This window comes from Micromonospora sp. II, assembly GCF_001709195.1.
In the GTDB taxonomy this organism is placed as follows: domain Bacteria; phylum Actinomycetota; class Actinomycetes; order Mycobacteriales; family Micromonosporaceae; genus Micromonospora; species Micromonospora chalcea.
Genome location: NZ_LYXF01000089.1, coordinates 229,153 through 278,591, shown reverse-complemented (window position 1 = coordinate 278,591; position 49,439 = coordinate 229,153). Strand labels below are relative to the sequence as shown.

General features: G+C 71.2%; 65 protein-coding genes and 1 pseudogene (1 of these 66 running past the window's edge). 26 read left to right on the top strand and 40 right to left on the bottom strand.

Annotated features, from left to right (window positions below; translation table 11 throughout):
* Positions 1-928 (top strand): PepSY domain-containing protein (locus tag A8711_RS31255; protein WP_141707700.1); only part of this gene is annotated, 928 nt, incomplete at its 5' end.
* A 141-nt stretch (positions 929-1,069) separates the two neighbouring features.
* Here A8711_RS31255 and A8711_RS31250 read toward each other — a convergent pair.
* The 3 genes from A8711_RS31250 to A8711_RS31240 form a co-directional block, all read right to left on the bottom strand.
* Positions 1,070-1,714 (bottom strand): alpha/beta fold hydrolase, encoded by a 645-nt coding sequence (locus tag A8711_RS31250; protein ID WP_069090187.1) that lies wholly within the window; start codon positions 1,712-1,714, stop codon positions 1,070-1,072.
* 39 nt (positions 1,715-1,753) lie between these two features.
* The gene (locus A8711_RS31245) at positions 1,754-2,728 is read right to left on the bottom strand and encodes a DUF1152 domain-containing protein (RefSeq protein ID WP_069090186.1); all 975 of its coding nucleotides are present in this window, start codon (positions 2,726-2,728) and stop codon (positions 1,754-1,756) included.
* 73 nt (positions 2,729-2,801) lie between these two features.
* Positions 2,802-3,383, bottom strand: a complete 582-nt coding sequence (locus A8711_RS31240) for a carboxymuconolactone decarboxylase family protein (RefSeq protein WP_233607801.1) — start codon at positions 3,381-3,383, stop codon at positions 2,802-2,804.
* 62 nt (positions 3,384-3,445) lie between these two features.
* On the opposite strand from A8711_RS31240, the gene A8711_RS31235 reads away from it, so the two are divergent.
* Complete coding sequence (locus A8711_RS31235; protein ID WP_064446208.1) at positions 3,446-4,102, top strand: HAD family hydrolase; 657 nt, start codon at positions 3,446-3,448, stop codon at positions 4,100-4,102.
* Here the strand turns inward: A8711_RS31235 and A8711_RS31230 are convergent.
* Positions 4,099-4,764 carry an NAD(P)-dependent oxidoreductase gene (locus A8711_RS31230; RefSeq protein ID WP_069090185.1) on the bottom strand — a complete coding sequence of 222 codons (666 nt, stop codon included), beginning with the start codon at positions 4,762-4,764 and terminating at the stop codon, positions 4,099-4,101. The genes A8711_RS31235 and A8711_RS31230 overlap by 4 nt on opposite strands.
* Before the next feature lie 60 nt (positions 4,765-4,824).
* Here A8711_RS31230 and A8711_RS31225 point away from each other — a divergent pair, with 60 nt between their 5' ends.
* From A8711_RS31225 to A8711_RS31215, 3 genes are read left to right on the top strand one after another with little or no spacing between them, the layout of a single operon-like run.
* Positions 4,825-5,193: a helix-turn-helix domain-containing protein gene (locus A8711_RS31225; protein ID WP_223201100.1), complete on the top strand. Its 369-nt coding sequence runs from the start codon at positions 4,825-4,827 to the stop codon at positions 5,191-5,193.
* 53 nt (positions 5,194-5,246) lie between these two features.
* The gene (locus A8711_RS31220; RefSeq protein WP_069090184.1) at positions 5,247-5,657 is read left to right on the top strand and encodes a diguanylate cyclase; all 411 of its coding nucleotides are present in this window, start codon (positions 5,247-5,249) and stop codon (positions 5,655-5,657) included.
* Positions 5,658-5,686: 29 nt separating this feature from the next.
* A complete protein-coding gene (locus A8711_RS31215; protein ID WP_043324674.1) occupies positions 5,687-6,292 on the top strand; it encodes a YdeI family protein in 606 nt (201 codons plus the stop codon).
* Positions 6,293-6,305: 13 nt separating this feature from the next.
* Here A8711_RS31215 and A8711_RS31865 read toward each other — a convergent pair whose 3' ends face one another.
* A complete protein-coding gene (locus A8711_RS31865) occupies positions 6,306-6,476 on the bottom strand; it encodes a hypothetical protein (protein ID WP_233514745.1) in 171 nt (56 codons plus the stop codon).
* Between the two features lie 171 nt (positions 6,477-6,647).
* Between A8711_RS31865 and A8711_RS31210 the strand changes: the two genes are divergently transcribed.
* The 3 genes from A8711_RS31210 to A8711_RS31200 are packed head-to-tail and all read left to right on the top strand — an operon-like array spanning position 6,648 to position 8,763.
* Complete coding sequence (locus A8711_RS31210; RefSeq protein WP_233607802.1) at positions 6,648-7,424, top strand: hypothetical protein; 777 nt, start codon at positions 6,648-6,650, stop codon at positions 7,422-7,424.
* Positions 7,425-7,443: 19 nt separating this feature from the next.
* Entirely contained in the window at positions 7,444-8,208 is a 765-nt protein-coding gene (locus A8711_RS31205) for a cyclopropane-fatty-acyl-phospholipid synthase family protein (protein ID WP_231915456.1), read from the top strand.
* A 57-nt stretch (positions 8,209-8,265) separates the two neighbouring features.
* Positions 8,266-8,763 (top strand): YcxB family protein, encoded by a 498-nt coding sequence (locus A8711_RS31200; RefSeq protein ID WP_069090182.1) that lies wholly within the window; start codon positions 8,266-8,268, stop codon positions 8,761-8,763.
* Between the two features lie 84 nt (positions 8,764-8,847).
* Here A8711_RS31200 and A8711_RS31195 read toward each other — a convergent pair whose 3' ends face one another.
* Positions 8,848-10,254, bottom strand: coding sequence for an alpha/beta hydrolase (locus tag A8711_RS31195; RefSeq protein ID WP_069090181.1), 1,407 nt, complete (start codon positions 10,252-10,254; stop codon positions 8,848-8,850).
* 164 nt (positions 10,255-10,418) lie between these two features.
* Here A8711_RS31195 and A8711_RS31190 point away from each other — a divergent pair, with 164 nt between their 5' ends.
* From A8711_RS31190 to A8711_RS31180, 3 genes are read left to right on the top strand one after another with little or no spacing between them, the layout of a single operon-like run.
* Positions 10,419-10,613, top strand: coding sequence for a DNA-binding protein (locus A8711_RS31190; RefSeq protein WP_069090180.1), 195 nt, complete (start codon positions 10,419-10,421; stop codon positions 10,611-10,613).
* Between the two features lie 13 nt (positions 10,614-10,626).
* Positions 10,627-11,007: a VOC family protein gene (locus tag A8711_RS31185; protein ID WP_069090179.1), complete on the top strand. Its 381-nt coding sequence runs from the start codon at positions 10,627-10,629 to the stop codon at positions 11,005-11,007.
* Entirely contained in the window at positions 11,004-11,399 is a 396-nt protein-coding gene (locus A8711_RS31180) for a hypothetical protein (RefSeq protein ID WP_043324682.1), read from the top strand. Before A8711_RS31185 ends, A8711_RS31180 begins: the two co-directional genes overlap by 4 nt.
* Before the next feature lie 4 nt (positions 11,400-11,403).
* Here the strand turns inward: A8711_RS31180 and A8711_RS31175 are convergent, their stop codons facing one another.
* From A8711_RS31175 to A8711_RS31165, 3 genes are all read right to left on the bottom strand, one after another.
* Entirely contained in the window at positions 11,404-11,802 is a 399-nt protein-coding gene (locus tag A8711_RS31175) for a VOC family protein (protein WP_069090178.1), read from the bottom strand.
* Between the two features lie 9 nt (positions 11,803-11,811).
* The gene (locus tag A8711_RS31170) at positions 11,812-12,600 is read right to left on the bottom strand and encodes a hypothetical protein (RefSeq protein ID WP_069090177.1); all 789 of its coding nucleotides are present in this window, start codon (positions 12,598-12,600) and stop codon (positions 11,812-11,814) included.
* A gap of 190 nt (positions 12,601-12,790) precedes the next feature.
* Complete coding sequence (locus tag A8711_RS31165; RefSeq protein WP_069090176.1) at positions 12,791-13,327, bottom strand: TetR/AcrR family transcriptional regulator; 537 nt, start codon at positions 13,325-13,327, stop codon at positions 12,791-12,793.
* A gap of 65 nt (positions 13,328-13,392) precedes the next feature.
* On the opposite strand from A8711_RS31165, the gene A8711_RS31160 reads away from it, so the two are divergent.
* On the top strand, positions 13,393-13,797 hold the full coding sequence (locus A8711_RS31160) for a nuclear transport factor 2 family protein (protein ID WP_069090175.1): 405 nt from the start codon (positions 13,393-13,395) through the stop codon (positions 13,795-13,797).
* Between the two features lie 20 nt (positions 13,798-13,817).
* Here the strand turns inward: A8711_RS31160 and A8711_RS32580 are convergent, their stop codons facing one another.
* From A8711_RS32580 to A8711_RS31140, 4 genes are all read right to left on the bottom strand, one after another.
* The gene (locus A8711_RS32580; protein ID WP_043324686.1) at positions 13,818-14,276 is read right to left on the bottom strand and encodes a hypothetical protein; all 459 of its coding nucleotides are present in this window, start codon (positions 14,274-14,276) and stop codon (positions 13,818-13,820) included.
* A gap of 80 nt (positions 14,277-14,356) precedes the next feature.
* Positions 14,357-14,725 carry a YciI family protein gene (locus A8711_RS31150; protein ID WP_069090174.1) on the bottom strand — a complete coding sequence of 123 codons (369 nt, stop codon included), beginning with the start codon at positions 14,723-14,725 and terminating at the stop codon, positions 14,357-14,359.
* Positions 14,726-14,836: 111 nt separating this feature from the next.
* Complete coding sequence (locus tag A8711_RS31145) at positions 14,837-15,535, bottom strand: class I SAM-dependent methyltransferase (RefSeq protein ID WP_069090173.1); 699 nt, start codon at positions 15,533-15,535, stop codon at positions 14,837-14,839.
* Positions 15,532-16,389 carry a PhzF family phenazine biosynthesis protein gene (locus A8711_RS31140; RefSeq protein ID WP_069090208.1) on the bottom strand — a complete coding sequence of 286 codons (858 nt, stop codon included), beginning with the start codon at positions 16,387-16,389 and terminating at the stop codon, positions 15,532-15,534. Before A8711_RS31140 ends, A8711_RS31145 begins: the two co-directional genes overlap by 4 nt.
* Before the next feature lie 72 nt (positions 16,390-16,461).
* Here A8711_RS31140 and A8711_RS31135 point away from each other — a divergent pair, with 72 nt between their 5' ends.
* Positions 16,462-16,929, top strand: a complete 468-nt coding sequence (locus A8711_RS31135; RefSeq protein WP_069090172.1) for an SAM-dependent methyltransferase — start codon at positions 16,462-16,464, stop codon at positions 16,927-16,929.
* 15 nt (positions 16,930-16,944) lie between these two features.
* On the opposite strand, the gene A8711_RS31130 is transcribed toward A8711_RS31135, so the two are convergent.
* On the bottom strand, positions 16,945-17,742 hold the full coding sequence (locus tag A8711_RS31130; protein WP_233607803.1) for an SDR family NAD(P)-dependent oxidoreductase: 798 nt from the start codon (positions 17,740-17,742) through the stop codon (positions 16,945-16,947).
* Positions 17,743-17,819: 77 nt separating this feature from the next.
* On the opposite strand from A8711_RS31130, the gene A8711_RS31125 reads away from it, so the two are divergent.
* Positions 17,820-18,224 carry a helix-turn-helix domain-containing protein gene (locus A8711_RS31125; RefSeq protein WP_069090171.1) on the top strand — a complete coding sequence of 135 codons (405 nt, stop codon included), beginning with the start codon at positions 17,820-17,822 and terminating at the stop codon, positions 18,222-18,224.
* Positions 18,225-18,268: 44 nt separating this feature from the next.
* A complete protein-coding gene (locus A8711_RS31120) occupies positions 18,269-18,766 on the top strand; it encodes a DinB family protein (RefSeq protein WP_069090170.1) in 498 nt (165 codons plus the stop codon).
* A 9-nt stretch (positions 18,767-18,775) separates the two neighbouring features.
* Here A8711_RS31120 and A8711_RS31115 read toward each other — a convergent pair whose 3' ends face one another.
* On the bottom strand, positions 18,776-19,141 hold the full coding sequence (locus tag A8711_RS31115; protein WP_176722920.1) for an MmcQ/YjbR family DNA-binding protein: 366 nt from the start codon (positions 19,139-19,141) through the stop codon (positions 18,776-18,778).
* A gap of 150 nt (positions 19,142-19,291) precedes the next feature.
* On the opposite strand from A8711_RS31115, the gene A8711_RS31110 reads away from it, so the two are divergent.
* A complete protein-coding gene (locus A8711_RS31110) occupies positions 19,292-19,885 on the top strand; it encodes a hypothetical protein (RefSeq protein WP_069090206.1) in 594 nt (197 codons plus the stop codon).
* A gap of 3 nt (positions 19,886-19,888) precedes the next feature.
* On the opposite strand, the gene A8711_RS31105 is transcribed toward A8711_RS31110, so the two are convergent.
* From A8711_RS31105 to A8711_RS31085, 5 genes are all read right to left on the bottom strand, one after another.
* Positions 19,889-20,374 carry a hypothetical protein gene (locus A8711_RS31105; RefSeq protein WP_233607804.1) on the bottom strand — a complete coding sequence of 162 codons (486 nt, stop codon included), beginning with the start codon at positions 20,372-20,374 and terminating at the stop codon, positions 19,889-19,891.
* 103 nt (positions 20,375-20,477) lie between these two features.
* A complete protein-coding gene (locus A8711_RS31100; RefSeq protein ID WP_069090169.1) occupies positions 20,478-21,062 on the bottom strand; it encodes an SDR family NAD(P)-dependent oxidoreductase in 585 nt (194 codons plus the stop codon).
* A 66-nt stretch (positions 21,063-21,128) separates the two neighbouring features.
* Positions 21,129-21,710 carry a dihydrofolate reductase family protein gene (locus tag A8711_RS31095; protein WP_069090168.1) on the bottom strand — a complete coding sequence of 194 codons (582 nt, stop codon included), beginning with the start codon at positions 21,708-21,710 and terminating at the stop codon, positions 21,129-21,131.
* A gap of 67 nt (positions 21,711-21,777) precedes the next feature.
* Positions 21,778-22,617, bottom strand: coding sequence for a helix-turn-helix domain-containing protein (locus A8711_RS31090; RefSeq protein WP_233607805.1), 840 nt, complete (start codon positions 22,615-22,617; stop codon positions 21,778-21,780).
* Positions 22,618-22,644: 27 nt separating this feature from the next.
* A complete protein-coding gene (locus A8711_RS31085; protein ID WP_069090167.1) occupies positions 22,645-23,829 on the bottom strand; it encodes an MFS transporter in 1,185 nt (394 codons plus the stop codon).
* Between the two features lie 133 nt (positions 23,830-23,962).
* Between A8711_RS31085 and A8711_RS31080 the strand changes: the two genes are divergently transcribed.
* The 3 genes from A8711_RS31080 (at position 23,963) to A8711_RS31070 (ending at position 25,852) form a co-directional block, all read left to right on the top strand.
* On the top strand, positions 23,963-24,556 hold the full coding sequence (locus tag A8711_RS31080) for an ABATE domain-containing protein (protein WP_158560000.1): 594 nt from the start codon (positions 23,963-23,965) through the stop codon (positions 24,554-24,556).
* A gap of 194 nt (positions 24,557-24,750) precedes the next feature.
* A complete protein-coding gene (locus tag A8711_RS31075) occupies positions 24,751-25,113 on the top strand; it encodes a nuclear transport factor 2 family protein (RefSeq protein ID WP_069090165.1) in 363 nt (120 codons plus the stop codon).
* A 79-nt stretch (positions 25,114-25,192) separates the two neighbouring features.
* Positions 25,193-25,852 carry a Type 1 glutamine amidotransferase-like domain-containing protein gene (locus tag A8711_RS31070; protein ID WP_069090164.1) on the top strand — a complete coding sequence of 220 codons (660 nt, stop codon included), beginning with the start codon at positions 25,193-25,195 and terminating at the stop codon, positions 25,850-25,852.
* On the opposite strand, the gene A8711_RS31065 is transcribed toward A8711_RS31070, so the two are convergent.
* Genes A8711_RS31065 through A8711_RS31055 form a run of 3 tightly spaced genes read right to left on the bottom strand, consistent with a single transcriptional unit; the run spans position 25,853 to position 27,481 of the window.
* Entirely contained in the window at positions 25,853-26,776 is a 924-nt protein-coding gene (locus tag A8711_RS31065) for an AEC family transporter (protein WP_069090163.1), read from the bottom strand. It abuts the gene before it with no gap.
* 41 nt (positions 26,777-26,817) lie between these two features.
* Positions 26,818-27,273 carry a hypothetical protein gene (locus A8711_RS31060; RefSeq protein WP_233607806.1) on the bottom strand — a complete coding sequence of 152 codons (456 nt, stop codon included), beginning with the start codon at positions 27,271-27,273 and terminating at the stop codon, positions 26,818-26,820.
* A complete protein-coding gene (locus tag A8711_RS31055; RefSeq protein WP_124778946.1) occupies positions 27,263-27,481 on the bottom strand; it encodes a hypothetical protein in 219 nt (72 codons plus the stop codon). The genes A8711_RS31060 and A8711_RS31055 overlap by 11 nt, the downstream gene beginning before the upstream one ends.
* Positions 27,482-28,508: 1,027 nt before the next feature.
* Between A8711_RS31055 and A8711_RS32270 the strand changes: the two genes are divergently transcribed.
* The gene (locus A8711_RS32270; RefSeq protein WP_124778947.1) at positions 28,509-28,928 is read left to right on the top strand and encodes a hypothetical protein; all 420 of its coding nucleotides are present in this window, start codon (positions 28,509-28,511) and stop codon (positions 28,926-28,928) included.
* Between the two features lie 132 nt (positions 28,929-29,060).
* On the opposite strand, the gene A8711_RS33265 is transcribed toward A8711_RS32270, so the two are convergent.
* The 4 genes from A8711_RS33265 to A8711_RS31030 all read right to left on the bottom strand — a co-directional run bounded on the left by A8711_RS33265 (position 29,061) and on the right by A8711_RS31030 (position 31,075).
* Positions 29,061-29,312: a hypothetical protein gene (locus A8711_RS33265; protein ID WP_369830138.1), complete on the bottom strand. Its 252-nt coding sequence runs from the start codon at positions 29,310-29,312 to the stop codon at positions 29,061-29,063.
* The gene (locus A8711_RS31040) at positions 29,216-29,809 is read right to left on the bottom strand and encodes a maleylpyruvate isomerase N-terminal domain-containing protein (protein WP_199744104.1); all 594 of its coding nucleotides are present in this window, start codon (positions 29,807-29,809) and stop codon (positions 29,216-29,218) included. Before A8711_RS31040 ends, A8711_RS33265 begins: the two co-directional genes overlap by 97 nt.
* 113 nt (positions 29,810-29,922) lie before the next feature.
* Complete coding sequence (locus tag A8711_RS31035) at positions 29,923-30,405, bottom strand: N-acetyltransferase (protein ID WP_069090160.1); 483 nt, start codon at positions 30,403-30,405, stop codon at positions 29,923-29,925.
* Positions 30,406-30,448: 43 nt separating this feature from the next.
* The gene (locus A8711_RS31030) at positions 30,449-31,075 is read right to left on the bottom strand and encodes a VOC family protein (protein ID WP_064446236.1); all 627 of its coding nucleotides are present in this window, start codon (positions 31,073-31,075) and stop codon (positions 30,449-30,451) included.
* 24 nt (positions 31,076-31,099) lie between these two features.
* Here A8711_RS31030 and A8711_RS33035 point away from each other — a divergent pair, with 24 nt between their 5' ends.
* Together A8711_RS33035 and A8711_RS31025 are read left to right on the top strand one after the other, a co-directional pair.
* Complete coding sequence (locus A8711_RS33035) at positions 31,100-31,222, top strand: hypothetical protein (protein WP_255361251.1); 123 nt, start codon at positions 31,100-31,102, stop codon at positions 31,220-31,222.
* A 65-nt stretch (positions 31,223-31,287) separates the two neighbouring features.
* On the top strand, positions 31,288-31,872 hold the full coding sequence (locus A8711_RS31025; RefSeq protein ID WP_064446237.1) for a GIY-YIG nuclease family protein: 585 nt from the start codon (positions 31,288-31,290) through the stop codon (positions 31,870-31,872).
* 2 nt (positions 31,873-31,874) lie between these two features.
* Here A8711_RS31025 and pyrE read toward each other — a convergent pair whose 3' ends face one another.
* The 5 genes and pseudogenes from pyrE to A8711_RS31010 all read right to left on the bottom strand — a co-directional run bounded on the left by pyrE (position 31,875) and on the right by A8711_RS31010 (position 34,656).
* Positions 31,875-32,399 (bottom strand): orotate phosphoribosyltransferase, encoded by a 525-nt coding sequence (gene pyrE / locus A8711_RS31020; RefSeq protein WP_069090159.1) that lies wholly within the window; start codon positions 32,397-32,399, stop codon positions 31,875-31,877.
* A gap of 19 nt (positions 32,400-32,418) precedes the next feature.
* Entirely contained in the window at positions 32,419-32,592 is a 174-nt protein-coding gene (locus tag A8711_RS32575; protein ID WP_166456489.1) for a hypothetical protein, read from the bottom strand.
* A complete protein-coding gene (locus tag A8711_RS31015; protein WP_013477111.1) occupies positions 32,589-32,807 on the bottom strand; it encodes a hypothetical protein in 219 nt (72 codons plus the stop codon). The genes A8711_RS32575 and A8711_RS31015 overlap by 4 nt, the downstream gene beginning before the upstream one ends.
* Positions 32,804-33,184 (bottom strand): annotated as a pseudogene (locus tag A8711_RS33260) (hypothetical protein); the annotation flags it as partial. The pseudogene A8711_RS33260 and the gene A8711_RS31015, both read right to left, overlap by 4 nt.
* 281 nt (positions 33,185-33,465) lie before the next feature.
* On the bottom strand, positions 33,466-34,656 hold the full coding sequence (locus A8711_RS31010) for a helix-turn-helix domain-containing protein (protein ID WP_069090158.1): 1,191 nt from the start codon (positions 34,654-34,656) through the stop codon (positions 33,466-33,468).
* Positions 34,657-34,726: 70 nt separating this feature from the next.
* On the opposite strand from A8711_RS31010, the gene A8711_RS31005 reads away from it, so the two are divergent.
* Positions 34,727-35,578 (top strand): GntR family transcriptional regulator, encoded by an 852-nt coding sequence (locus A8711_RS31005; RefSeq protein ID WP_218062403.1) that lies wholly within the window; start codon positions 34,727-34,729, stop codon positions 35,576-35,578.
* 83 nt (positions 35,579-35,661) lie between these two features.
* Positions 35,662-36,210: an HD family hydrolase gene (locus A8711_RS31000; RefSeq protein ID WP_069090156.1), complete on the top strand. Its 549-nt coding sequence runs from the start codon at positions 35,662-35,664 to the stop codon at positions 36,208-36,210.
* Positions 36,211-36,305: 95 nt separating this feature from the next.
* Here the strand turns inward: A8711_RS31000 and A8711_RS30995 are convergent, their stop codons facing one another.
* The 8 genes from A8711_RS30995 to A8711_RS30960 all read right to left on the bottom strand — a co-directional run bounded on the left by A8711_RS30995 (position 36,306) and on the right by A8711_RS30960 (position 47,856).
* Entirely contained in the window at positions 36,306-37,559 is a 1,254-nt protein-coding gene (locus A8711_RS30995) for a hypothetical protein (RefSeq protein WP_124778948.1), read from the bottom strand.
* A gap of 68 nt (positions 37,560-37,627) precedes the next feature.
* Positions 37,628-38,794, bottom strand: a complete 1,167-nt coding sequence (locus tag A8711_RS31855) for a 26S protease regulatory subunit (protein ID WP_141707699.1) — start codon at positions 38,792-38,794, stop codon at positions 37,628-37,630.
* Positions 38,795-39,033: 239 nt separating this feature from the next.
* Complete coding sequence (locus A8711_RS30985; RefSeq protein ID WP_069090202.1) at positions 39,034-40,854, bottom strand: acyl-CoA dehydrogenase; 1,821 nt, start codon at positions 40,852-40,854, stop codon at positions 39,034-39,036.
* Positions 40,855-40,870: 16 nt separating this feature from the next.
* Positions 40,871-42,334 (bottom strand): 26S protease regulatory subunit, encoded by a 1,464-nt coding sequence (locus tag A8711_RS30980; RefSeq protein WP_069090153.1) that lies wholly within the window; start codon positions 42,332-42,334, stop codon positions 40,871-40,873.
* Positions 42,335-42,479: 145 nt separating this feature from the next.
* A complete protein-coding gene (locus A8711_RS30975; RefSeq protein WP_069090152.1) occupies positions 42,480-43,649 on the bottom strand; it encodes an alanine--tRNA ligase-related protein in 1,170 nt (389 codons plus the stop codon).
* A 429-nt stretch (positions 43,650-44,078) separates the two neighbouring features.
* Complete coding sequence (locus A8711_RS30970) at positions 44,079-45,425, bottom strand: glycosyltransferase family 4 protein (protein WP_233607702.1); 1,347 nt, start codon at positions 45,423-45,425, stop codon at positions 44,079-44,081.
* A 185-nt stretch (positions 45,426-45,610) separates the two neighbouring features.
* Positions 45,611-46,750 carry an acyl-CoA desaturase gene (locus A8711_RS30965; RefSeq protein WP_069090150.1) on the bottom strand — a complete coding sequence of 380 codons (1,140 nt, stop codon included), beginning with the start codon at positions 46,748-46,750 and terminating at the stop codon, positions 45,611-45,613.
* A 14-nt stretch (positions 46,751-46,764) separates the two neighbouring features.
* Positions 46,765-47,856 (bottom strand): ferredoxin reductase, encoded by a 1,092-nt coding sequence (locus A8711_RS30960; protein WP_069090149.1) that lies wholly within the window; start codon positions 47,854-47,856, stop codon positions 46,765-46,767.
* 83 nt (positions 47,857-47,939) lie between these two features.
* Here A8711_RS30960 and A8711_RS30955 point away from each other — a divergent pair, with 83 nt between their 5' ends.
* Together A8711_RS30955 and A8711_RS30950 are read left to right on the top strand one after the other, a co-directional pair.
* A complete protein-coding gene (locus A8711_RS30955; protein ID WP_069090148.1) occupies positions 47,940-49,163 on the top strand; it encodes a CdaR family transcriptional regulator in 1,224 nt (407 codons plus the stop codon).
* Between the two features lie 106 nt (positions 49,164-49,269).
* A protein-coding gene (locus A8711_RS30950) for a nitroreductase (RefSeq protein WP_069090147.1) crosses the window boundary here: on the top strand, positions 49,270-49,439 show its 5' portion. It continues 826 nt past the right edge of the window; the window shows 170 of its 996 coding nt (coding positions 1-170); the start codon lies at positions 49,270-49,272; the stop codon falls past the right edge of the window.

Genomic DNA, 49,439 nt, shown 5'->3' with positions numbered 1-49,439 from the left:
GTTGTGGGTTCTCGTTCTCGGCGGGGTAGTCCTGTGGTGGCGCCGCCGCAGCGCCACCCGCGCCCGGACGACACACCTGCTCGTACCGGACCTGACCGCCCGCAAGGGAGTTCGCCGTACCCGGGGCTGGCACGCCACCACCGGTGTCTGGCTCGCGGTCGGCCTGCTGTTCCTCTCCGCCACCGGCTTGACCTGGTCCCGGTACGCCGGCGCGAACTTCAGCACCGGCCTGGACACCCTGCGCGCCGGCACTCCGGAACTCTCCACCACCGTCGACGGCGTGGCCCCGCCCGCGGGCGGCGGTGAGCATCAGCACGGTGGCGCGGCGACCGGCACGGCGGACAATCCGGCGTCCTACGACAACGTGCTGGCCTCCGCGCGCAGCGCCGGACTCTCGGGACCGGTGGAGATCAGCCCTGCCGCGGAGCCCGGCCTGGCCTGGACCGTCGCCCAGGTCGACAACGCCTGGCCGGTCGCGAAGGATCGAATCGCCGTCGAGCCCACCACCGGCGCGGTCACCGCCCGCAGCGACTTCGCCGACTGGCCGCTGCTCGCGCAGCTCAGCAGCCTCGGCATCCAAGCCCACATGGGAATCCTGTTCGGGCCGATCAACCAGATCCTGCTCGCGGCGCTCGCTCTCGGTCTGCTCTGCGTCATCGTCTGGGGCTACCGCATGTGGTGGCAGCGCCGCCCCACCCGCGCCGGCCGTCGCGCCCCGCTCGGCTCACCGCCCGCCCGAGGTGGCCTCCGCGGGCTCCCGTGGTGGGCGCTGCTGCTCGGCGTACCGGTCACCCTGGCACTCGGCTGGGCACTGCCGTGGTTCGGCGTCACCCTGCTCGGCTTCCTCGTCGTCGATCTCGTCCTCGGCCTGCTCGCGCGTCGGCGCCGCCGGCCCCTACCCGTCTCACCCGCGCCGGCCGGCAGCTGACCCCGGCGGCTATCCGGCCGTCACCGCCTCGGAGAGGCCGGACAGCCGCCGTGAACCCTCAGTCGCGGATCCGCACGGCGCCTCGCCCCTCCCGATCAGCATGTCGTCGGGAGGAGCCGGACGGATCACGGCGAGGCGGGATCAGGACACCAGGTAGGCAGTCAGTCGGTCGGCGAGCGGGCCCGGGCGGCTGAGCGCCACCGCGTGGCCGCCGTCGATCTCGTCCGGCACCACCCCGAGCCGGTCGGCGGCCACCCGGCGCTGGAAGTCGGCGGGGAAGAACCGGTCGTCGCGGCCGATGAGCACCCTCGTCGGCACGGCCGGCCAGGCGGCGAGCGGCCACGGCTCGTCCCACTCCGCGCTGACCTGCTCCCGGCCGTGCGCGGGCGCCTCGGCGACGATCCCGGCCGGCACGCCGTTGTAGAACTGCTGTTCCTCGCTGAGCCCGTCCGGCTCGCGGTAGCCGGTGTTGCCCCACCAGTCCCCCGGCTTCTCGCCGGGCCGCGGAATCATCGGGGTGAGCAGGACCAGGAGGCGCACCGGCAGCCGGTCGGCGACCAGCGGTGCGGTGAACGCGCCGTACGAGTGCCCGACCACTACGAGGTCGTCCCGGTTGCCGACGGCCTCGATCACCGCCTGGTGGAAATCGGTGAACCCCGCCGACCGGTCTCCGATCGGCAGCTCCGGCACCACCGCATCGTGACCCCGGGCGGCCAGCTCGGGAACCAGCAGGTGCCAGTCCCACGCGCTGCCCCCGCCGCCGTGGATGAGCACGAACGTCGTCATTCCCGGACCCTCCCACACCGGTACGACAAGCCGTGATTGTCAGTGCGGATACGCCCGGGGCACGCGGGCGGCCCGCAGCTCGTCGCGGAACGCCTCGATGCGGGTGATGACCTGGCGCCGCCCGATCGTGTTCTCGATCCGGTCGAGGTAGAGACAGCGGGCGGCGAGCCGGGGCAGGTCGACCGAGAAGTAGATCGCCATCAGGGGGTTGACGAACAGGTCGCCGTCGCCGGTGCGCCGACTGAACCGTACGTCTCCGAACGCGCCGCCGGTGGCGGCGGCGATCTGCCCCTGGACGATGCTCGGCCGGTGCGGGGTGGCGGCCTGGCCCTGCGCGACCGCCTCTCGGTAGAGCACCGCCTCACGGCTGGAGCCGGGAATGGACAGCGCGCCGAGGTAGCCGCCCTCCCGGTCGAGGGCGGCCAGGTTCTCCAGCACCTCGACGTGGTTGACGCCGTCGTGCGCGTCGATGCCGAAACCGAGGCTGCTCACCAACCGGATCGGCACGTCCAGCCCGGCCACGGCGGCCAGGCTGGTGATGTCCTCCACCGGGGTGCCCAGGCCGCTCTCGTCGCCGCGCAACAGGATGTCGGTGCCGCCGTCGACGAGCACGATCGCGTCGACGTCGAGCCGGTCGACCAGGTGCCGGTACGCCTCGCGCAGCGTCTGCACGCCCAGCGGCGGGAAGGCGTACACGGTCGACGGCAGGTCCCGGCCCGCCAGCCAGCGGGCCAGGTGCCCCTCCGGGAAGTACCAGTCGGGGCTGAGGGTGTCCGGCCGGATCGCCGCGACGTGCTCGTCCACCCACACCTGCCGGTCGAGCAGTTCCAGCTCCGAGAAGGAGAGGCTGGCCAGGTGCACCCGCTTGCCGGCCTGCCACAGGGCCAGGGCCAGCGGCAGGCCGGCGTAGATGTCGAAGCCGCCACCGGCGCCGGCGATCAGGACGTCGCGCGCCGGAGCCAGTGCGGCGAACAACGGCGGAACGGCCAACGTGTACGCGGCGGTGTCGGTCACCAGATGATGATCTCCGCTCGCGTGCGGGCTCGCTGCCCCGTGGCCGGCCGGTCGAGGGCCGGGACCCGCTCGTTCAGGCCGGGCGGCCGAACGTGACCGCCTCCCGGACCAGCTCCGGCGCGTTCTCCACCAGTTGCACGTCCGGCCGCGCGCCGAGCGCGTCGTTCACTGTGGAGAAGGCGAGCCGGAACGCGATCAGCGTGGTGGCCTCGAAGATCTCCCGGTCGTTCAGGCCGGCGTCGCGCAGGCGTTGCGTGTCGGCCTCGGTGGTGGCGTTCGGGTCCGTCACGACCCGGCGGGACCAGTCGGCCAGCGCCGTCTCCCGCTCGGACAGGGCCGCCTCGTCGCCGCGCAGCACCGCGGCGGCGGTCTCCTCGTCGCTCATCCCGGCCAGCCGCACGCCCCAGGCCAGCGAGCAGTACGAGTCGCCCCGCGCGGCGGCGGTGGCGGCGACCAGCACCGCCACCTCACGCGCGGACAGCGTGGACGCGGACAGCAGTTCGGCGCGCGTGTTCTGGAACGACATCAGCACGTCGGGTCGCCAGCACCAGACGCGGGTGAGGTTGTTGACGTAGCCGTCGGAGGAGAGGTCCTCCTCGTACGCGGCTTTCGCCGCCGGGCTCTGCGGCGGTTCGGGGAGGAAGGCGGCGCTCATGCGGGCAGTCTGCGCCACCCGGGCGCCCCCCACTGGCTGATCAACGACAGTACGATCCGCTGATGATCCGGGCGGTCTTCTTCGACGTGGGCGGGACGATCCTCGACGAGACGCGCGAGTTCGCGACGTGGGCGGACTGGCTGGGCGTACCCCGGCACACGTTCTCCGCGGTCTTCGGCGCGGTGATCGCCCGAGGGCTGGACTACCAGGAGGTGTTCCGGGCGTTCCGGCCGGACTTCGACCTCACCGCCGAACTCGCCCGCCGGGTCGCGGCCGGTGACCCGGAGTCGTTCGGCGAGGAGGATCTGTACCCGGACGCGCGGGCGTGCCTGACCGCCCTGAAGGACCAGGGTCTGCGCGTCGGCCTGGCCGGCAACCAGCCGGAGCACGCCGAGGCGACGCTGCGGACGCTGGACCTGCCGGTGGACGTGATCGGCACGTCGGCGGCCTGGGGCGTGTCGAAGCCCGCGCCGGAGTTCTTCGACCGGGTGGTCCGCGAGAGCGGCGGCGACGCGGCGGCGATCCTGTACGTCGGTGACCGGCCGGACAACGACGCCGCGCCCGCGATGGCCGCCGGCATGTCGGCGTGCCTGATCCGGCGCGGGCCGTGGGGGCACATCCTCGACATGCCGGACGTGGCCGACCGGTGCCTGTTCCGCATCGACTCGCTGCACGAGCTGCCGGACCTGGTGGCGCGGCACAATGCGGCGGGCGGCTAGGCCGGGGCGTCACCGGTCACGGAGACCCGCGTCCGATGGTGGCGCGGCGACTCGATCTCGTCGACCACCGCCACCGCCAGATCGGCGTACGACAGGGGCGCCGACGCCGGGGCGCGCTCGCCGCCGAGGCGGTACCGGCCGGTGCGGGTACCGGCCACGTCCAGCGCGGCGGGTGGGGTGAGCACCAGCCAGTCGACTGTGGTGTCCGCCGCGCGGAGCCGGTCCAGGCCGGCGGCGTGGCTGAGCGCGAACGGCCGCAGCTCGGCGGGCAGCACGGCCGGGTCGTCGTAGAGGGGCCGGCCGTGCGCGTCGATCAGGGTGGCGAACAGGCCGATCGCCACGAGCCGGGGCACGTCCGCGCGGGCCAGGCCGTGCAGCAGCGCGTCGGCTGCCCGGACGAAGAACTCCGGATCGAGGCCGGCGGCGGCGAGCGCGTCCGGCCCGGACGCCGGGCTGACCGCGTGGACGAAGGCGTCGTGCCCGTACCCGATGGAGGCGACCGTCTCCGGGTCGGTGACGTCGCCGCGTACCGCGGAGGTGAGGTCGGGATGGCGGGCGGGGTCGCGGACGACGGCGGTGACGCGGTGGCCGCGGCGGTGGGCCTCGGCGGTGACGGCGCGGCCGGCCCGGCCGCCCGCGCCGAAGACGGCGATGCTGGTCATGGCGCGACGGTAGGACGCGGGGTGCCGGTTACCGCAACGGTACCGGGTTACGCTCGGGCGGTGACGCCGCTCGATCCGGACATGTTCCACCCCGCCTGTCCGTCGCGGATGATGCCGTTGCAGATCGGCGACAAGTGGACCGCGATGGTGGTGCTGTGCCTGGAGCACGGGCCGCGCCGGTTCACCGAGTTGCGGGCGCCGCTGCGCACGATCACGCCGAAGGTGCTGGCCGAGACGTTGCGGGCGATGGAACGCGACGGGCTGGTCACGCGGACCGCCTACGACGAGAACCCGCCGCGCGTGGAGTACGCGCTGACGCCGCTGGGGCGAAGCCTGCTGACGCTGGTCGCGGCCGCCCGGTCGTGGAGCGAGGCGCACCTGGACGAGTTGCTGGCGGCCCGCCGGTCGCACGATTCGCGGACGTCGTGACGGCGCCGGCCGGCACCGGGCGTGGCGGACTGCGGAGGTTCGTTGCGAACGTGATGACGAACGTGCTCGCGAACCTCATCGCGGCGGCGATCATCTACGTGCTCGCCGCGGCTGCCGGGCTGCTCCCCCGCGACCCGGCGCTGATCCTCGCGGCGTTGTTCCTCGTCGGCCTCGCCGCTGCCATGATCCTGATCTTCCTGATCAGTACGAACGCCTTCGCCGACAAGGAGGACATCCTCGGCGGGTGGATGGCGATCTCCCTCGGTGCGCCGATCCTGACCGCGGCCGTGGCGTACGCGTTCCGTGAGGGCGATCCGGCGGCGGGGGTCGCGGGCGGGCTGATGGGCGCGGGGCTCACCGGCGCAGGCGTGGCTTTGCTGGTGGCCGGACGGCGGCTGCGGCGGGCGGCCGATCCGTCGCTCGACGGCGAGCAGCAGGCGGCTGAGCCGCACGCCCGGCCTTAACGTCGTACCCGTGGCATAGCCTTCCGGCCATGGGAACCGCCGAGCTGGACGAGCTGATCGTGCCCGACGCGGAGGCGCTGCGCGCGTGGTTGTCCGCCCACCACGACACGTCGCCCGGCGTCTGGCTCGCCCTGACCCGCAAGGGCGGCACGCTCACCACACTGACCTGGCAGCAGGCGGTCGACGAGGCGTTGTGCTTCGGCTGGATCGACGGGCAGGCCCGCAAGCGTGACCACGAGAGCTCCTGGATCCGGTTCACCCCGCGCCGGGCCCGCAGCTCCTGGTCGCAGCGCAACGTCGCGCACGTGGCCCGGCTGGAGGAGCAGGGGCGGATGACACCCGCCGGCCGCGCGGCGGTGGAGGCCGCGAAGGCGGACGGCCGGTGGGCGGCGGCGTACGCTCCTCCGTCGGAGGCCGAGCTGCCGGCCGACCTGCTCGCCGCCGTCGCCGCCGAGCCCGCCGCCCAAGCCATGCTCGACGTCCTCACCAGCGCCAACAGGTTCGCGCTCATCCACCGGCTGAACGCGGTCAAGCGCGCGGAGACCCGGGAACGCAAGATCGGTGAGTTCGTCGCCATGCTGGCCCGCCACGAGACGTTCCACCCGCAAAAGGCGAAGCCGCCGGCCACGCCGTGACCCACGTCCCGGCTCACGAGTGGTCCCGGACGAACGCGCGCAGGAGCGCGGCGCACTCGGCCGCGTGGGTCTCCAGCAGCAGGTGGCCGCCGTCGAAGAGGTGCGCGTCCATCCGGGTCCAGCGCGCGATGCTGCGCGAGCACCTGTCCACGTCGAAGTAGGCGTCGTGCCGGCCCCACAGCACGAGCGCCGGGGGTTGGTGGGCGCTGTGGTACTCGGCGACCGGCGGGTCTGACCGGGCGTACGCTCGATCGACGCCGTCGTGGATGCGGGCCCGGATCCCCGGCGCGCGCGTCGCGGGTCAGCCAGCCGCGAGGGACATCGCGTTCCGGTCGGCCCGGGCATGATGAGGCGCATGCGGGTAGCGATGGCGACCGACGCGGGACATCCGGGCCGTACCAATGAGGATTTCGCCGGCGCCGTCCCCTGCGGCCTGGTCCTGGTCGACGGCGCCGGCGGCATCACCGGCGCGCAGGAGGTCTGCCACCACGGCATCGCCTGGTACGCGACCCGCCTCGGCGGTGCGCTGCTCGGCGCGCTGGGGCAGGAGCGGAGCCTGCGCGACGTGCTGGCCGAGGGCATCGAGCGGGTCACCGACCAGCACCGCGACACCTGCGACGTCGCCCACCCGATCAGCCCGTTCGCCGCGGTGGCGATGCTGCGGTTCTCCGGCGGGACCGTCGAGCACCTGGTCCTCGGTGACGCGGTCGCGCTGGTCGGCCGGGCGGCCGGTGATCCCGTCGTCGCCCACGATCCGCGTGAGGTGGTGATCGCCCGAGCCTTCGAGGAGCGGCTGAAGGACGTGCCGGAGGGCGGCGACGAGTACCGGCGGCTGCTGATGGAGCTGCGGTCCCGCCGCAACAGCCCCGGCGGCTTCTGGGTCGCCAAGGACGATCCGGCGGTGGTGGCCGAGGCGGTCACCGGCGCGTGCCCGGCCCACGACGTGACCGGCGCGGCGCTGCTCAGCAACGGCGCGAGCCGTCTCGTGGACACGTTCGGCCTGACCGACTGGCCGGGGCTGCTGCGCCTGCTGGAGACCGCCGGCCCGGCCGAGGTCATCGCCCGGGTCCGGGCGGCGGAGGCACGCGGGGGCGTCGCCACCGACGACGCGACGATCATCTGCCGCGCCTGACCGGCACGACAATCCGGCTGTGCTCGTGTTGACTGCGGCGATGGACCGTCAACGGCTCAGCAGCATCGCGCACTCGCACCACCCGATCGCGGCGCCGCTCTCCGGCGTCAACGTCAACCGGCTGCTGCGCCGGGCCGGTCGCCGACCGGCGGCCCGGATTCTCGACCTGGGCTGCGGCGAGGCCGCCTGGGCGTTACAGGCCCTCGCGCACCACCCGGACGGGCACGCCGACGGCGTGGACCTCAACCCGTACGCGCTGGAACGCGCCACGGAGGCCGCCGCCGTGCGCGGCCTCGCCGACCGGCTCACGCTGCACGAGCGCGACGCCCGGTCGTACGTGCCGGACGGCGACTACGACCTGGTGCTCTGCGTCGGGTCGACGCACGCGTTCGGCGGGTTCGGCGAGACGCTGGAACTGGCCGGCCGGCACGTGAACGCCGACGGCGTCCTGATGGTGGGCGAGGGATTCTGGCAGGTGCCGCCGACGCCGCAGGCGCTGGCGGCGCTGGGCGCGAAACCCGACGACCACACCGACCTCGCCGGTCTGGTCGCGGCCGCCGAGCAGGCCGGCTGGACCCCGGTGTACGCGCACGTCAGCGACGCCGCCGAGTGGGACGACTACGAGTGGTCGTGGACCGGTTCGCTGACCGAGTGGGCGCTGGACAACCCGGGTCATCCGGATGCCGCCGGCGCGCTGGCCGCCGCCCGGGAGCACCGCGACCAGTGGCTGCGCGGATACCGCGGCGTGCTGGGGTTCGTGACGCTGGTGCTGCGCCGGATCTGACCGGCCGCCGCTGCGGGTCCGGCCCGGGACAGGCGGGCGGGGCACTATCGTTCGGGCGTGCAGATCCGTTTCGCCGTACCGGCCGACCCCGCCTATCCGGCCCGCGTGGCCGCCGCGCTGGCCGCCGCCCGGCTGCGCCGCTTCGGCTACATCGGCGCGGTCCTCGCCGCGATCGGGGTGATCGGCTGGATCGCCTCGCAGGCGTCGGAGCGGGGTGGCCGCTTCGCGTCGCTGTGGACCGCGTTGATCGTGGCCGGCGTGCTGTCGATGCTGTACGCGCCGTGGGTGCGGTGGCGGGCCCGACGCCGGTCCGGCGGCTACGCGGTCGAGGGCGGCTACGACATCGACGACCGCAACATCATGATGCGCAGCGGTTCGGAGTCCGGCGGCATCGCCTGGGACGGCGTCGAGCGGGTCACCGAGACCCCGGATTTCTGGATCGTGTACGTGGGACGGATGCCGGCCACGGTGATCCCCCGGTGGCTGATGTCCGCCGAGGACGCCGGGACGCTGCGCGCCTTCATGGCCGGACGCGGACTGCTCGGCGACCGTTGACGAGGTTCTGATCGGCTGTACGTGTTGCGTCGCCGGCCTGTCCGGCGGTCGCGTCAACCTGCCGCACCGGCGGACCCGCAGCGGTCAGCTCGCCGAGCATCGTGTGCCCGGGGCGGGCACGGTCAGGTCGACGAGGTACCGGTCCACCACCGCAGTCGTGCAGTCGGTGCGCTGGTAGGTGCCGTGGCCCCAGCCCTCGTAGGTGACCAGGCGTCCGTGCCGGCCGAGTTGCCGGGCGACGTTCACGGCCCAGGCGTAGCCGGTCCGGGGATCGTGCCGGGCGTTGAGCAGCAGCAGCGGCGTGCGGGTGTGCACGTTCAGCTCGTGCGGCGGGTTGCGGACCGGGGACGGCCAGCCCAGGCACGTCTGCACGGCCAGCAGGCCGGCGCCGTACCGGACGTCCGGGGCGACGGCCCGGGCGTCCCGGACCACGCCGGCGTACGCGGCGTAGTCGCGTACCTGCGCCGGCCAGTCCGCGCAGAACGCCGCGACGGAGACCGGGAGATTCACCTCCGGTGGCGGCGTACCGGCGGCCATGTCCCGCACGATCACCGCGAGTTGCGGCCAACGCGGACCGGCGAGCAGGCCGAGCGCCACAGCGGTGACGTCGAAGGCGGTACGGGGGGCGTACTCGCCCCGGTCCGCGCGGGCCAGCGCCTGCGCCCAGACCGCCCGCACGTCGCGTGCGTGGAGCACGCACTCCGGCGACCTGTCGCACCAGGACACGAACTCGTCGAACGAGTCCTGCAACGCGGCGGCCTGCGTTCGCACGAAGGAGCGCACGTCGAGGCTGTGGTCGAACACGCCCTCCAGCACGACGGCCCGCACGCGGCCGGGATACCGCTCGGCGTACTGCTGGCCCAGCAGCGTGCCGTACGAGCTGCCGTGGAAGGACAGCCGCCGCTCCCCCAGCGCCCGCCGCAACGCGTCGAGGTCACGGACGGTGCTGAGCGTGTCGGCGTGGTCGAACACCGGGCTGGTCGGACGGCACCTGCGCCACAGCGCCTGGTTGTAGGCCACCGCGGCGTCGAAGTCGGCCTGACCGGTCAGCGGGACGGCCGGCTTGCGCAGCGCCGGATCCGGGGCGCAGACGGGCGCGGCGGTGCGGGCGACCGTACGCGGGTCGAAACTGACCAGGTCGAACCGGTCCAGCAACTCGTGGCTGAACCGGTCGCCCTTGCGGATCCGTTCCACTCCCGAGTCGCCGGGGCCTCCCGGCCCGAACACCAGTGTGCCCACCCGCTGCTCCGGCAGGCGCGCGGACCGGCGTGCCACGGCGAGGTCGACCGTCGGACCGTGCGGCCGGGCCCAGTCCACCGGCACCCGCAGCCGGGCGCACCGCACGCGTTCATCCGGCGGGACGTCCGGCAAGTCGTCGGCGCACTCGCTCCACACGAGCCGCTGCGGCGGAAGCCCGGCGCGCGCCGCGCCGGGCAGTCCCGCCAGGACGGTGAGCGCGGCCAGAGCGACGGCCACGGTACGTCGGAACACGGCACCTCCCGGTGTCTTGGATGCCTGTCGATTCTTCAGCGGCGTCCCACCCGAGTCCCATACGGAAACGCCCCGATATGCCCGTCGGGTCTTTCCCCCATTCCGTCCCTGACGGGCCGAAGGACGGGCAGGCGAGCCGCACCGTGGCGGTCTAGCATCGGGCGATGACGTCGTCCCTGGACAGTCTGCCGAAGATCAGCGCGCCGGCCACCCGGGCGCTGACCGCGGCCGGCTACACCACGCTGCGCCGGCTCGCCGGTGTACCGCGCGCGGAGCTGGCCCGCCTGCACGGCATGGGACCGAAGGCGCTGGGCGTCATCGAGGCGGCCCTCGCCGAACACGACCTGCGGCTGAGCTGACGAGGCGATCGCGATGCCGCTCGGCAGACTCCACCACCTGATCGTCGACTGCCCGGACCCGATGGCCGAGGCACGCTTCTGGAGCGCGGTCCTCGGCGACCCGGTCACGTACGCGGACGACGACTTCGCCGTGGTGTCGGCCGGTACGGCGGCGTCCGGGCTGGCGTTCCAGCGCGTCGCCGACCTGGTTGCGCCGACGTGGCCGGATCCGGCGGTGCCGCAGCAGATGCACCTCGACGTGATGGTCGACGACCAGGACACGGCCGGTACGGCGGTGCTCGCGCTGGGCGCGCGGCGGCTGGCGGGCGACCACGTGTACGCCGACCCGGCCGGTCACCCGTTCTGCCTGATCCGGCGCCCGACCTGGGCGCCGCCGGTCGGCGGGCTCGCGTGACCGACGACCGACGCGTACGCCGGGTCCGCCCCTACCACTGGGGTGCCGTCTACCTCAGCGACGCCCTCTGCGAGACCGACTTCGACATCGACTTCCACGCCGGGGACGCGCCGGTGTTCGCCACGACGCACCACGTCGCGGTCGTGGTCGCCTCCGCCGCCGTGGCGGACGAGGGAGAGGCAGATGTCACCCTCGACATCCGGGTGACGTCGCAGCGCGTCACGGGGCACCCGTACGAGGTGACACTGGACGTCCCCTCCGGGCGGCTCTACGTCGGCGACGCCGACGACAACGACGAGATCGAGTTGGCGCCGGGCCGCTGGCTGCTGCAGTTCGCCGTGGACGACGCGACGGAGGCCCGGCACGTCGAGCTGGTGGTGTCACCGCTCTGACCGGTCACGGCCTCTCCTGGTAGGAGATGAACTCCAGCAGGCTTCCGTCCGGGTCGCGGAAGTAGACACTGGTCCCGGTGCCACCGGCGCCGGCCCGCCGGACCGGTCCGGTCTCCACCTCGACGTCGTGCCGCCGCAGGTGCGCCACCGCCTCCTCGATCGGCCCGGCCCAGACGAAACAGATGTCGCTGTTGCCCGGACGGACGGGAATCCGGGCCACGTTGCCGCCGAGGTCGAGACCCGGCCCGTGCACGCTCAACCGGTGGGGGCCGATCCGGAAGGCGACGCGGTCGCCGCCGACGCCGATCACCTCGGCGCCGACGACGTCGCGATAGAAGTCGGTGGCGGCCCGCCAGTCGGACACGGCGATGACGACGTGGTCCAGTCCGGTCACGGGCGCCATGCGATCACCCTATTGGCCGGACGGCGTCCCCTCCCCCGGATCCGCCGAGACCGCCGCCGGTTGGCCCGCCTTCAGGTGCCGGGCGAAGAACCGGTTCGCGGCGTCCCCCTCGAACCACGGCACGCCGGTGTGCCCGCCCATGTTGGCGTGCAGCGTCTTCTCCGACGAGCCGAAGGCGTCGAACAGGTCCAGCGCCATCCGCCGGTCGTTGCCCTCGTCGTCCCACTGCAACAGGACGTGCAGCGGAATGGTGACCCGCCGGGCCTCCTCGATGATGGCGCGCGGCACGAAGCTTCCGGCGAACAGGAGCGCGGCCACGATGCGCGGTTCGACCACCGCCAGCCGTACGCCGATCGAGATCACCCCGCCGGCGTACCCGACCGGGCCGCCGACCTCGGGCAGTGCGAGGAGTGCGTCCAGCGCGGCCCGGCACTCCGGTACCGCCTCCTCCACCAGCGGCAGGACGAGCCGGTCGACCACCTCGTCGGCGACCCGCTCGCCGGCTGCCAGTGCCCGGCGCAGGTCGGCGCGGGCCTGCTCGGCGGCGGCGGACGCGGGCCGGTCGCCACCGCCGGGCAGTTCGATGGTGGCGGCGGCGAAGCCCTGTTCGACGCAGCCCTGCGCCCGGGCCGCCAGGCGGGGATACATCCGGCGCAGTCCGCCGGGGTGGCCGAGCAGGATCAGCGGGGCCGGCGCCGGCGTGGAGGCGGGCGTCCACAGGATGCCCGGGATCTCGCCGAGGGTGAACTCGCGTTCGCGGACGCCGTCGGCGAGGCGCTGTTCGGAGGTGAAGCGCATGGTCGTGCCTTTCGGGAGTGCGACGGCGCTCCCGGACGACCTATCGCCCGGCCGTGACCCCCGAGGGGAGCACCCATGTCGATACTGCGGTCACGGGTACCACCTCCCTCGTTCTCCGGCACGGCCACCGGCAAGGTAACAGCGCTCGCCGGGCGGGCCAACCGGTTTATCGCGGTGTGATCCCGGACCGTCAGCCGCGCTCGAAGCCGGCGAAGACGACCGCCAGCGTCCGGGCTTGCAGGTGCTCGTCCCATCCGCCGTGCAGCGCGCCCTGGCACATGCCGGTGAGCAGCGCCATCACCTCGGGTAGCCGTACCGAGTCGGCGACGGTTCCGTCGGCCCGGGCCTGTTCCAGCAGCCTGCCCACCGCCTCCTCCAGGTGACCTACCGCTTCCGGAAGCCGGATGTCCACGCCGGATCCGGCGAGCAGTTCGACTGCCGTCTTCTTCGCGGCGGCCTGGGCCACCGTGTGTCTGAAGAAACCGAAGAGGTCGTGTCGTCCCGCCTCCTCGGCGAGCTGTGCGAGCAGTCGCTTCATGAGCGCGGCGAGCAGGTCCTCCTTGGTGGGGAAATGACGGAAGACCGTGCCGATGGCAACGCCGGCCCGGCGGGCCACCTCCTCGGTGGAGGCGCGGGCGCCGAACTCGGCGAAGACCGCCTCGGCGGCGTCCAGGATGCGTGCCCGGTTGCGTTGCGCGTCGGCGCGCAGGGGCGGACCCTCTACCAAAGTGAGTCTCCACTCATTATTCTGTGATACAAGTCGAGTCACGACTCATTATCGCGGAGGCCGGCATGACACCGCAGCAGATCTTCGAGAGCATGCGCGCCAGGTGGCTGGCGAACCTGCCCACGTTCGAGGCGGATTCGCTGGCCGACGACGTGGTGATCGAGACGCCCTTCGCCGTGCCCGGCCACCCGACGCGCACCGAGGGGAAGCAACCCGTTCTCGAGTACACGCGAGCGGGCCGGGCGTCCTTCCCGGTGCGGTTCGACGACTGCCGCGGTGTGGTCGTACACGAGACCGCCGACCCTGAGGTGATCGTGGTCGAGTACGAGCTCGTCGGCACGCACACGGTGACCGGGGTGACCGCGTCCGCGCCGTTCATCGGGGTGTTGCGGACCCGGGACGGCAAGCTGGCCCACTGGCGCGAATATCAGCACACACTCGCCATCGCCGGGGCCGCCGGCCCGGCATGAGCCGGCATCAGCGCCGCGGCTCAGGTGGTCGGTGTCGGCGACGGGGCGAACGGCCACGGCTGCGGCCCGAACAGCGCCGTGCACGCGGACAGGAGCCCGCGCTGCGCCTCGGCCATACGGGCGTCGACCGGGCCGGTGTCCTCGTTCGGGTCGTTGCGGACGAACATGTCCCCGGATTCCTTCGCCGCCACCGCCAGCCGTTCGCCGGCGTCCCGGACGCCCGGGTCGGCCGCCTTGCGGGCACGCATGGCGATCGGCGAGTTCGAGGTGAAGCGGACGTCCTGCTGCTCGACCACCCGGGCCACCATGTTGCACGCACCGGCCGCGACCTTGTCCGCGGGCGCGGTCGAGCCGGCCTGAGGAGCGGCCGAGGCCGACGCGGACGACGACGGGGTGGCGGACGTCGACGGCGTGGGTTCCGAGGGCGCACACGCGGAGACGACGAACAGCAGGGAGAGCGCGGCGAGTTCACGTTTCACCGCACGAGGCTAGCGATCATGGTAGGCATGGCCTCCGTCCGGGTGCCCCGCCCACCGTCGTCGCGTCGACATCGGACCGGTCAGCGGCCCGCCGCGCGGAGCATCGCCTCCGTCTCGGGGTCGGGCATGACCTCCCGGACCTCCTGGGCGCAGCGGCACGAGACGGCGATCTTGGCGGCCCACTTCAGCGCCTCGTCGCGTGAGGCCACGTCGAGGACCACGAACCCGCCGATGACCTCCTTGGTCTCCGGGAACGGCCCGTCGGTGACCACCCCGTCCGTGCCCACGATGCTCGCCTGCTGGCGTTCGAGCCCGGTGCCGTACACGAACACGCCCGCGTTCACGGCCTCCTGGATGACCGCGTGCGCGTCCTTGCCCACCTGGGGGATCTCCTCGGCGGGGATGTGGTCCATCGCGCCGTCGTTGAATGAGATCAGGTACCGCGGCATGCCATGACTCCCTTGTCCGGGCGGCCGGTCCGGCCGCCTCTCACCCGTCCTACGAACGAGCCGACCCGGATCCGACGTTATACGCCGCTCGACGTTATGCGCCGCTCGGATTCAGTGCGCTTCGAGAACGAAGAAGATGAAGCAGAGGAAGGCCGTACGGCCGTCGAGTTCCGGGGGCAGCAGCTCGCGCGGCGTGTCGGGCGAGAACGGCGGTTCGCTGATCACCGAGAGCCGGAAACCCGCGTCGGTGAACGCCGCCGTCATCGCGTGCAGCGGCCGGTGCCAGTAGGTGAGCGTGGCGCGCTGCCCGTCGAAGTCGTACTCCTCTGACCAGCTCGCGACGGCGAAGTAGTCGGCGTCCGGGAACGCCACCTCGTACCCGATCGGATGGTTCACCGACACCAGGAGCCGGCCGCCGGGACGCAGCACACGGCGCAGCTCGGCCAACGGCGCGGTCCAGTCCTCCAAGTAGTGCAGCACCAGCGACACGATCACGTCGTCGAACGCGCCGTCGGCGAGCGGCAGCGGCGCGCCCAGGTCGGCCACCAGCAGCGTCGCGTCCCCGCCGAGCCGCTCGCGGGCCAGCTCGACCATCGCCGGGCTGCCGTCGAAGCCGGTCACGACGGCCCCGCGCGCGGCGAGCGCCTCGGACAGCGGGGCGGTGCCACAGCCCGCGTCGAGGATCCGGCGGCCCCGCACGTCCCCGGCGAGTTCCAGCATCGCGGGCCGCTCGTAGTAGGCGTTGAACAGGCTGGACTCGTTCTCCGCGGCGTACCGCTCGGCGAAGCCGTCGTAGTGGTCCGGCTTCACCGGGCCGCCTCAGCGGGTGGAATGGGCACGGCGGTGCCGGTCACCGCGATCCCGGCGCCGGGATCGGCGGGGATGCCAACGGTGAGCAGGCTCGGGCGGCCCATGTCCTCGCCCTGCCGCACGCTGACTGTGGCGGGGGGCCGCACCAGGCCCAGCTCACGCAGGTAACCGCCGAACGCGGCGGCCGCCGCGCCGGTCGCCGCGTCCTCGACCACGCCGCCGGGCGGGAACGGATTGCGCGCGTGGAACACCAGCGGGGACTCGCGATGCACCAGGTCGATCGTCGTCCAGTCCCGCTCGGTCATGAGCGCGCTCAGCGCCGCCATGTCGTAGTCCAGGTCCGCCAGGCGCCGCCGGGTCGCGGCGGCCACGATCGGATGCCAGGCCCCGGCGTACGCGACACGCGGCGGCAGCGTCGCGTCGAGATCGTCCGGCGACCAGCGCAACGCAGCGAGCAGCGCTGCCAGGTCGTCCGCGCCCAGCGGTACGGTGCGCGGCGCGACGCTGGTGAGCGTGGCGGTGGTGGTGCCGTCGGCCTGCGCGCTCGTGGCGACCTCGACCAGTCCGGCGCGGGTGTCCAGGTGCAGCGCGCCGGGGCCGTGCCGCTCGGCGAACGCGACCGCGGACGCGATCGTCGCGTGCCCGCAGAACGGCACTTCCGCCTTCGGGCTGAAGTAGCGCACCGTGAACCGCCCGCCCTCGCCGGGCAGGAGGAACGCCGTCTCGGAGTAGCCGACCTGCGCCGCCACCTGCTGCATCTCCGCGTCATCCACCCCGGTGGCGTCGAGCACGACACCGGCCGGGTTGCCGCCGGCCGGGTCGGCGGTGAACGTCGCGTATCGGAGAACGTCCATGATCATGAGCCTAGCGCCGGTGGCCCGGCTCGTGGACCCCCGTGACGAGCCACGCGGAACTACTCTCCGGGCATGCCCAGCTTCGAGATCACCCCCATCGGTACGGTCCGCAACGACCGGACGGACATCCAGCACAGCGACAACTGGGGCGCCGTCCGCAGCACGATCGTCGTCGACGAGCGCTTCGGCGGGGCGTGCCTGCAGGGCCTGGAGGAGTTCTCGCACGTGGAGGTCGTGTTCGTCTTCGACCGGTTCCCGGACGGCGGCGACCACCGCGAGCCCCGTCCCTACCGGGGCCGGGCCGACCTGCCGCCGATGGGGGTGTTCGCCGGCCGTGGTCCCCGTCGGCCGAACCGGATCGGCGTGACGTGCTGCCGCATCGAGTCGGTCCACGGCCGGGAACTGACGGTGGTGGGCCTCGACGCGGTGTCCGGCACGCCGGTCATCGACCTGAAGCCGGTGCTGGTGGAGTTCGTCCCCACGGACGTCCGGCAGCCGGAGTGGGTCAGCAGCATGATGTCCGACTACTTCCGGCCGTAGCGTCGGCGCGGCGCCTCACCGCAGCAGCCTCTCCGTGAGGTCCATCAACCGCTCGGCGTCATGAGGGTCGAGGGTCGGGAAACCGGGCGGAAGTTGCTTCCCCCGGTCGACGGCGGTCACCGGCGCGGTCGGCTGCGCGTCCAGGAACCGGTGAATCGGCGCCACCGCGTCCGCGACGGACCGGGCGGCGACCGCCGCCGCCACCGCGAGCAGCCCCCGTACCACGAGCGGGAGCGCGCTACGGTCACCGCTCCTGGTGAACCCGGGATGGTAGAGCACGTATCGGGCGCGGCTACCGGACCGCTGGGCGAAGCCCACGCCGAGCAGGTCGTTGGCCCGCCCGGCCTGCAACTGGGCGGCGACGGCCGAGTAGCCCTCCCTCATCTGGGGATCGGCCCAGCGCACCTCGCCTCTCGTGACCCCGACACCGGCGACGTTCACGATCACCGGCCGGGTCGCCCGGTCCAGGGCCGGACGCAGACCGAAACTGAGCAGGTAGCGGCTGACGTAGTAGAGCGCGAACGTACGCTCCAGTCCCTCCACCGTCTCGATGCGACGCGGCGTCACCGCGTTGGCGAACAGCGTCAACGCGTCCACGACCTGGTGCTCGCCGAGGATGTGCTCGATGACCTGCCGCGTCTCGGCCGTGCTGGACAGGTCGACGGGAAGGAAGGCGATCAGGCCTCCGGCCATCGCCTCGCCACGTGCACGGTTGCGGCCGAGCACCAGGACGCGGTCGCCATGTTCGGCCCGCCCCAGGGCGAACGCACGCCCCATTCCGTTCGTGCCGCCACTGACCACCACGACGCCCACGTCGCCCCCTTATCGTGTGCTCATCGACCTGCCCCATCCTGGGCAGCAGGCCGGCGGAGGCGAAAGAAGGCACTTTCATGTCCACAGGTGACACCGATGTGAGTGCCTCGCTGCTCGATCATCGGCTGCCGGTGCCGGTTCCGGCCGGCGAGTACGACCGCTGTCCGGTCACCGACCTGCTGCGGCGGGTGAGCGACAAGTGGACGCTGTTGCTGATCACCCTGCTCGGCCGGCATCCGCACCGGTTCAACGAGTTGCACCGCGCCGTGGAGGGCATCAGCCCGCGCATGCTCAGCCGGACACTGCGTGCGCTGGAAAGCGACGGCCTGGTCGAGCGTGAGGTGTTTCCGACGGTGCCGCCGGGCGTCGAGTACCGGCTGACGCCACTCGGTGTCAGCCTTCTGGAGCCGCTTTCCGCGCTGGCCGACTGGGCGGTCGCTCGCCACGCCGAGATCGTCGCGGTTCGTCAGCGACCCGCCTGATACACCCCGCGCTCATCCGGCCGCCGATCTGGAATGCTGCGTCCATGCCGTCCTTCCCGCCCACCTTCTCCGCCGAAGTCGTCGCGCAGCCGATCCAGGCCCAGTTCGAGGCGTTTCTCGACGAACACCGCGACGCGCTCGACCGCTGCCTGGACGGACTGACCGAGGAACAGGCGCGCCGATCGTTGGTGGCCTCCCGCACCACGCTGCTGGGTCTGGTGAAGCACGCCACCTTCGTCGAGAAGGTCTGGTTCGACGAAGCCGTCACGGGCCGGTCTCGCGCCGAGATCGGCATCCCGGAGCGGTCGGAGGACTCGTTCCTCCTCGACGACGGCGACACGATCGCCGGGGTCCGGCAGGCCTACCGCGACGCCCGGGACGCGTCACGCCGGGCGACCTCCACGCGAGGTCTGGACGACATTCTCACCGGGCACCGACGGGGGCCGCTTCCGCTGCGGTGGGTGTATCTCCACGTCCTGCGCGAGCTCGCCCAGCACTGCGGGCACGCGGACATCCTCCGGGAGCAGATCCTCGACGGATAGCGTGCGGGGTCACGCGCCGGGTTCACCGGTGAGCGAGCCGGGGGCACGCATCCGCCACGCGTCGGTGACCAGTTCCGTCAGACGCTCGACGCCGACGCGCGCCAGCCGCAGCATGACCAGGGGCAACCCGTCGTACGCGGGGGTGGTGAAGAAGAGGTCGGGCTCGCCGAGGAGCAGGGCCTGCTTCTCCGCCTCGTCGCCCACGTACAGCACGGCGATGTCGGTGCGGATGCGCCGCGGCTTCCCGGGCGTGCGCTCCGGATAGGACCAGACGAACCCCTTGCCGGCGACCCGGAAGTCGAAGCCGTCACTGTCGATCTCGACCACGTCGGGCAGCGACAACGCCACCCGACGCACGTCGTCCGCGTCAACCATGACGGTCACCCCGGGACCCCGCCTTCCGCACCGGCACAGCCTAGCCACCGCGCCGCCCCGCAGCAGTCAGGTCCGGGCTGCGGCGCCTTGCCGCCGGGTGCGATGGTCGTGGCGGACACCGAAGCGTCTCGGCTGCGGGGGTGGAGCGACGTGAGTACCGACATCTGGGGTGGGGTGGAGATCCGGCCGCACGGTACGGGTTCGCCGTGGGAGCTGACCGACATCAGCCTGCGGGAGGTCTCCACCAACTACGACGCCTTCGGCTTGCTGTTCGGTGTGCGCAACTTCGCCGGGTTCGAGCCGGTCGCACCCGGCCGTGGCCTGCCGGACGACGTCAGCGCGAGCCTGCGCGCTCGTCACTTCACCGAACGCCATCACGACCCCACCTGGGTGTCGTGGGCGGAGGTGGCACGCATCGACTGGAGCGCGCCATCGCCCCGGGTGGACGACCGGATCCACGTGTACGACCTGACCGCCGAAGGACCGCGCTACCGGAGCAAGGCCACCCGGCACGGGCGAGCCTGGCGCGAGGTAGCCGGCGAGCACGCGGATCACCGGGGCAGCAGTTACCCGGAGGGCACCGAATGGCGCTCGGGAAACGTGATGTGGCGGGTGGAGCGCCTGTCCAACAGCGATGCGCTGCAGCGTGACCCGGCGCTGCGCGCGGTGCTGGAAGGCATGCGCGAGCTGGCCGAACGGCACGGCGAGGACAACGTACGACTCGTCGTCTGGTTCGACAGCTGACGCCTACCCGTACAGGTGCACGCGGTGGTCGACGTCGCGGTCCGGCGGGCCGAAGGATGCCACCGCGCCGTGTCCGACGTGCACCAGCCACTCCTCGTAGTACCAGCTCGGATCGCACCCGCAGCCGGTGAACCGGAAGTTGGCCCGGTAGCGGCCGACCTGCCCGGGGGAGAGCGTGAACAGCCGTGCCGACGCCGACGGGCGCGGAAAGGCCGCCGACCCGGGCAGCCGGTCCACGACGATGCACGCCCGGTCACGCCCGAGCCAGAGCCCGGCCTCGCGGGTCAGCGCGACGTCTCCGGCGCGTACCCCGTCCCGGTGTTCGTAGCCGGCTGCCCGGTCGGCTAGCACGTCGTGGACGACCACCTCGCCCTCCGGCAGTGCCCGGGGCAGCGGCATCGCCCGGACCAGTCCACGGCGGGCGTTCGCCGCGGGCGCGCCGCGAGCGTCGGCGGTCCACCGGACGCGGACCCGCTGGATGAGGATCACCGCCCAGGTGTACCCGCGCTGCCCGGCGCGCGCCAGCGGAAAAGGGAGAACTCTCCCCCGCCGCAGCCGTCCTTCCGGTCATCACCCTGGCCGTTCCCGATGGTCAGATGGTGAATCCGCCGTCGACGTTCACAGTCGCGCCGGTGACGTAACGCCCGTCCGGGCCGGCGAGGAACGCCACCGCGGCGGCCACGTCGGCCGGCTGCGCGTAGTGGCCGAGGGCGGTGAACCCGTTGATCGTGTCCGCGTTCGGGCCGTCGGCCGGGTTCAGTTCGGTGTCCGTGGCGCCGGGGTTCACCAGGTTCACGGTGATCGCTCGACCGCCGAGTTCGCGCCCGAGCGCCTTGGTCAGACCGATCAGGGCGGTCTTGCTCATCGCGTAGAGCGAGAAGCCCGGGAAGACGGCCCGCTCGGCCGTGTTGCTGCCGATGTTGACGATCCGCCCGCCAGCCGACATGTGGCGCACCGCGGCCTGCGAGGCGACGAACGGTGCCCGGACGTTCACCGCGACTGTCTGCTCGAACTCGTCGAGACTCAGCTGCTCCAGTTGCCCGAGCAGGAACGCGCCCGCGTTGTTGACCAGGATGTCCAACCGGCCCAGTTCCCCGGCCGCCCGGTCCACCGCCGCGCCGATGCCACGGCCACCACCGGTGACGAGAGCTACCTTGCCGTCGAGTGCGTTGTTCACGGGAGGAAGACTGGTCGACGTCGGGCCGTCTGTCCGGCGGGGATCGGACGCCGCGTTCGCGCTCGGTCAGCGGCGCACCCGGTACCGCAGGTGAAGCACCCGCTCGCCCGGGAGCACGACGTCCGGATCCTCCAGCAGGTGCTGCGCGTCGACCGACCCGAAGAAGCGCTTGCCGGAGCCGAACACGACGGGTACGACGTCCATGCGTACCTCGTCGACCAGGCCCGCGGCGAGCGCCTGGCCGCCGACGTCACCGGCGGCGACCTCGACGATGCGGTCCCCCGCAAGTTCCTGCGCCTTGGCCACTGCCGCCTCGACGCCGTCGACGAAGTGGAACGGCGCGCCGGGGTTCCAACCCTCGGGCGGCGGCCGGTGCGTCACGACGACCACGTGGGCGATGCCGCTCGGCGGCGTCCCGTCCCAGCCGTCGGTCAGGTCGAACACGTGCCGCCCGACGACGGTCACCCCGATCTGATCCCAGTACGGCCTGATGTAGTCGTGGGACGTCTGCGACACCCGCAACGCGCCGCTGTCGTCCAGCGGGACGTCACCGCTCGTCAACCAGTCGAACAGCGGCCCGGGCTGGTCGTTGTCGTCCGCGACGAAGCCGTCCACCGACACCGAGCTGTACAGGACCACAGTGCCCACGCCGGTTCTCCCCTTCCTTGGGTGGCCCCCAAGTTAGCGGGCCGCGGGCCGCCGTTCTTGTAGGAAATCAATCGGCCGGCAGCGACCAGCCGTCGATCACGTGGCCGGGGTGTTCGCGCAGGAACCGCCGCCGGACCTCGACGTACCGGGTCGGCGTGAGCCCGGTGAACGCCCGGAACTCGTGGCCGAAGTGGGCCTGGTCGAAGTAGCCCGCGTCGCTTGCCAGCTCGCCCCAGTCGACCGGCCGGGCGGGGTCGATCGCGAACACGGCGGCGGCGAAGCGGTAGGTGCGGGCCAGCCGCTTCGGTGTGACGCCGACGAGTTCCTTGAACCGCTGCGTCAGATGGGTGCTGCTGACACCGGCCGCCGTCCTCAGGTTGCCGATCGGCACCGCGCCGCTGGTCGCCGCGATGACGCCGCTCGTGTGCCGGACCAGCCCCAGGCCGGTGGTATCGGACAGCCGTCGCCTCAGCTCCTCCTCGAGCAGCGTCAGCATCTCGTGCGGCCCGTCGGCCGTGGCCAGCCGGTCGCGCAGGTCGGCGACGGCGGGCCGGCCCCAGACCTGCTCCAGCGTCACCGGCCGGTCGCGCAGCTCGGCCGCGGGCATCGGCAGGAACGGCGCCAGGCCCCACGGCTTGACGTGTACGCCGACGGACCGGGTCGGGCGCGGGTAGCCGAACTCGAACGCGCGGGTGGGCGTGGTGATCACGCAGCCGTCGGCGTACCCGGTGGTCTCGACGTCGGTGCCGCCGCGGACCCGGAACGGCGCGCCGAGGTTGACGATGAGCAGCGCCGCCGGCATCGGCGGCAGCGTCAGCCGGGGGTACGGGGGCGTGCCCTCCAGGTAGTAGAGGTCGTCGATCAGCTCGTCCAGCGGCGGTCGCGGCACTCTGGACACGTACTCCACGCCCACAGCATCGCGGACGCCACGCCGTCACCGCCGACGCCCCGCCGGGATCGATTCACGAAAGGCCGCGCCGCCCTTGCTGTGCGGCGGCGGAATGAGTCGTTCGCCGAGGGCGAGCGCGAGGGCGACAGCGCCGAGCAGGGCGCCGATCAACATCGTGCCGGCGGCACCGTGGCTTTCCAGTACGAGGGCCCCGAAAAAAGCGCCGCCGGTGATGCCGACGTTGACGGCGGCGGACAGCGTCGCAGCGGCGAGATCGGAGCGGCCGGGCGCCACCTGAAGGACGAGGCCGCCGAGCGCCGCGGTGAACGCGGCGAACCCCAGGCCGGCGAGTGCGATCAGGACGACGGCAACCGCCGGGTGGTGGCCGAACGCGTACAGGCCGAGCAGCGCCACACACTGCAGTGCAACCGTCGCGACCAGGGCGGACCACGGGCTGCGGTCGACCATCGGTCCGGCAGCGAGGATGCCGAAGACGCTGGCGACGCCGCGCGCCAGCAGGATGGTCGCCATCGACGCGGCGGGCAGTCCGGTGACCTCGGTGACGAACAGGGCGATGTAGGTGTAGCCGGCGATGGCGCCGGCGGTCGACAGGACGGCCACGACGACCAGGAGCCAGAACCGGCGGGAGTCGGGGGTTCTGCCCCGGCCGGCGTGTCCCTGTGCCGGCCCCGTCGACGGCAGCAACCAGGCCACCACGGCGAAGACGAGCACACCGAGCCCGGCCACCGCCAGGAACGATGCCCGCCAGCCGGCACGTTCACCCAGCCAGGTGCCCGCGGGCACGGCCAGGACGAGGGCGACGTTGCCGCCGGCGAACACGATCGCGACCACCCGTCCGTGCAGTCCGGGCCGGAACAGCTCAGCCGCGGTCGGCACGACGACCGCCCAGAACAACGCATGAGTGGCCGCGGTGGCGACCCTGGCTGCCATCAGCATGGTGAACGTACTCGCGAACACCGTGATCGCGTTGCTGACGACGAAGCCGGCCAGGAGCGCCGACAGCAGCCGTCGGCGAGGAACTCTGCGCACCAGCGCCGTCAACGGGACCGAGGCGACCATCACCACCGCGCCGTACACGGTGACGAGCATGCCCACTTGGGACGGCGGAACGGCCAGGTCCACGGCCATCGGCAACAGCAGCCCGATCGGCAGCGCCTCGGCTGCGGTGTAGAGGAACGTTCCGCCGGCGAGGCCGATCAGCGCGCCCACTGCCCGCCGGTGTGCGTGCGCCTGGCCCATTGTTACCCCCTAAACCGGCCATGACGGAAACACTCTAGGAAGGCTCCTCGTCACGGGGCAACTGGTAAAGTCGGTTTTGATGGAAACAGCAAGGGTTACGCGGATGCGCCTGGTCGGCGGCGACCTCGCGCTGGACTTCCTCAACACCCGCGCCGGCCCACCCGTCGGGCCTCCGGACGACGACGTGCTCACCGGCTACGCCGAGCTGATCGCCTGGAGCGTGTACGCGGGCACCCTCACCGAAACGCAGGCGGCGGCGTTGCGCCGGCTGTCCCGCGGCAGTCCGGACAGCGCCCACACCGTCTTCGCGCAGGCACTTCGCACCCGTGACTACCTGGACGAGGTGTTCCGGCCACTGGCCGCCGGCGAGGACCCGGGCGCAGCGGCGCTGACCCGGCTGCGCGACGACGAAGCCGACGCGCTCGCCCACGCACAGCTCATGCGCGGGAAGACATTCGCATGGTCCTGGCGGGACGACCACACGCTTGCCCGGCCCTTACGGCCGGTGGTCCATGCTGCGGTCCAGCTTCTCACCACGGGTGCGCTCGATCGGATCAAGCGATGCGCGGGCTGCCGCTTCCTGTTCATCGACGAGAGCAAGAACCGCAGCCGTCGTTGGTGCAGCATGGACGACTGCGGGACCGCGGAGAAGATCCGCCGCTACGTCGAGGTACGACGCATCCGCCCCAGACGGTGAGCACATGGCGCGAGACGGCCGGCCGCAGCGCCTTCGAGGAGCAGATGTGGGCACGCGCCGGCAGGTGGGCGGAGATCACAACGGGACGGTCGTGGCGCGCCGTGGGGCTGCGTCCCTACCGTCCGGGTCTGCTCGCGTTCTGCTGACCGCTAAGACGTCTGCGCGAGGTCTCACCCACCGGCCATGCTGGCTCCGTGGATTCGCCGAGACGCCCTACCTCCCAGGCCCTGCTCACGAACCTCTACGCGGCCTTCAACAGGCGTGACATCCCCACGCTGCTGGCCGCCATTACGCCGGACGTCTCGTGGCCCAACGGCTGGGAGGGAGGCGTCCTCAGCGGCCGGGACCAGGTGAGTGCCTACTGGCGGCGGCAGTGGGACCAGCTCGAACCCGTCGTCACACCGATGGCGTTCCGCACGGAGCCGGACGGCCGGATCGCCGTCACCGTTCATCAGGTGGTGCACGACAAAGCCGGAACGAAGCTCGCCGACCACACCGTCACACACGTCTACCGCCTCGACGACGGCCTGGTCGCGGCGATGGAGATCCGCGAGTGACGCGACGTGCGGCGATGAGTTTCGATACGGCGCCCGGTCTGTACTCCCGTGCACCCAACCGCTGCCACCGGAGGTAGGCGTGAAGCTTCTTCTCACATCCGCAGGGGTTCAGAACCCGAGCATCCACGATGCGCTGGTCGGCCTGCTGGGCAAGCCGATCGCCGAGTCCAACGCGCTCTGCATCCCCACGGCCGCCTACCCGATGGGCGGGCCGGCCTCGGCCTGGCGCTTCATCACCGGCCAGACGCCGCTGCCCATGACCGGCCTGGGCTGGAAGTCGCTGGGCGTCCTGGAGCTGACCGCGCTACCGAGCATCGGCCAGGAGCGGTGGGTTCCCTGGGTCCGCGAGGCGGACGTCATACTGGTGCACGGCGGTGACGCGACGTACCTGTGCCACTGGATGCGGCAGTCCGGGCTGGCGGGCCTGCTGCCGTCGCTGCCTGACACCGTCTGGGTGGGGTTGAGCGCGGGGAGCATGGTGCTGACCCCGCGTGTCGGGACGGACTTCGTCGAGTGGCAGTCCGCGCCTGACGACCGCACGCTGGGGCTCGTCGACTTCTCGATCTTCCCGCACCTGGGCCTCGAACCGGACAACACCATGGCGAACGCCGAGAAGTGGGCGGCCGAGGTCGCCGGTCCGGCGTACGCGATCGACGACCAGACGGCGATCACAGTGGTCGACGGCACGGTCGAGGTCGTCTCCGAGGGGCAGTGGAGGCGGTTCCCCGCCGAGCGGTAGCTACCCGAGCAGCGCCGCCGCCGCAGCCAGCGTGGCCAGCGACAGCGTCGTGGTCACCACCACCGCCCGGTTGGCCACCGCCTCACCGACGCCGTACTCCTGGGCGAAGATGAACGTGTTCTGCGCCGTCGGCAGGCCCGCGCACACCACCACGGCGAGCAACTGCGGCGCGGACAGGTGCAGGGCCAGGCCGGCCGCGTACGCGATGACCGGTTGTGCGACCAGCTTGAGCGCGCTGATCGCGGCCAGCTCGCCGGGCCCGGTCGGTTCCGCTCGCGACGGTGCCGTGGGGTGCAGCGACGCGCCGAGCGCGACCAGGGCGGCGGGCGCCGCGGCGCCCGCAAGCAGCGTCAGCGACGCGGCGGCCGCCGACGGCAGACGCAGACCGGCAGCGGAGCACGCGACACCGAGCAGCGACGCCAGGATCACCGGATTGCGTACGGGCAGCGAGGCGACCCGGCGCACCCGGACCCGCCCGGCCGGGTCGCTGCGGCGGTCCAGCGCGACCACGATCACGGGCGCAACCACCAGCACCTGCAGCAGCACCACCACCGCCAGGAACGACACGTCGCCGAGAACCTGCGTCGCGATCGGGATGCCGAGGTTCGCCGAGTTCACGTACCCGGCGGCCATGCCCCAGATCGGCCGTTCGCCGGGCTCGCGATCGAACAGCCGGCTCGCGCCGACCCACCCGAGCCCGACCACGGCGACGGTGCTCACCCCGAAGGCGAGCAGCGAGCGGCCGGCGAACCCGGACAGCGGCATCCGGGCCAGGGCCAGGAACAGGGCGGCCGGCATCGCGAGCTGGAACACGAACCGGCCGAGCACCGACGCCGCCGACTCGCCCAGCAGGCCCCAGCGACAGGCCCCGTAACCCACAGCGGTGAGGATCCAGATCGGTACGAACGCCGACACCAGGCTCATGCGGGCGTCACCGGAGGGCGGGCGTTCGGTAAGCCACGCGGTCAGCCTCGCATCCCGTCCGGAACGAGCAAACGGGGTGCGGCACCGTAGAGGGCGACGAAGACCCGGTCCCGCAGGATCTCGTACTGCCTGCGGCACCGGACGGGTGGGCCCGGCGGGCGTTGCTGAACCTGACCGCCGACGACAACTTCCGACGGCTGGAACTGGTCGGCAGTCAGGTCCACCTCGCGGCCGTCGGCCAGCCGGTTCCAGTAGTGGTGGCCGACCTTGGTGTCTCCGGCGTGGACCTCGCCGAGGATCAGCTCTCCGCCGAGCAGGTCCTGAATGATCAGCGCGGTCACCCCACACTGCCCACGGGCTGGGTTGCCGGCGTGCCAATCCTCCAGGTCGTGCGGGTCGCAGGTGTCCGCTCCCCAGCCGGCGCGCAGCACCGGCCGCAGCATCTCCAGGTCGATCGCGAGCGGGACTGATCTTTGGTCGTGCTCCTCATACGTCACTCGGGAAGGGTCGGCCCTCGACCGGGTCAAGAGTCAAGAGATCCGACCCGTTCGACCCGGAAGGCGGCCTGATCACTTCGGACAGATCGATGGCATCCGCGATGCCCCGGACGACCTTCAGCTCGCTTCGAAACAGCCGCTCACGCACGGATGCTGGCTGCTCGGTGAGCATGTCCGGCACACGTCCGTCGTTCGGTACGAACACCATCGTCCCGGAGTACTCACGGCAGCTCGATCACCACGCCGAGCCGACACAGCGCTCGTAAAGACGTCAGACGGTGCGTAGCAGCGGTACCTGTAGGAGTAGATCCACCGGCACACGCATTGGCGTTCCCAGCACGAGCCCCCTTCCCCGGGCTGCCAAGCGGGCCGCCATACGGATCTGCCGCGAGTTGCGTGCCGTGGCCGGCCACTGCCGGACCCCCGGCATCACCGGCGTGCCTGGCATGCGAGCGCGATGGGCGGGGCACTCCTCGGCCAAGGCGCGGACCTGGTCGGCTTCCAACTCGAACGCTTCACGGCTGCCGGTGAGTACCAACGTGTCGGCAGCGATGTCCCACCGCAGATGATCGCGGAACTCTCGATACCGGACTCGCCGGTGATCGGCGGTCAACCGCGCCGGCCACGCCTGAGCGGGTAGCACCACGGTGTGTGGCCGGCCGGTCCCCAACCGGGAACGGACCTGCTTCCACCGCGACGGCGGGAACGCGAGGCGGTGATGCAGCAACACCAGGTCGAGCGGGCGCCCCCAACTGTGATGGTGGGGACGTGTCGCGCGACGAAGGGGAAGATAGACCATCGTGTGCGGCGACCGGGCAGCCAGTCCCCACGCCAGAGCGAACAGCGTCGCTGTTTCCTTGTCGAGGCAGAACTGGGCTCCAAGAGGGCCCTCGTACAGACCGGCGAACCCCGGCGGTCGTGCCGGCCGCATGACCCGGTACCGATGGCGCCCGAGGTGAACGGTGCTGACCATCACCGGCCATTCGTGTCCGCCCAACCGTCGACCCACTCCAGCAACATGCTTCGACCCTCGTCGCATCGCTGTCCGGTGAGCATTGTCCCCAGGCCCGACACGACACGGCGACAGAGTTACCTGACGGCCGGGAGCCCGGCTCAAGACCGAGGCGGTACTCATGCCGCCGACGTGCCGCACCAACCGTCCGAATACTTTCGCGCCCGAGCCGCCGGACGTAGACGGGAGCTGTTTCGAGGGTCAGCGCCAGTAGGGTCAGCGGGTGAGCAGATCATCCGGACGTGCCGGGAACTTTCGCACGCTGTACCACGGGCAGGCCAAGGCCGACACCTCACGAGGTTACGGCCTGTTCCTGATTCGTCGATCGGGATCGTGGGCGCAGCACTGGGCATCGATCAATGCCGGACGGCAGCCCGTCCCGCCACCGCCGCCGGTAGACCTCGCGAAGGAGACGGTCGTCATTCTCTCGGTCGGGGACCGTCCTGTGCTCGGCTATGACGTCACGATCGAGGACGTGACAGTGCGAGAGACGACTCTGGTGGTGACCGGCGTCGAGAGGCGTCCCGTGGGCGACGTGACGCTGGACATGGCGTGTTCACCGGTGCACATCGTGGCGGCACGATTCGGACCCGAGGCCTTCGAGGACATGCTGCTGAACCTCCGTATCGTGCCTGCGGAATGACGTGAGCCGGTGATGTGGGGGCTGTACCGCGCCGCCTGCCGCTTCCCCGCCTGTCTCACCCGTCCGGGTCTGTCGACGAGCGGATGGGACCACGGTGGGCGGCACCGGGCTGACCTCGCCGGGATGACGGCGTCACTTCCAGGTGATCGTGGCCTTTGCCCGCCAGAGATCCAAGACGGCCGCGTCCCCGCGTAGTTCGAGGCGCTCGGTCCCACTCCGGTTCCACAGCAGGAGGTAGAGCTCGGACGCAGGTCCCACGACGGTCAACTGGGCCGGCATCTCACCGGCTACCAGGCGGCGCCCGGCCGGCTCGATGGAGAGCGTCCATCCCGCGTCGATATCAGTCGGCACAAGAGCCATGCTGACGGGTGGATCGGCCACCAGAAGCCCACCGGGCCGCCCGAAGAAGCCATTGAGCAGTTCGTCGATGCCGTCAGCGGCGAAGGAGGGGCCCAGGAGGGAACCGTTGAGACAGCCGACTCGGCATCGGCACGGTGTACCGCGGTTTCGTGAGCCTGGCGACGTGCCCAGAACGCCAACGGCGAGGGCGCGGGCAGAAACGTCCAGCATTCAACGCTCTCGTCAGCCGCTGCCAGCGTGTCCACGAGTGCGCGGTGGCCCTCCCGAAACCAGTCCAGCAGCTCGTCGTCCTCGACTGCGGCGAAGAACTCCGCCTCCTCGCGACTGGAGTAAGGCTGATGGCGCCCCGTGATGACGTGGCCCGTGGCCCAGCGATGGACGCCGCTGACATGGCGCAGCAGATCACGGACCTGCCATCCAGGGCAGGTGGGCACGGGTGCGTCCAGGCCCGCCCGGTCCGCCGCCTCTGCCAGTCGGGCGCCTTCCTCATCCAGCGCGGCAATGTGCTCGGCGATACGCATGACGGGAGCGTCCCACGCACCACCGACCCTCTACCAGGCGGAAAGGGCCGGCGCACCCTCGTACTCCGCGAGCAGCTCCCGCCGCCGCGTCGCGCAAGGCCACGGCGCGACGTCTAGGCCCTGTCTCCCGGATCTTGGAGGGTGGGGTCGAAGGCGAGGTTGAGTAGTTCCAGGCCGGTGACGGGCTTGAAGCCGATCTCGGTGTAGAGCGCCAGGGCGGGGATGTTGTCGGTCTCGGTTTGGAGCGACACGCGATGCGCGCCGGCGGCACGGGCGTTGCGGATGACGTGCTGGAGCAGGGCCTTCGCGATGCCGCTACGGCGATGGTGCGGGGCCACGTAGAGGTCGCGGATCGACCACGAGGTGCCCAGCCTGAGCGATGCCGGCGTGACCGTGACCGTGATGAAGCCGCGGACGTGATCAGCTCGGATGGCGGCAGCGGCGGAGATCCGGTCTTGTGCGATCTGGTCGTGCAGCCAGGAGCGGGTGACCTCCGGGGCCGACGGTTGGCCGTAGTGCACCCGGTAGTCGTCGAACAGAGCAGCTACCTGATCGAACGCCGGATGGGCGGCGCCTATGGGCACGACCGTCGTCATGCCGTCAGTGTGGCCGATGGTCCAGCCTTCGAGAGGGCCACCACTATCGGCCGACCCAGGTGGCGACGCACGCTTCATTGCCCTCGACGTCGGCCAATACCCACCACTTCGGTGCGTGCGCATCGGAGACCAGCCGGCCACCCGCAGCCAACGCGGCGGCGATTCGGGCCTCGGCCTGATCATGTGGGACGGCGACATCGAGGTGCATGCGGTTGCGTTGTGGGCGCCCGGCGTCCATCGGCTGCAGCCCGAAGCCCGGACCCCGACGCGCCGGGTCGGCCAGATAGTCGTCGTCGATCTGGCGGTAACCCAGCAGCGCCCGCCAGAACGGCAGCACGTCCGCGCCGACCAGCGCGTCGAGAGTGACGTTGACGAGCTGCACGGCGGTCGGGTCGGCGGGGATGTCCAGATCCCTGGCGGCAGCCGAGATCCGCCGGGCCAGCGCGACGTCGCGCGACAACAGGGACACCGTGACGCCGACATGACGCAAATCGACGTTGACGTACTGCTGCTCCGCGCCACCGGCGAGCCGGCCGATCTCATCGACGAACGCTATGCCCTTGGTTAGCGAGCCGGTGCGGAAATACGCCGAGACCACGTGGTAGAGGCAGCGCCAGTCCTCGACACCGTCGGCCGCGTGGAACTCCCCGGCCGTGATCTGCACCGTCATGCCGGCGAACCTAGCATCGGCTGCGTGACGCAGCGCACCGTCGCGCTCGCACGCACAGGCCGGCAGCGCACTCCTGTGCCGCAGATCGGGCGGGCGCTCGGTCCCTCGGCACCGCCGGCTGAGCAGGTCATGAAAGTCGCCTGCTGATCACCCTGCCGGTGTCCAGGTGCGGAGCGCATCCCCACCCGATCTCGACCGGTCGAGCGCCTAGGATGGTCCCGGTGACCTTCCCCGAACGGCGACCCGCCGACGTCCCGACCGACGAAGAGCGGGTCGACGAGGCCCTGCGGTTGCTGACCGGCCCGCCGGTCGCGCTCGACGTCGCCGTCAAGCGGCTCGCCCGTGGTGGCGGCGTCTACGCCTGGTGGGCTGCTCCTTCGGTCCTCCCCGACCTCCCCGGACCGCCGAACGACACCGATCCGTCATGGCGGATGCTCTATCTGGGCCGGGCCACCAGCCTGCGGGGCCGGATCCTGCGCAACCATCTACGACGGTCGGGCAGCTCGACGCTGCGCCGCACGTTGGCCGGTCTTCTCGTGTCCGAGGGCTTCCGGACCACTTGGACCGACCGCGTCGTCCTCATCCCCGAGGACGAGAAACGGCTGACCGCGTGGATGCACGAGCACCTGCGCCTGACCTGGGCGGAGGATGCCGAGCCAACGGTCATCGAGGCCGAACTCGTCCGGCGTCTGCACCCGCCGCTCAACGTCCACGGCGTCGACCCCGAGCACATCCAGGCCGCAGTGGTCGCCGCCAAGAACTCGTACAACGCCAGCAGCGGCCCGGAGCAGCCCTAGCTTCACGCCGTCAGCGATGCCTCCAGATCACGACGGGTGAGGGCGGCGCGGAGGTGCAGCCCCTCGGCCGCCAGGTTCTCCCGGCCACCCTGCTCGCGGTCGATGGCGCAGACCACCGTCTCGACCTGGGCACCGACGGACCGTAGTTGTCCGCACGAGGTCAGGAGCGCGCCTCCGGTGGTCACGACGTCCTCGACCACCACGACCCGCAGACCGCTCACGCGACCGCCCTCGGCCAGTTTCGCGGTCCCGTACTCCTTGGCCTGCTTGCGCACGAAGACCGTGGGCAGCCCGGTCAGCTGCGACATCACCGTGGYGATCGGGATGCCGCCCATCTCCATCCCGGCCAACACGTCGCACTCCGGAAGCAGAGCCACCATCGCCTCGGCGACCTCGCGCAGCAGCTCCGGCTTCCCCTCGAACAGGTACTTGTCGAAGTACTCGTCGCTGACCTGCCCAGATCGGAGATGGAACCGGCCGGTGAGGTGGCAGGTGTCGTAGACGCGGCGCGCGAGCGGGTGAGTCACCGGCCCAGTCTCGCACCCGTCAACCGATCCGGCGGATGCGTACCCTCGGACGCTCGTTGCGCAGGTGCCCCAGCTTGTGCTGGCGGACCTGCTCCTCCCACACCTCCTGGTCGTACTCCGGATCCGGCGCCGTCCACCGGTGCGACCCGTCGCTGTAGTGGAACTTCTCGTCGCCGGCCCGCAGCACGCTCACCGCAGCCACCCCAGGAACCGCCGGTGCAGCGTCCCCGCCGGCGCCCAGCTCAGATCCGCCGTCGCCCGCACGAGCTGCGCCCCCAGGTACACCGCCAGCGACACCGGCGCGCCCTCGTACTCCGCAAGCAGCTCCCGCCGCCGCGTCGCGCACGGCCACGGCGCACCGCACCCGCCGCACGTCCAGACCGGCAGCACCGGCCCGTGGGTGCTCACCCGCGCACCCCCAGGAAGCGGGCGACGCTCGCGCGCGCCTGCCGGCTGGTCGCCCACGCGACCTGCCAGCAGGGGTACGGAGTCAGCCGCGCCCACCACAGCCGGCAACCCACGCACATCCCGTCCAGACCCCGTACATGCACTGCCAGGATCGCCTGTTCCGCAGTCCTCACTGGTCCTCCTGCGGCGGCCAGTGACCGCGATTGATCGGTACGCGGTGGCGGTTCCGGCACGGCAGCTCCGCACCGCAGCGGCACACCCACCGCCACTTCCGCCACGACCAGGCCGGGCGATGCCGGCGTACGAGCGTCGACGCGACCGCGAGGAGGTAGCCCTCGTACGGCAGGCGCGGCTTGGCGGGTGCGACGTCGGCATCCCGATGCGGCGCTTGCGCCGCTGCCGACTCACCGGGCGCTGTCTGCGCGTGATCCGATTCAGCCAGCCCGAGGGCTCTCCGCTTCGCCGCCTCCCATTCGGCCTTCTGCGCTTCCTGGCCCGTGGGGCGCCAACGGTTCCGACCGCCCATCACCACCTCCGTCCGCTCCGGCGCGACGGATCACCTCACAAGGGAGTGCGGCGTCGCGCCCGGCAGGATGAGGCGTTTCCTCACCCGAAAACGGACACTAGGGCCGCATGGTGATGGAGAAATTACCGCTGGTTATGCCGCCAGGCTGATGCCCAGACGCCCGGCCAGCAGACGCAGCTCGTTCGGCACGGCCCGCCGCTTGGCCCGCTGCGCCATCGCGACGACCGCGTCCTGAGCGAGCGGGTTGAGAGAGAACGGCACCGGCGCGGCCTGCTCCGCACGCACGAACGCCGCGATCGCCTCGTTGTCCCGGCGACCGGAATCGGCCAGTGCCCGCCCGAGGTCGAGCCAGTACGACATCTGCCGGATCGACGCCGCCAGCACCTGCGGCCGTACCGTGCGGGACAGCTCGATGACCCGGCCGGGCTCGCCGGACTCGGCCGCGATGGACATCTCCCACAGCGTCACGTTCGTCGGCCCGAACCCGCAGCCGTTGAACCCCATCCCGTCAGCCGGGTCACCCAGGGTCGCCGCTTCCCGGGCGGCCTCGGTCAGATGGTCGCGCGCGGCGTCGAGACGCCCGCTGACTGTCGAGGCCAGAGCCGCGGACAGGTGCAACTGGCCGAGCATCTGCCGGACCCGTTCGTCGGACGCAGCGGACTGAAGCTCCGCGAGCGACCGGTCAGCCGCCCGCGCGGCGAGCGGCGCCGACTCGATCGGCAGGCTCTGCGCGTACGCGAAACGGGTCGCGCCCAGCCACGCTGCCTCCTCCACGTCCTCGGCCGCCGTCACCGCCACGCGCGCCGCGTTCAACGCCAGGTGGCGGTACCCGAGGTGCCGCAGGCAGGCCGACGCCTGGTACGCCACCTGCGCGAGCGCCGGACCGCCCGCCGCAGCCGCCTCCAGCAGCAGGCCGGGCAACATCTGGGCCATGGCCGGGAAGTTCGAGCGGTGGCGAAGCTGCTCACTGCGCGCGATGCCCGCCACCAACTCCTCGCGGGTACGCGTCGACGGCCGCCGCTCACCGTCCTCGATCTCGATCAGCGCTGACCAGATCGCCGGCACGCACTCCGCCGCGCGCTCGCGTGCCGGGTCACCCGTCTCGGTGCCCTGACCGAGCAGGTCCGCAACAGTGACCTGCAACGCGGCGGCGACGGCGACCAAAGTGGATCTTCTGTCGATCGTCTTACGGCCGGACTCGACCTGGGAGATGTAGGACTGGCTGACCCCGGCGAGCCCGGCGAGGACGGCCTGGCTCATCCCGCCACGACGCATCCGCCAGTAGCGGACCCGGGCGCCGATCGTGTCGGCCTTGCTCGCCATGTCTCGCCTGCCTCCCAGGACGAGGGCTGGGACTTCGGCACCGGCCGGTGCGCCGGCATACCGTGCGCCAGTGTACGTGGGTCGCTGCTCTCGTATCGACGTCAAGGCGGCTCCTACCTGCCGCTCCCCCGCCCTCTGTGGTCGACTGGTTGGGCCAATCGGAGGTGCTGTCGACATGCCAACGCCGCCTGCCTACCTGACGATCGCTGCCGACCTGCGCGCCGCGATCCTGTCCGGAGAACTCCCCGCTGGAACCAAGTTGCCGTCCGAGTCCGGCCTGATGCGCCAGTACGACGTGAGCCGGACCGTCGCCAAGTGGGCCATCGCCGTGCTGAAGGGCGAGGGCATCGTGGAGGGTCGCGCCGGATCCGGCGTATACGTCCGAGACACCACCCGGCTGGTCCGTCACGCCCGAGGCCGCGACGTTCGCTCCGGCGACGGCCCGACGTCCCCGTTCGCCCGCGACGCGGCCGGCGCCGGGCAGCACGGCACGTGGGAGCACCACAGCCGACACGAGCAGGCCGATGAGCGGATCGCCGCCCGGCTCGGCATCGAGCCGGGCGCACCGGTGATGCGGACGTCGTACCGCTTCCTCGCCGACGGTGAACCGATACAGCTTTCCGTGTCGCACGAGCCTCTTGCTCTCACCAAGGACACTCCGATCGAGTGGCCCGAGGACAGCGACGTGAAGGGCGTCGTCACTCGCATGGACGCCATCGGCGTACGAGTCGACGAGGTTGTGGAGCGCGTCAGCCTTCGCTCGGCGACCGCAGAGGAGGTCGAGGCGCTCAACCTGCCGGCCCGCACGTTCGTGCACACCATCGAGCGGACCTACACCGCGGGCGGTACGCCGGTGGAGACGGCCCACATCGTGCTACCAGGCGGCCGGTATGACCTCGTCTACCGTCTCCCCATCGACTGACGACTGGCGAGGGGGATGCGGTGTCGACGAGCTCAGCGGGTGAGAGGGCACTTCCAGTGGACAACGATCCTCATGCAGGAGCCATGAGCTTCATCTTCGAGGCCGGCGTGCTCAAGCGCGCCGCCCGGACCGGTTGGTGGTTCGCCGGTGTGAAGCACCCCGAGTCGATCGCCGAGCACTCGTTCCGCACGGCGCTCATCGGCATGATGCTCGCAGCCATGGAGGGCGCCGACCCGGCTCGCGTCTCGATGTTGTGCATCCTGCACGACACGCAGGAAACCCGGATCACCGACATCCCCCACATCGCCAAGCGCTACCTCACCGCTGCGCCCAACACCGCCGTCACCGCCGACCAGGTTGCCGGCTGCCCGCCCGCCGTTGCCGACGTGATCAACGCTGCCGTTGCAGAGTACGAAGCCGGCGAGACGCTGGAGGCGGTGGTGGCCCGCGACGCGGACAAGTTGGAGTGCCTCGTCCAAGCGGTCGAGTACCGGCAGCAGGGAGTCTCGGACGTTCAGCGCTGGATAGACAGTTCCCGGGATGCACTCAAAACAGCCTCTGCTCACCGGCTCGCGGACGTCGCCCTCACCAGCGGCTCGATGCCATGGCTACACCGCCCGACCGCGAAGTGAACGTTGAGTAGGCCCCTCCGCGTCGGACTGCCTGGCAGCGGCCCGGTACCGCACCTAACAGGAAACTCGCATTATCACGAACCCGACTTCAGCGATCACCAGTAAATCGCCACGAATTCGACTTCAAGCTTGCGAGTCGCCGCGACGCTAGGAACTTCGGGAGCAATGACGGCCTGGCTCGAGCCCTTTACGGCCTTTGCCGCGATCTCGTTCTGGGCAAGTTGCCGAGCAAGTCGAACCACATCTCGATCAATCGTCGGGTCGACGGCGTGGGCCACCATATCGAATGCAGCCCTACGCGACTCTAGGTTCGCGGCATCGGCCAGCATAGGAACCGCCTGAGCAACCGTTGCCTGCAACACTGCTTCATCCAGCGTCACTCCTGAGTCGAGGGCCAGCCTTCTGCCGAAGTCAGAGAGAGCTCTCGTCAGATCATCAGCTAGGGCGACCCCGTCATCCTCCGAAGCGTCAGCCGGTGTAAATTCTTCGGGCAGCAAGGACAAAAATTCACCAACATTGATTGACATCGTCTCTAGAACGTCGGCGAGCTTAACCGGTTGCCAACGGTCGCGCAGAGCGGCGACCTCGACTCGAATGTAGGCCGTATATGACTGTTGACCAAAGAGCACCCGCCGCAGGTCTCTAGAATAAGAGGAGAAGTTGGTTACTCCCACTACCTCCAGCGGCCTCAGCTCGTTTATGACACTACCGCTTGGGTCAAGCACGCGTCGATCCACAATGAACTCATCGCCAGAGATATTCAGAATCGCAAAATCCCTACTTGTCCCGCAGATCGGCACGAGGCCGACGAGTAGACTATCGATGACTTCAAGACTGTGAACAACTTGGTCGTACTCCGTCTTATTGATCCCGAAGATTGCCTCGCGACCCTTTACGATTTCCACAATGGAGGAGGCAGCGGCGACGAGTTGATACGCTCTGTCCGCGCTAAGGATCACATCAAGCTCGAGCACGTCGCCACGGGCAAGATCTTTCAGCGCCACCAGTTGACCGTGCCGCGCAAGCTTCTTGCGGTGGCGCAGCACGTCAGCCTGGGTCGCAAGAGAGCACGACTTGACTTCGCGCCTCTGCCGCTTGCGGTCGGTTCTGAGCAACAGCTCTTCGTCTCCGCCAGTGCGCAGATCGCGAAACGTACTTTGGATGACGGCTTTGCGGACGACCTCATGGGCGGCCGTCTCGGCGTTCTTGGCCCGAAATTCCGTACTGAACTTGAAGCTTTTTCCTGACGAGCCCGCGATTGTCTTCGATTCGCGCTCGGTAGAACGAGTAAAGGTCTCTTTAACAGATTCTTTGATCGCGCCGTCGCGAGACGCAATCAGGCTGGTCACGCTGACTTCATCCAAGTAGACGAACTCACGTCGCTGCTTAGCCCACCGGCGACTCCGCCTGCGAAAGATCATGAGTGTGGGCCCCTTTCCGGCGCCATAGGAGCGCGCTGCACCCGCTGCATTCCCTCGTACACATCCTCGCGGCAAAGCGCTACACGTCCGTCAAGGGCAGCCAAAATCGCGGCTTCGGTCCAGATCGCAGCAATGTCGGAGGAAGTCCAGCCTGACGTCGCCTCGGCTAACGCGAACGGGTCGACCGGCTCAGAGAATTTGATGTGCCGTGACGATGCCTCGCAAATAGCGACCCGGTCCATGACGCCGGGAAGCGTAAATTGGATCTTATGGGAGAGTCGTCCAGGCCGCAGGAGCGCGCTGTCGAGGCTCTCGGCCAGGTTCGTGGTTGCGATCACCATCACCCGTTCGAAGGCGGAGAATCCGTCCAGCAGTGACAAGAGTTGACCAACAAGGCGGTTGGTTGCCTCGTGCGTCGAGTTGCCTCGCCGGGCAAATAGGCTGTCGATCTCGTCAAAGAAGAGAATCGCTGGAGCATTCCGCCGGGCATGGTCAAAGATGTTCCGCAGGGTTCGTTCGCTCTGTCCGATCCACTGGTCGATGATCGTTGGTCCAGCAATGTTATAGAAGGTAGCACCTGCCAATTCGGCCAACACCTTAGCGAGATGAGTCTTGCCTGTTCCAGGCGGGCCGGTGAAGAGCATTCCCTTGATCGGGTTAGCGCCTATCTCCTTTATCCGATTAGCTGGATCAAGTGCGACCTTTACGAGATTCGAGGCGCGGCTCACAATTTCCGAAGAGCCGCCGAAATCATGGAGGGTCAGCTGTCCAGCGGGCTTCACCACTAGCGACTCGACATCGAATGCATCACGATCAGCAAGGCCGAGGCGATCAATAGCGCGCTCGGACAATAATCTTCCTGGGCGACCTGCGCTGTCGATCTCGACCGTCTGCCCTACTTCGAAGGGAGGTGAAGCCCTCTGCGTGTACGCCTTTAGATGACCATCAACCTCCATAACCACACGGTCGCCGGCAACATGCCGAACCGTTCCGACTTGTGCTGCAGCACCCCAGAGCTCATCGGAGACCTTCTCTGGCACCATCCCATCCCGGCAAAACAGGACATCGCCTACCGCAAAATCCTCATAGTCCGAGAGCGTGATGGTCCCCGACTGGCCGTCCTGAAGATCCACCCAGAGGCGCGATTTCTCTGGTTCGACCAACCGAACCTTGACTAGCTTTCCTGCCGTGTTCAAGAGGCACCTGATGAGGAGTGTTGTGGTGATGTGATGAGGCTTGGATCATAACTGCGGGTGTGACAACGCCGGACGGAGGGGGTGGCCCTGCTGGCGCACAACCATCGCGGCGGACGCTGCAGGCTCACCTATCCGTGCCGCAATACGTAATCCCGCATTCCTTCAGCACGAAACCGCCGTTACTTCGCGGTACTGGCCCGGTCCGCTCAGAACCAGCTCTCCCGCATGTCCAGCGTGGTCCGGTCCAGCCCTTCCAGCAGGTCGAACTGCGCCCCCACCTTCGGCAACTCCCACCTGTAGAAGTACCGCGCCGCCTGCCTCTTCCCCGCCAGGAACTCCCCCTCGGCCCCGTCCGGTGACCCCAGCGCCTCCACCGCGAGCACCTGCTCCAGCCACATCCACGCGATCACCACGTGCCCGACCGCCTCCAGATACACCGAGGCGTTCGCCAGCGCCAGCTCCGGATCGCCCGGCGCCCACAACCGCCGCGTCACCACGGCGATCCGGTCGACCGCGGCGGCGAGCTGTCCGGCCAGCTCGGAGGCGAACCCGTCGGCCTTCCACGCCCGGCTGATCGTGCCGCGGATCGTCTCCAGCAGCAGCTCCAGCGCGGCGCCGTCGCGCATGGTGACCTTGCGGCCGAGCAGATCGAGGGCCTGGATGCCGTGGGTGCCCTCGTGGATGGCGTTGAGCCGGTTGTCGCGCCAGTGCTGCTCGACGTCGTAGTCGCGGGTGTAGCCGTACCCGCCGTGCACCTGGATGGCCAGGTCGTTGGCGGCCAGGCACCACTGCGCCGGCCAGCTCTTGGTGATCGGGGTGAGCAGGTCCAGCAGCAGCTGCGCCCGTTCGCGGTCGGCCTCGGCGGGCGCGGTCTTCTGTTCGTCGAGCAGCCGTCCGCAGTAGAGCACCAGCGCGAGCGCGCCCTCGACGTAGCTCTTCTGGGCCAGCAGCATCCGGCGTACGTCGGGGTGGGCCACGATCGGCACCTGCGGCGTCGTCGGGTCCTTGTCGGCGACCGGGCGGCCCTGCGGGCGCTGCCGGGCGTACGCGACGGACTTCAGGTACGCGGTGCAGCCGAGCGCCGTGGCGCCGGCCCCGATGCCGATGCGCGCCTCGTTCATCATGTGGAACATGACCGCGAGCCCCTGGTGCGGTTGTCCCACCAGGTAGCCGACCGCCCCGGCCCGCCCGTACGGCCGGTGCACGCCCTCGCCGAAGTTCAGCAGCGTGTTGGTGGTGCCCCGGTAGCCGAGCTTGTGGTTGAGGCCGACCAGCACCACGTCGTTGCGCGGCCCGAGGTTGCCGTCGTCGTCGAGCAGCGTCTTCGGCACGATGAACAGCGACAGGCCCTTCACGCCGGCCGGCGCGCCGGGGATGCGGGCCAGCACCAGGTGGACGATGTTCTCGGCGAGTTCGTGGTCGCCGCCGGAGATCCACATCTTGGTGCCGACGATCCGGTACGTGCCGTCGTCCTGCGGCTCGGCCCGCGTGGTGAGGTCGGTCAGGGAACTGCCGGCCTGCGGTTCGGACAGGCACATGGTGCCGAAGAACCGTCCCTCGACCATGGGGCGTACCCAGGTGTCGATCTGCTCGGCGCTGCCGTGGGCGAGCAGCAGGTTGGCGTTGCCGAGGGTGAGCATCGGGTACGCCGACGTGCCCACGTTGGCGGCCTGGAACCAGGCGAACGCGGCGGCGGCCACCACGTGCGGCAGTTGCAGCCCGCCGACCGACTCGTCCATGGTGGCGGCGAGCAGCCCGGTCTCGGCGAACGCCTCCAGGGCGGCCTTCACCTGCGGGATGGTCCGTACGCGCTGCCCGTCGAACGTGGGCTCGCCGGTGTCGGCGGCCCGGTTGTGCGGGGCGAAGCGCTCGGCGGCCACCTGGGCGGCGAGGTCCAGCACCGCGTCGACTGTTTCGCGGGTGTGCTCGGCGTAGCGGGGGCGCTCGGTCAGCCGGGTCACGTCCAGCCAGTCGTGCAGCAGGAACGCGAGGTCACGGCGGGACAGCAGCAGATCGGACGAGGACAACGTGGACTCCTTCCGGTCAGCCGCGGCGCAACCCGGCGACGGCCTCCCGCACGTCATCCTGGCCGATCGGAGCCGGCGGCGCACCCTCCGCCGCTTCCCGAAGCGCCTTGGCGAGTTGCACCCGGCGCAGCGCCTCGCGAAGGTCCGCGCCGGTCAGCCCGGCCGTGTCGGCCGCGAGGGCGGCCGGGTCGAGGTCGTCGGCGAACATCTTGAAGCCCGGCCGCTCGTGCCGGTCGATCAGCTCGCGGATCATCTTGGTGAGGATCTCCGCGCGTCCGTTCTCGTCCGGCGCCGGAATGGCGATCTTCAGGTCGAAGCGGCCGGAGCGGATCAGCGAGGCGTCGACGCGGTGCGGGAAGTTGGTGGTGGCGACCACGATGACGTCGGGGTTCTCCTCGAACAGCGTGTTCATCTCCTGCTTGAAGATGCCCGCTACCGCGTTGACGGCCTGGCTGGCCGCGTCGCCGCCGGCGCCGGCGTAGCTGATGATCGAGTCGAACTCGTCGAACAGCATCACGGTGGGCCGCCGGTAGCGGCGCGCCTCCCGGAAGATGCGCTTGATGTTGCGTTCCGAGCCACCGAGGTACTTGTCCAGGATCTCCGGGGTGCGGATCTCCACGAAGTCCGCGCCGATCTCGTTCGCGAGGGCCCGGGCCAGCATGGTCTTGCCGGTGCCGGGCGGCCCGTACATCAGGATGCCCTGCGGCCGGCGCGCGCCCCAGCGGGCCATCGCCGCCGGGTGCCGGAACGACACCGCCACCTCGCGGAACTGCGCGACCACGTCGGGCAGGCCGCCGACCTGGTCGAGGGTCACGGTCGCGCTGCGCGGCCCCGCCGCCGCCGTCACCGGTCGCCGCCCCACGACGTACGTCCGTCCGCGCAGCACGGTCGGCTCGTCGCTGTCGCCGGACAACTCGCGTACGGCCTGGAGCAGCAGGCCGAGCATCGCCGTCAGGTGCGCCGGACCCACGTCGGCGCTTGGTACGTCGGCGTGGATGCGTACCGTGCCGTTGTCCTGGTCGACGCGGGGCCGCAGCCCGGCTTCCCGGGCCACGCGCAGCACCTCCCGGCCCGCCTCGTCGCCGGGCGGCGCGGCGAGCGTGGCGACCGGTCGCGGCCAGATCCGCCGTCCGGCCTCCGCGGCCATCCGGCCCACCGCAGCGGCCGGGCCGTCACCGCCGCGGGCGGCCAGCCGCTCGGCGAGCAGCACGCCGACCGGCCCGGCCAGACCGAGGGCGAGCAGGCCCGCCGGGGTGCTCTCCACCCGCAGGTACGCCTCGAAGCGGTGCGCCGGCTGCCCGTGCGCGGTGTCGGCGCGCACGGTGCAGAGCGCCTCCCGCACCGGGGCCGGGAAGTCGCCATCGACCAGCAGCTCCACCGGCCCGTCGACGGCGGCGGCGAGCAGGCCCGTCGCGTCGGCGATGCGCACCTCGGCGCCGAGCAGCGGCACCGTCTCCTCGTCCGGCCGTACCTCGGTCATCGGCAGCCCTCTCCTCACGGCGGCGTCCGCTTCCCTCGCGTGGCGTCCGCCTCCGAGTCTGGCACCGGCCCGGCCGGGCGGCCACCGCTGAGCCGGCTGCTGCTCCCCGGCTGGTGCCCGCCCGGCCCGCTCCCCCGGCCGCTGCTCAGCTCGTCTCGGCGAGCAGGCCGTCGACCAGGTCGCGGGGCAAGCCGTGGGTGTCGTGCAGCCAGTGGTAGTCGTGCTCGGTCAGCGGCCCGCGCTCCCGTACCCGGTCCACGAGCGGCCGTCCGCGTCGCAGCAGCCCGCGGAAGCGGCGCTCCTCGTCCACCAGCGTCGCGTGCAGCGCGCCGACGTCGACCGGCTGACGGAAGCGGCGCAGCGTGTCCGCGTACAGCTCGGGCGGCAGCCCGTCGAGGGTGCGCGCCGGGTCGTCGCGCCACAGCACGGTGAGCGCGCGGCGCAGCAGCCGCCGCAGCACGTACCCGCGGCCGGTGTTGCCGGGGCGTACCCCGTCACCGAGCACGACCACCGCGGACCGCAGGTGGTCGGCGACCACGCGCAGGTCCTCGTCGCGCAGGCCCCAGTTGCCTACCGCGGCCACCCACTGGCGCAGCCCGTCGCCGGTGAACACGGACCGGTCGCCGCGCAACACCATCTCCAGCCGTTCCAGGCCCATGCCGGTGTCGATGCTCGAGTGCGGCAGCGGCGTGAGCCGCCCGTCGGGGTGCCTGTGGTAGCGCATCTGCACGTGGTTCCACACCTCCACCCACCGCGCGTCGCTGCTGGGCGTGCCGGTGGGCGGGCCGTCGCCGGTCCACACGAAGATCTCCGAGTCCGGTCCGCAGGGGCCGGTCGGGCCGTTGGACCACCAGTTGTCCTCGCCCAGCGCCTCCACCGGCACACCGAGCCCGGTCCAGGTGTCCCGCGCGGTGTCGTCCGGTCCTTCACCGTTGCCGCCGCCGAAGACCGTGGCGTGCAGCCTCTCCACCGGGATGCCGAAGCCGTCGGTGAGCAGGTCGAAGCCCCAGCGCAGGCTGGTCACGATGTCGTAGTCGCCGAGCGACCACGAGCCGAGCATCTGGAACACGGTCAGGTGCGTGTCGTCGCCCACCTCGTCCAGGTCCGTGGTGCGCAGGCACCGCTGCACGTTCGCCAGTCGCCGCCCGCCCGGGTGCGGGCGTCCCAGCAGGTACGGCGTGAGCGGGTGCATGCCGGAGGTGGTGAACAGCACCGGGTCGCCGGGTGGCGGAACGAGTGAACTCTCCGGCGCATCCTGATGGCCGTGCCGGTGGTAGTGGTCGAGGAACGTCCGGGTGATGTCGTCGGGTGTCATGGCGGGTGCCTTCCGGGTACGGGTGACCGGACGGCCCGCCGTGCGCGTTGGCGTCGACACGACGACGCCGGCGGACCGTTTCCGGTCGCCGGCGTGGGTGTGGGGCAGGTCAGGCGGCGGCAACCGGCGAGCGGGAAGCTCGCGCGGCCGCGGCGGTAAGGCTGCGCCTGCTCTGCATACCTCGACGCTAGCCCGGCCGCCCCTGTCCCGCCCACCCCTTTTCCGGGGCATCCCCGCCCTCCCGCCCCCGCATGATCAACACCACTCCCCCGAAATGGCGGGGTCGGCGCCCCTCGGATCCCGCCACTTCGCCGAGCTGGAGTTGACCATGCCGCCCCCGAGGTGCGGGTGGAACGCCATGGGTGTCAAAACGGGCCGGAGACACCCGTGGTGTTCCACCCGAGCGAGGCGGGAAGCGGGAGGTGGGCGTCAGCGGATGGGGGTGAGCAGGCGGCGGTAGAATGCGTCGAGGCGTTCGGCCTGCGCCTCCCACGTCCACCCCGGGAGCGGGGAGTCCTCACCCTCGTACGCGGCGCGGTAACAGGCCGGATCCGCGAGCACCGCCCGCACTGCGCGGGCCAGGTCGGCGGCGTCGCGGGCACGGAACACCTCGCCCTGCCCGGTGGCCCGGACCGTCTCGGCCATGGTGCGGACGTCGCTGACCACGATCGGCAGCCGCGCGTGCGCGTACTCGAAGAACTTGGTGATCAGCGCGATCTCGTGGTTGGGCCAGTGGTGCAGCGGGATCAGCCCGATGTCGGCGGTGGCGAGGAACGCGACGAGCTGGCGGTGCGGCACGTACGGCAGCACGTGCACCCGGTCGCCCACCCCGTGCCGGGCCGCGCGGGCGACGACCTGGCGGACGTAGGCGGCGGCCGGGTCGGCGACGACAAGCGCCAGGTGTACGCCGGGCAGCAGCGGCAACGCCTCGACCACCGTGTCCACGCCGCGCTGCACGGCCATCGCCCCGCTGTAGACCAGCAGCGGCGTGTCCGGTGGCAGACCGCAGCGCTTCCGCAGGTCGGGAGCGGATGTCTCCGTGGTGGCGGCGATCGGGGCGTTGAGGATCACGGTCGGGCGGTCGGGCAGGGCGTGGTCGCGTACCAGCAGGTCGGCGAGCGTGTCGGAGACGGTGACGACCGCGTCGGCGTGACCGACGTACTCGCGGACGTAACCGAGGTGGGCGGGCAGCCAGCGGGCGTTGTCCCGACGCGGCCGCGCACCGGGCAGCCACTCGTGCGCGTCCCAGACCAGCTTGACGTCACGTCCGGCGGCGCGGGCGCGGTCCACGGCGCGGGCGGCGACGCCGAGCATCCGGAAGTCGTGCGCGTGGATCAGGTCGGGGCGCAGGTCGTCGACGACCGGTCCGGCGACCCGTTCGTAGTCCCAGAGGCCCGGCTCCAGCCGCCGCCAGGCCCCGTCGCGCAGCCGGGCCCGCCAGAAACGGACCTCGGCGTGCTCGACGGGCCGGCGGGCCAGCCGCGCCGCGCGCAACGGCAGTCCGCCCCGGGCCACCAGCCGAGCCCGCAGCCCGGAAACGCTGCGCAGCCCGGACACGCCACGCAGCCCGGAGCCGTCGCGTGAACCAGCGTCACGGCCCGAGGCGGCAACGGCGGCGAGCGGCAGGACGCGTACCTCGGCGTCGCCGAGCCGCCAGCGGCGTTCGGCGTCGACGTGGGCGCAGCCGATCAGCGTGACGTCCCAGCCGGCGTCGGCGGCCGAGCGGGCCGTCTTCTGCACCCGCGAGTCACCCTCGACCGCGTTGTCGACGAGCATGACCACGCGCCGCATCGGCGTTCCACCCCTTCACCCGTACGCCCGCAACGGGCGCGAGTGTACGGGGACGCGGGGCTGTCACGACGGCCGCGAAGACCGCTCTGAGCTGCGCGGATACCGACTGTGCAGCAACTGGTCAGGTGCCGGCCGGTGGAAGTTCACCGGCCGTGCACCGAACGGTCGGGTCAGGCCGTGCCGGAGGAGGCCAGCGCGGCCGGGGCGACCGGCTGCCGGCTGTCGTTGCGGTTGGGCAGCGACAGCCGGATGACCTTCCACCACGCGGAGGCGACCTGCTTGGGCAGCGGGCCGGTGGTGTAGTGCAGGCCGTACCTGTCGAACAGCGCGCGTACCTGCGGCGCGATCTCCTGGTAGCGGTTGCTGGGCAGGTCGGGGAAGAGGTGGTGCTCGATCTGGTACGACAGGTTGCCGGTCATGATGTGCAGCAGCCGGCTGCCGCTGATGTTGGCCGAGCCGAGCATCTGGCGCAGGTACCACTCGCCGCGCGTCTCGCCCTCGATGGAGGTCTTCTCAAACGTCTCCACGCCGTTCGGGAAGTGCCCGCACATGATCACCGAGTGGCTCCACACGTTGCGCAGCAGGTTCGCGGTGAACGTGGCGGCGAGCGTGGTCAGGAACGACGGGCCGGACAGCAGCGGGTGCACCACGTAGTCCTTGAGCACCTGGCGGCGGATCTTGCGGCCGACGGCGCGGGCCTTGGCCCGGAACTTCGGGTCCTTGAGCTTGCGCTGCTTGAGGTGGTCGCCGAGTTCCATGTCGTACGCGGCGATGCCGTACTCGAAGAACATGGCGTTGATCAGGTTCCAGAGCGGCTGGCCGAGGTGCATCGGGTGCCACGGCTGGTCCTCGTCGACGCGCATGATGCCGTAGCCGAGGTCGTTGTCCTTGCCGACGACGTTGGTGTAGCGGTGGTGCAGCTCGTTGTGCGACTGCTTCCACTGGTCGGCCGGGGAGACGTGGTCCCACTCCCAGGTGGTGGAGTGGATCTTCGGGTCGCGCATCCAGTCCCACTGGCCGTGCAGCACGTTGTGCCCGATCTCCATGTTCTCCAGGATCTTGGCGACCGTGAGGCCGGCCGTGCCGACGATCCAGGCCGGCGGGAACAGCGAGAACAACAGCACCGCGCGACTACTCATCTCCAGTGTCCGCTGGGTCTTGACCACCTTGCGGATGTAGCGGGCGTCCCGCTCCCCCCGGTCGGCGAGGACCCGGTCCCGGATCGCGTCCAACTCCTTGCCGATGATCTCGATGTCCTCGGCGCTCAGGTGGGCGATCGGGTTGACGGCCTTCTTCTGGATGACGGTCACGTGGGTGGCTCCTGTCAGAGATCGATGTCGCAGGTACCGGCGGCGGCCGACACGCACGTCTGGACGAGCACGCCGTCCCCCGGTACGGCAGTGGTGACGTCGCCGTTGCGCAGGTCACGGACGGCGCCCTGGCGCAGCGGTACGACGCAGCCGAAGCAGATGCCCATCCGGCACCCGGAAGGCATCAGCACTCCGGCGTTCTCCCCCGCGTCGAGCAGGGTGGTGGCGCCGTCGGACTCGACGGTCACCCCCGCTCCGGTGAAGGTCACCGTGCCTCCCTCGCCCGGCGTGATCACCGTCGGGCGGAACCGCTCGGTGTGCAACCGTTCGACGAGGCCGTTCGAGGACCAGTACCCCTCGACCGCGTCGAGCATGCCGATCGGGCCGCAGGCCCACGCCTCGCGGTCGAGGTGGTCGGGCACCAGGGCGGCGAGTTCGGCGACGTCGAGCAGGCCGTCGGTGTCGGTGTGCCGCTCGACCAGCCGCAGCGCGCCGCGGTCGGCGAGCGCGCGCAGTTCCGTACCGAAGATGACGTCGTCGCGGGTGGGCGCGGAGTGCACGAGCACCACGTCGGCCCGGTCGGCCAGCCCGGAGCGCAGCATCCCCATGACCGGGGTGATGCCGCTGCCGGCGGTGACGAACAGGACGCGCTCGGGCGTCGCGCTCGGGAGCACGAAGTCGCCCTGGGCCTGGTCGAGGTGGATCAGCGTGCCGGGCCGGATCCGGCGTACGAGGTGGTTGCTGACCTTGCCGTCGGGGATGGCCTTCACGGTGACGCTGATCCGGCCGTCGGGGGCGTCCGGCGCGGAGGTGACCGAGTACGCGCGCCACTGGCGCACGCCGTCGACGTCGACGCCGAGACGGATGTACTGCCCGGGCAGGTGCCCCTGCCAGGCGCGGCCGGGCTGGATCACCAGCGTGGCCGCGTCCCGGGTCTCCGGGCGGACGGCGACGATCCGGCCGCGCAGCGGGGCGCCGGCGCGCAGCGGCGCGATCAGGTCGAGATAGTCGTCGGGCAGCACCGGCGTGGTGACCGCTCCGGCCAGCCGCAGCAGCCTGTCCCGGAAGGTGACCTTCTGAGGGCGGCGGGAGGCAGTTGTGGTCATATGACCAGCGTGACCGCCCGATCGCATAACATCTTGACCGGCAAAGGTGAAAAGGTCGCGGGTTTTTGTTCGGAGGGAACAACATGACGTTGGAGGCCGGCACTGGGCAGCGCGCCGCGCACCTCAACCTCGAGGCCGGCATGGCCGCGACGCTGCGCGGCCGGCTGCCGATGGTCGCCGAACGGACCGTCTCCGCGATCACCGCCGAGGTGCCGGACTACTCCGGCGCGCTCACCGGCGCCATGCGGGCGAAGATCGAAAACGCGGTACGCATCGCGCTCGGCACGTTCCTCCAGCTCATCGAGGGTACCCAGGCGTTCGACCCGAGCACTCCCCTGGCCCCGGCGCTGGAGGCCGCGTACGCGCTGGGCAGCGGTGAGGCCCGCTCGGGGCGCAGCATGGACGCGCTGCTGGCCGCGTACCGGGTGGGCGCCCGGGTGGCCTGGCGTGAGGTGTCCACCACGACGGTGCGCAGCGGGCTCGCCGCCGAGACGGTGGCCGAGTTCGCCGAGTTGATGTTCGCGTACATCGACGAGCTGTCCGCGGCGAGCGTGGCCGGGCACGCCGACGAGCTGGCCAGCGCCGGCCGGATGCGCCGCCGCAGCCTGGAACGGCTCACCCAGCAGTTGCTGGCCGGTGAGCCGGAGGAGTCGCTGCGGCGCAGCGCGGAGCGCGCCGACTGGCCGCCGCCGCAGACGCTGACGGTGGTGCTGCTGCCCCGCCGGCACCTGCGCGCCGTGTTGGCACTGCTCAGCCCGCACACGCTGGAGAGCGGCGAGGACCTGCCCGGCATGAACCCGGTCGAGGAGCTGGCCGTACTGCTGGTGCCGGACATGCACGGCGGCCGGCGCCGCCAGCTCACCCGGCTGCTGCACGGGCACCGGGCGGTGCTCGGCCCGGCCCGCCCCTGGCACCGGGTCGCCGCGTCGTACCAGCGGGCCACCCGGGCGCTCGCGCTCGGCCTCGGCGAGCCGGACGCCGGACCTGTCGACACCGAGCGTCACCTGGCCACGCTGCTGCTCAGCATGGACCCGGAGGCCCTGGCCGACCTGCGCGCGCAGGCCCTCGCGCCGCTGGCCGCGCTGCCCCCGGCCACCGCGCACCGGCTGGCCGAGACGCTGCGGTCGTGGCTGCTGCACCAGGGACGCCGCGACGACGTGGCCGCCGACCTGTTCGTGCATCCGCAGACCGTCCGCTACCGGATGGGCAAGCTCCGTGAGCTGTTCGGCGACCGGCTGCTCGACCCCGCCGCCGTCCTCGACCTCACGATCGCGCTGGCCCTACCCCCGGAGCCGGACGCCGCCTGACGCCGCGCCGGGGCGCACGGCCCGGTGCGGCCGGGACCTCCGGCCCTGTCCGGCCGCGACGGCGGCGGGCAGGGTCGGAAGGGGACGAGCAACCAGGAGGGCCGCCATGAACAGCACACCGACCCGCACCGGCCAGGACCCGAGGGTACGGGTGCTGGAGGCGGCCGCCCGGCAGTCCCTGCACGCCCCGTCGGTGTTCAACACCCAGCCCTGGCGCTGGCGGATCACCGCGGACGCGCTGGAGCTGCGCGGCGACCCGGATCGGCAGCTCACGCA

Bases quoted from the DNA above. Each gene is read 5' to 3' on its own strand.
- A8711_RS31025 (WP_064446237.1), top strand. From the start codon at position 31,288: ATGGTCCCGGTGACCTTCCCCGAACGGCGACCCGCCGACGTCCCGACC.
- A8711_RS31125 (WP_069090171.1), top strand. From the start codon at position 17,820: ATGTCCACAGGTGACACCGATGTGAGTGCCTCGCTGCTCGATCATCGG.
- A8711_RS31135 (WP_069090172.1), top strand. From the start codon at position 16,462: ATGCCCAGCTTCGAGATCACCCCCATCGGTACGGTCCGCAACGACCGG.
- A8711_RS31035 (WP_069090160.1), bottom strand. From the start codon at position 30,405: ATGACGACGGTCGTGCCCATAGGCGCCGCCCATCCGGCGTTCGATCAG.
- A8711_RS31010 (WP_069090158.1), bottom strand. From the start codon at position 34,656: ATGGCGAGCAAGGCCGACACGATCGGCGCCCGGGTCCGCTACTGGCGG.
- A8711_RS31220 (WP_069090184.1), top strand. From the start codon at position 5,247: ATGACGAACGTGCTCGCGAACCTCATCGCGGCGGCGATCATCTACGTG.
- A8711_RS31120 (WP_069090170.1), top strand. From the start codon at position 18,269: ATGCCGTCCTTCCCGCCCACCTTCTCCGCCGAAGTCGTCGCGCAGCCG.
- A8711_RS31030 (WP_064446236.1), bottom strand. From the start codon at position 31,075: ATGACGGTGCAGATCACGGCCGGGGAGTTCCACGCGGCCGACGGTGTC.
- A8711_RS30960 (WP_069090149.1), bottom strand. From the start codon at position 47,856: ATGACCACAACTGCCTCCCGCCGCCCTCAGAAGGTCACCTTCCGGGAC.
- A8711_RS31065 (WP_069090163.1), bottom strand. From the start codon at position 26,776: ATGAGCCTGGTGTCGGCGTTCGTACCGATCTGGATCCTCACCGCTGTG.
- A8711_RS31250 (WP_069090187.1), bottom strand. From the start codon at position 1,714: ATGACGACGTTCGTGCTCATCCACGGCGGCGGGGGCAGCGCGTGGGAC.
- A8711_RS31175 (WP_069090178.1), bottom strand. From the start codon at position 11,802: ATGGCGCCCGTGACCGGACTGGACCACGTCGTCATCGCCGTGTCCGAC.
- A8711_RS31230 (WP_069090185.1), bottom strand. From the start codon at position 4,764: ATGACCAGCATCGCCGTCTTCGGCGCGGGCGGCCGGGCCGGCCGCGCC.
- A8711_RS30955 (WP_069090148.1), top strand. From the start codon at position 47,940: ATGACGTTGGAGGCCGGCACTGGGCAGCGCGCCGCGCACCTCAACCTC.
- A8711_RS31150 (WP_069090174.1), bottom strand. From the start codon at position 14,725: ATGCCGCGGTACCTGATCTCATTCAACGACGGCGCGATGGACCACATC.
- A8711_RS31215 (WP_043324674.1), top strand. From the start codon at position 5,687: ATGGGAACCGCCGAGCTGGACGAGCTGATCGTGCCCGACGCGGAGGCG.
- A8711_RS31080 (WP_158560000.1), top strand. From the start codon at position 23,963: ATGCGCCTGGTCGGCGGCGACCTCGCGCTGGACTTCCTCAACACCCGC.
- A8711_RS31210 (WP_233607802.1), top strand. From the start codon at position 6,648: ATGCGGGTAGCGATGGCGACCGACGCGGGACATCCGGGCCGTACCAAT.
- A8711_RS31140 (WP_069090208.1), bottom strand. From the start codon at position 16,389: ATGGACGTTCTCCGATACGCGACGTTCACCGCCGACCCGGCCGGCGGC.
- A8711_RS31240 (WP_233607801.1), bottom strand. From the start codon at position 3,383: ATGAGCGCCGCCTTCCTCCCCGAACCGCCGCAGAGCCCGGCGGCGAAA.
- A8711_RS31115 (WP_176722920.1), bottom strand. From the start codon at position 19,141: ATGGTTGACGCGGACGACGTGCGTCGGGTGGCGTTGTCGCTGCCCGAC.
- A8711_RS31185 (WP_069090179.1), top strand. From the start codon at position 10,627: ATGCCGCTCGGCAGACTCCACCACCTGATCGTCGACTGCCCGGACCCG.
- A8711_RS30975 (WP_069090152.1), bottom strand. From the start codon at position 43,649: ATGACACCCGACGACATCACCCGGACGTTCCTCGACCACTACCACCGG.
- A8711_RS31160 (WP_069090175.1), top strand. From the start codon at position 13,393: ATGACACCGCAGCAGATCTTCGAGAGCATGCGCGCCAGGTGGCTGGCG.
- A8711_RS31000 (WP_069090156.1), top strand. From the start codon at position 35,662: ATGAGCTTCATCTTCGAGGCCGGCGTGCTCAAGCGCGCCGCCCGGACC.
- A8711_RS30980 (WP_069090153.1), bottom strand. From the start codon at position 42,334: ATGACCGAGGTACGGCCGGACGAGGAGACGGTGCCGCTGCTCGGCGCC.
- A8711_RS31170 (WP_069090177.1), bottom strand. From the start codon at position 12,600: ATGCGCTTCACCTCCGAACAGCGCCTCGCCGACGGCGTCCGCGAACGC.
- A8711_RS31190 (WP_069090180.1), top strand. From the start codon at position 10,419: ATGACGTCGTCCCTGGACAGTCTGCCGAAGATCAGCGCGCCGGCCACC.
- A8711_RS31055 (WP_124778946.1), bottom strand. From the start codon at position 27,481: ATGGTGTTCGTACCGAACGACGGACGTGTGCCGGACATGCTCACCGAG.
- A8711_RS31235 (WP_064446208.1), top strand. From the start codon at position 3,446: ATGATCCGGGCGGTCTTCTTCGACGTGGGCGGGACGATCCTCGACGAG.
- A8711_RS30970 (WP_233607702.1), bottom strand. From the start codon at position 45,425: ATGCTCGTCGACAACGCGGTCGAGGGTGACTCGCGGGTGCAGAAGACG.
- A8711_RS31040 (WP_199744104.1), bottom strand. From the start codon at position 29,809: ATGCGTATCGCCGAGCACATTGCCGCGCTGGATGAGGAAGGCGCCCGA.